This is a genomic window from Streptomyces cellostaticus (genome assembly GCF_023630175.1).
Taxonomy (GTDB): domain Bacteria; phylum Actinomycetota; class Actinomycetes; order Streptomycetales; family Streptomycetaceae; genus Streptomyces; species Streptomyces cellostaticus_A.
Genome location: NZ_JALLIN010000015.1, coordinates 1 through 57,671 on the forward strand (window position 1 = coordinate 1; position 57,671 = coordinate 57,671).

47 protein-coding genes, 1 tRNA gene and 2 pseudogenes (1 of these 50 running past the window's edge) are annotated in these 57,671 nt (G+C 71.9%); 20 read left to right on the forward strand and 30 right to left on the reverse strand.

Annotation, left to right across the window (positions count from 1 at the left end):
* Window positions 1–175: 175 nt before the first annotated feature.
* From tmk to bldG, 8 genes are all read right to left on the reverse strand, one after another.
* Complete coding sequence (tmk, locus tag MXD57_RS11825; protein WP_250401319.1) at window positions 176–3,442, reverse strand: dTMP kinase; 3,267 nt, start codon at window positions 3,440–3,442, stop codon at window positions 176–178.
* 139 nt (window positions 3,443–3,581) lie between these two features.
* Complete coding sequence (gene topA, locus MXD57_RS11830; RefSeq protein ID WP_250401320.1) at window positions 3,582–6,461, reverse strand: type I DNA topoisomerase; 2,880 nt, start codon at window positions 6,459–6,461, stop codon at window positions 3,582–3,584.
* Window positions 6,462–6,718: 257 nt separating this feature from the next.
* Window positions 6,719–6,916: a hypothetical protein gene (locus MXD57_RS11835; RefSeq protein ID WP_250401321.1), complete on the reverse strand. Its 198-nt coding sequence runs from the start codon at window positions 6,914–6,916 to the stop codon at window positions 6,719–6,721.
* Between the two features lie 292 nt (window positions 6,917–7,208).
* The gene (locus tag MXD57_RS11840) at window positions 7,209–8,753 is read right to left on the reverse strand and encodes a DUF7059 domain-containing protein (protein WP_250401322.1); all 1,545 of its coding nucleotides are present in this window, start codon (window positions 8,751–8,753) and stop codon (window positions 7,209–7,211) included.
* Between the two features lie 212 nt (window positions 8,754–8,965).
* Window positions 8,966–9,568, reverse strand: coding sequence for a small secreted protein (locus MXD57_RS11845; protein ID WP_250401323.1), 603 nt, complete (start codon window positions 9,566–9,568; stop codon window positions 8,966–8,968).
* A gap of 213 nt (window positions 9,569–9,781) precedes the next feature.
* A complete protein-coding gene (locus MXD57_RS11850; RefSeq protein ID WP_250401324.1) occupies window positions 9,782–12,187 on the reverse strand; it encodes a sodium-translocating pyrophosphatase in 2,406 nt (801 codons plus the stop codon).
* A gap of 317 nt (window positions 12,188–12,504) precedes the next feature.
* The gene (locus MXD57_RS11855; protein ID WP_250401325.1) at window positions 12,505–12,942 is read right to left on the reverse strand and encodes an ATP-binding protein; all 438 of its coding nucleotides are present in this window, start codon (window positions 12,940–12,942) and stop codon (window positions 12,505–12,507) included.
* A 155-nt stretch (window positions 12,943–13,097) separates the two neighbouring features.
* Window positions 13,098–13,439: an anti-sigma factor antagonist BldG gene (bldG, locus tag MXD57_RS11860; RefSeq protein ID WP_010986038.1), complete on the reverse strand. Its 342-nt coding sequence runs from the start codon at window positions 13,437–13,439 to the stop codon at window positions 13,098–13,100.
* Window positions 13,440–13,519: 80 nt separating this feature from the next.
* On the opposite strand from bldG, the gene MXD57_RS11865 reads away from it, so the two are divergent.
* Window positions 13,520–16,033 (forward strand): DEAD/DEAH box helicase, encoded by a 2,514-nt coding sequence (locus MXD57_RS11865; RefSeq protein ID WP_250401326.1) that lies wholly within the window; start codon window positions 13,520–13,522, stop codon window positions 16,031–16,033.
* A gap of 80 nt (window positions 16,034–16,113) precedes the next feature.
* On the opposite strand, the gene MXD57_RS11870 is transcribed toward MXD57_RS11865, so the two are convergent.
* The 7 genes and pseudogenes from MXD57_RS11870 to ssd all read right to left on the reverse strand — a co-directional run bounded on the left by MXD57_RS11870 (window position 16,114) and on the right by ssd (window position 21,292).
* Complete coding sequence (locus MXD57_RS11870; protein WP_250401327.1) at window positions 16,114–16,524, reverse strand: Rv3654c family TadE-like protein; 411 nt, start codon at window positions 16,522–16,524, stop codon at window positions 16,114–16,116.
* Window positions 16,525–16,664: 140 nt separating this feature from the next.
* Window positions 16,665–16,988 (reverse strand): annotated as a pseudogene (locus MXD57_RS11875) (TadE family type IV pilus minor pilin); the annotation flags it as partial.
* Window positions 16,989–17,010: 22 nt separating this feature from the next.
* Window positions 17,011–17,211 carry a DUF4244 domain-containing protein gene (locus MXD57_RS11880; protein WP_250401329.1) on the reverse strand — a complete coding sequence of 67 codons (201 nt, stop codon included), beginning with the start codon at window positions 17,209–17,211 and terminating at the stop codon, window positions 17,011–17,013.
* A gap of 127 nt (window positions 17,212–17,338) precedes the next feature.
* The gene (locus tag MXD57_RS11885) at window positions 17,339–18,124 is read right to left on the reverse strand and encodes a type II secretion system F family protein (RefSeq protein WP_250401330.1); all 786 of its coding nucleotides are present in this window, start codon (window positions 18,122–18,124) and stop codon (window positions 17,339–17,341) included.
* A complete protein-coding gene (locus MXD57_RS11890; protein WP_250401331.1) occupies window positions 18,121–18,984 on the reverse strand; it encodes a type II secretion system F family protein in 864 nt (287 codons plus the stop codon). Before MXD57_RS11890 ends, MXD57_RS11885 begins: the two co-directional genes overlap by 4 nt.
* Window positions 18,974–20,186, reverse strand: a pseudogene (locus tag MXD57_RS11895) (TadA family conjugal transfer-associated ATPase). The gene MXD57_RS11890 and the pseudogene MXD57_RS11895 overlap by 11 nt, the downstream one beginning before the upstream one ends.
* On the reverse strand, window positions 20,183–21,292 hold the full coding sequence (ssd, locus tag MXD57_RS11900; protein WP_250401332.1) for a septum site-determining protein Ssd: 1,110 nt from the start codon (window positions 21,290–21,292) through the stop codon (window positions 20,183–20,185). The pseudogene MXD57_RS11895 and the gene ssd overlap by 4 nt, the downstream one beginning before the upstream one ends.
* A 577-nt stretch (window positions 21,293–21,869) precedes the next feature.
* Here ssd and MXD57_RS11905 point away from each other — a divergent pair.
* The gene (locus MXD57_RS11905; RefSeq protein WP_250401333.1) at window positions 21,870–22,706 is read left to right on the forward strand and encodes an HAD family hydrolase; all 837 of its coding nucleotides are present in this window, start codon (window positions 21,870–21,872) and stop codon (window positions 22,704–22,706) included.
* Between the two features lie 359 nt (window positions 22,707–23,065).
* On the opposite strand, the gene MXD57_RS11910 is transcribed toward MXD57_RS11905, so the two are convergent.
* On the reverse strand, window positions 23,066–23,890 hold the full coding sequence (locus tag MXD57_RS11910; protein ID WP_250401334.1) for a Fic family protein: 825 nt from the start codon (window positions 23,888–23,890) through the stop codon (window positions 23,066–23,068).
* A gap of 100 nt (window positions 23,891–23,990) precedes the next feature.
* Between MXD57_RS11910 and MXD57_RS11915 the strand changes: the two genes are divergently transcribed.
* A complete protein-coding gene (locus tag MXD57_RS11915) occupies window positions 23,991–24,971 on the forward strand; it encodes a nucleotide-binding protein (protein WP_250401335.1) in 981 nt (326 codons plus the stop codon).
* A 3-nt stretch (window positions 24,972–24,974) separates the two neighbouring features.
* Here the strand turns inward: MXD57_RS11915 and MXD57_RS11920 are convergent, their stop codons facing one another.
* Complete coding sequence (locus MXD57_RS11920; protein WP_250401336.1) at window positions 24,975–26,240, reverse strand: hypothetical protein; 1,266 nt, start codon at window positions 26,238–26,240, stop codon at window positions 24,975–24,977.
* A 338-nt stretch (window positions 26,241–26,578) separates the two neighbouring features.
* Between MXD57_RS11920 and MXD57_RS11925 the strand changes: the two genes are divergently transcribed.
* The 6 genes from MXD57_RS11925 to MXD57_RS11950 all read left to right on the forward strand — a co-directional run bounded on the left by MXD57_RS11925 (window position 26,579) and on the right by MXD57_RS11950 (window position 34,498).
* Window positions 26,579–28,927: a bifunctional SulP family inorganic anion transporter/carbonic anhydrase gene (locus tag MXD57_RS11925; protein ID WP_250401337.1), complete on the forward strand. Its 2,349-nt coding sequence runs from the start codon at window positions 26,579–26,581 to the stop codon at window positions 28,925–28,927.
* A 117-nt stretch (window positions 28,928–29,044) separates the two neighbouring features.
* Entirely contained in the window at window positions 29,045–31,000 is a 1,956-nt protein-coding gene (acs, locus tag MXD57_RS11930) for an acetate--CoA ligase (RefSeq protein WP_250401338.1), read from the forward strand.
* A gap of 241 nt (window positions 31,001–31,241) precedes the next feature.
* Window positions 31,242–32,654, forward strand: coding sequence for a Na+/H+ antiporter NhaA (nhaA, locus tag MXD57_RS11935; protein WP_250401339.1), 1,413 nt, complete (start codon window positions 31,242–31,244; stop codon window positions 32,652–32,654).
* Between the two features lie 116 nt (window positions 32,655–32,770).
* A complete protein-coding gene (locus MXD57_RS11940) occupies window positions 32,771–33,259 on the forward strand; it encodes a phage holin family protein (protein ID WP_250401340.1) in 489 nt (162 codons plus the stop codon).
* On the forward strand, window positions 33,256–34,191 hold the full coding sequence (locus MXD57_RS11945; RefSeq protein WP_250401341.1) for an alpha/beta fold hydrolase: 936 nt from the start codon (window positions 33,256–33,258) through the stop codon (window positions 34,189–34,191). Before MXD57_RS11940 ends, MXD57_RS11945 begins: the two co-directional genes overlap by 4 nt.
* A 127-nt stretch (window positions 34,192–34,318) precedes the next feature.
* On the forward strand, window positions 34,319–34,498 hold the full coding sequence (locus tag MXD57_RS11950) for a hypothetical protein (RefSeq protein WP_143629697.1): 180 nt from the start codon (window positions 34,319–34,321) through the stop codon (window positions 34,496–34,498).
* Window positions 34,499–34,543: 45 nt separating this feature from the next.
* On the opposite strand, the gene MXD57_RS11955 is transcribed toward MXD57_RS11950, so the two are convergent.
* From MXD57_RS11955 to nth, 3 genes are all read right to left on the reverse strand, one after another.
* Window positions 34,544–35,743, reverse strand: coding sequence for a MarP family serine protease (locus MXD57_RS11955; RefSeq protein ID WP_250401342.1), 1,200 nt, complete (start codon window positions 35,741–35,743; stop codon window positions 34,544–34,546).
* Between the two features lie 119 nt (window positions 35,744–35,862).
* Complete coding sequence (locus MXD57_RS11960; RefSeq protein WP_250401343.1) at window positions 35,863–36,558, reverse strand: NUDIX hydrolase; 696 nt, start codon at window positions 36,556–36,558, stop codon at window positions 35,863–35,865.
* A gap of 52 nt (window positions 36,559–36,610) precedes the next feature.
* Complete coding sequence (gene nth, locus MXD57_RS11965; RefSeq protein ID WP_250401344.1) at window positions 36,611–37,510, reverse strand: endonuclease III; 900 nt, start codon at window positions 37,508–37,510, stop codon at window positions 36,611–36,613.
* 369 nt (window positions 37,511–37,879) lie between these two features.
* On the opposite strand from nth, the gene MXD57_RS11970 reads away from it, so the two are divergent.
* Both MXD57_RS11970 and MXD57_RS31500 read left to right on the forward strand, forming a co-directional pair.
* Window positions 37,880–38,554, forward strand: a complete 675-nt coding sequence (locus MXD57_RS11970; RefSeq protein WP_199211391.1) for a Crp/Fnr family transcriptional regulator — start codon at window positions 37,880–37,882, stop codon at window positions 38,552–38,554.
* 150 nt (window positions 38,555–38,704) lie between these two features.
* Window positions 38,705–39,535: a nucleotidyltransferase domain-containing protein gene (locus MXD57_RS31500; protein WP_284505430.1), complete on the forward strand. Its 831-nt coding sequence runs from the start codon at window positions 38,705–38,707 to the stop codon at window positions 39,533–39,535.
* A 37-nt stretch (window positions 39,536–39,572) separates the two neighbouring features.
* Here MXD57_RS31500 and MXD57_RS11980 read toward each other — a convergent pair whose 3' ends face one another.
* Genes MXD57_RS11980 through MXD57_RS11995 form a run of 4 tightly spaced genes read right to left on the reverse strand, consistent with a single transcriptional unit; the run spans window position 39,573 to window position 42,012 of the window.
* Window positions 39,573–40,403 (reverse strand): MBL fold metallo-hydrolase, encoded by an 831-nt coding sequence (locus MXD57_RS11980; protein WP_250401346.1) that lies wholly within the window; start codon window positions 40,401–40,403, stop codon window positions 39,573–39,575.
* Complete coding sequence (locus tag MXD57_RS11985) at window positions 40,400–41,329, reverse strand: NUDIX hydrolase (RefSeq protein WP_250401347.1); 930 nt, start codon at window positions 41,327–41,329, stop codon at window positions 40,400–40,402. The genes MXD57_RS11980 and MXD57_RS11985 overlap by 4 nt, the downstream gene beginning before the upstream one ends.
* Window positions 41,330–41,386: 57 nt before the next feature.
* Window positions 41,387–41,851, reverse strand: coding sequence for a RidA family protein (locus MXD57_RS11990; RefSeq protein WP_250401348.1), 465 nt, complete (start codon window positions 41,849–41,851; stop codon window positions 41,387–41,389).
* On the reverse strand, window positions 41,848–42,012 hold the full coding sequence (locus MXD57_RS11995; protein ID WP_136744038.1) for a DUF4177 domain-containing protein: 165 nt from the start codon (window positions 42,010–42,012) through the stop codon (window positions 41,848–41,850). The genes MXD57_RS11990 and MXD57_RS11995 overlap by 4 nt, the downstream gene beginning before the upstream one ends.
* 214 nt (window positions 42,013–42,226) lie before the next feature.
* On the opposite strand from MXD57_RS11995, the gene MXD57_RS12000 reads away from it, so the two are divergent.
* Complete coding sequence (locus tag MXD57_RS12000) at window positions 42,227–43,204, forward strand: ArsA family ATPase (protein WP_250401349.1); 978 nt, start codon at window positions 42,227–42,229, stop codon at window positions 43,202–43,204.
* On the forward strand, window positions 43,201–44,541 hold the full coding sequence (locus MXD57_RS12005; protein WP_250401350.1) for an ArsA family ATPase: 1,341 nt from the start codon (window positions 43,201–43,203) through the stop codon (window positions 44,539–44,541). Before MXD57_RS12000 ends, MXD57_RS12005 begins: the two co-directional genes overlap by 4 nt.
* Before the next feature lie 542 nt (window positions 44,542–45,083).
* Here the strand turns inward: MXD57_RS12005 and wblA are convergent.
* Complete coding sequence (gene wblA, locus MXD57_RS12010; RefSeq protein WP_250401422.1) at window positions 45,084–45,422, reverse strand: transcriptional regulator WblA; 339 nt, start codon at window positions 45,420–45,422, stop codon at window positions 45,084–45,086.
* Window positions 45,423–45,956: 534 nt separating this feature from the next.
* Between wblA and MXD57_RS12015 the strand changes: the two genes are divergently transcribed.
* A complete protein-coding gene (locus tag MXD57_RS12015; protein WP_250401351.1) occupies window positions 45,957–48,263 on the forward strand; it encodes a transglycosylase domain-containing protein in 2,307 nt (768 codons plus the stop codon).
* A 129-nt stretch (window positions 48,264–48,392) separates the two neighbouring features.
* Here the strand turns inward: MXD57_RS12015 and MXD57_RS12020 are convergent, their stop codons facing one another.
* Window positions 48,393–48,860 carry a GatB/YqeY domain-containing protein gene (locus MXD57_RS12020; RefSeq protein WP_250401352.1) on the reverse strand — a complete coding sequence of 156 codons (468 nt, stop codon included), beginning with the start codon at window positions 48,858–48,860 and terminating at the stop codon, window positions 48,393–48,395.
* Window positions 48,861–48,953: 93 nt separating this feature from the next.
* Here MXD57_RS12020 and MXD57_RS12025 point away from each other — a divergent pair, with 93 nt between their 5' ends.
* The 4 genes from MXD57_RS12025 (at window position 48,954) to MXD57_RS12040 (ending at window position 52,907) form a co-directional block, all read left to right on the forward strand.
* Entirely contained in the window at window positions 48,954–49,880 is a 927-nt protein-coding gene (locus MXD57_RS12025; RefSeq protein ID WP_250401353.1) for a metallophosphoesterase, read from the forward strand.
* 262 nt (window positions 49,881–50,142) lie between these two features.
* A complete protein-coding gene (locus tag MXD57_RS12030; protein WP_250401354.1) occupies window positions 50,143–50,901 on the forward strand; it encodes a Pr6Pr family membrane protein in 759 nt (252 codons plus the stop codon).
* A 66-nt stretch (window positions 50,902–50,967) separates the two neighbouring features.
* Window positions 50,968–51,041, forward strand: a tRNA-Pro gene (locus MXD57_RS12035).
* Window positions 51,042–51,650: 609 nt separating this feature from the next.
* Window positions 51,651–52,907, forward strand: a complete 1,257-nt coding sequence (locus MXD57_RS12040) for a hypothetical protein (protein ID WP_250401355.1) — start codon at window positions 51,651–51,653, stop codon at window positions 52,905–52,907.
* Here MXD57_RS12040 and MXD57_RS12045 read toward each other — a convergent pair.
* The 4 genes from MXD57_RS12045 to MXD57_RS12060 form a co-directional block, all read right to left on the reverse strand.
* Window positions 52,837–53,679 carry a PE-PGRS family protein gene (locus MXD57_RS12045; protein ID WP_250401356.1) on the reverse strand — a complete coding sequence of 281 codons (843 nt, stop codon included), beginning with the start codon at window positions 53,677–53,679 and terminating at the stop codon, window positions 52,837–52,839. The genes MXD57_RS12040 and MXD57_RS12045 overlap by 71 nt on opposite strands.
* A 156-nt stretch (window positions 53,680–53,835) precedes the next feature.
* On the reverse strand, window positions 53,836–55,365 hold the full coding sequence (locus MXD57_RS12050; RefSeq protein ID WP_250401357.1) for a LacI family DNA-binding transcriptional regulator: 1,530 nt from the start codon (window positions 55,363–55,365) through the stop codon (window positions 53,836–53,838).
* 51 nt (window positions 55,366–55,416) lie between these two features.
* Window positions 55,417–55,773, reverse strand: a complete 357-nt coding sequence (locus tag MXD57_RS12055) for a helix-turn-helix domain-containing protein (RefSeq protein ID WP_250401358.1) — start codon at window positions 55,771–55,773, stop codon at window positions 55,417–55,419.
* A gap of 70 nt (window positions 55,774–55,843) precedes the next feature.
* Complete coding sequence (locus tag MXD57_RS12060) at window positions 55,844–56,101, reverse strand: helix-turn-helix domain-containing protein (protein WP_250401359.1); 258 nt, start codon at window positions 56,099–56,101, stop codon at window positions 55,844–55,846.
* Window positions 56,102–56,610: 509 nt separating this feature from the next.
* Between MXD57_RS12060 and MXD57_RS12065 the strand changes: the two genes are divergently transcribed.
* Both MXD57_RS12065 and MXD57_RS12070 read left to right on the forward strand, forming a co-directional pair.
* A complete protein-coding gene (locus tag MXD57_RS12065) occupies window positions 56,611–57,543 on the forward strand; it encodes a hypothetical protein (RefSeq protein WP_250401360.1) in 933 nt (310 codons plus the stop codon).
* Window positions 57,540–57,671, forward strand: partial view of an ATP-binding protein gene (locus MXD57_RS12070; RefSeq protein WP_250401423.1) — the 5' portion only. Its footprint extends 570 nt past the window's final position; 132 of the gene's 702 nt are visible here — the first part of the coding sequence; it begins with the start codon at window positions 57,540–57,542; its stop codon lies off the right edge, out of view. Before MXD57_RS12065 ends, MXD57_RS12070 begins: the two co-directional genes overlap by 4 nt.

Sequence of the window (57,671 nt, forward strand, 5' to 3'; positions counted from 1 at the left end):
TCCACCACCGAGGTGGAGTCGGCGCTGGTCTCGCACCCGTCGGTCGCCGAGGCGGCGGGGGGGGGGGCCCCCCCCCCCGGCGGGGGCGCGCGCGGGCCCCCGGGGGGGTCGGGGGGCCGCCGCCCGGACGTCCCCGCCCGGCCTGCCCGTGCGCACGGGCCCCCGGTGTCCGCGCTCAGCCGCGCCGGCCGCGGCCGCGCCGCCGCGGCTCGTCGTCGCCGGAGCCGTCCCGCTCCCGGCCGTCGTAGGACCCGAGCAGTTCGTCCGCCAGGGAGGGCAGGTCGTCCAGCGGGGTCTCCTCGGCCCAGTCGGGCCGGGGCCGGCGGCGGGGTGTGCCGTCGCCGTCGACCTGGGGCATCTCCCGCGTGCGGTCCTCGGCGCCGTCGGGCCGGGCGGCGTCCCGCCCGCCCCGGGAGTCGTCCCGGAAGTAGCCGGGCGGCAGCCGGTGGGCGGGGTCGTCGTCCCGGACCGGCGGCAGCACGGCGGTCTCCTCGGCTGCACCGGACGGCACGGGCGGCAGCACCGCCGTCTCGTCCGCGGCGCCGGAGGGGGCCGGCGGCTGCGGCAGCTCGGCCGTCACCTCGGAGTCGGCGGTGCGGCCGGCCGTGCGCGCGTCCTCGGCGCGCTCCTCGCGCACCGGCCGCAGCACCGCCGTCTCGTCGTCGCCCGGCGAGACCACCGGCGTGGGCACCGTCTCCGCCGCCCCCGGTGCGACCACCGGCGTCGCCACGGTCGCGGCGTCGGGCGTCATGCCCGGGACCTTCGGCTGCGGCGTGCCCGGCCGGCGGGCCGCGGTGTCGGCCGCGGCGGCCGCGGCGGCCGCCTGCCGGCGGGCCTCCTCGGCACGCAGCAGCGCCTCCTCGGCCTTCCGCTGCTTGTCCAGGCGCCTGGCCTCCTCCTCGGCACGCAGCCGGGCCTGCCGGGCCTCCTCGTCGGCGCGCAGCCGGGCCTCCTCCTCGGCCTGCCGGCGCCTGCGCTCCTCCTCGGCCTTGCGGCGTGCCTCCTCCTCGGCACGGGCCTTCTCCTCGGCGAGCAGTCGCTGCCGCTCCTCCTCCGCCTTGCGGGCGGCCTCCTCGGCCCGCCGCCGGGCCTCCTCCGCCTGCCGTTCGGCCTCACGGCGCTGCGCCTCCTCCAGCTCGCGGCGCTTGCGCTCCTCCTCCTCGGCGCGCAGCTTGGCGAGCTGCTCCTGGCGCTCACGCTCCAGGCGCTCCTCCTCGGCCTTGCGCGCGGCCTCCTCCTCGGCCTTGCGGCGCGCCTCCTCCTCGGCCTTCTTCCGGGCCTCCTCCTGGGCCTTGATCTCGGCCTCGGACAGGGGGAGCACGGTGTCGAGCCGGTGCCGGATCACGGTGGTGACGGCCTCGGGCTCCTGCCCGGCGTCCACCACCAGGTAGCGGCCGGGGTCGGAGGCGGCGAGGGTGAGGAAACCGGCCCGTACCCGCGCGTGGAACTCCGCCGGCTCCGACTCGAGGCGGTCGGGGGCCTCGGTGAACCGCTCGCGGGCGGCCTCCGGAGCGACGTCCAGCAGGACGGTGAGGTGCGGGACGAGTCCGTTGGTGGCCCACCGGTTGATGCGGGCGATCTCGGTCGGGGACAGATCGCGGCCCGCGCCCTGGTAGGCGACGGACGAGTCGATGTACCGGTCCGAGATGACGACCGCGCCGCGCTCCAGGGCGGGCCGTACGACGGTGTCGACGTGCTCGGCACGGTCGGCGGCGTACAGCAGCGCCTCCGCGCGGTGGGACAGACCGGCCGAGGACACGTCCAGCAGGATCGAGCGCAGCCGCTTGCCGACGGGGGTGGCGCCCGGCTCCCGGGTCAGCACGACCTCGTGCCCCTTGGCCCGGATCCAGTCGGCGAGGGCCTCGGCCTGGGTGGACTTGCCGGCTCCGTCGCCGCCCTCCAGGGCGATGAAGAAACCGTCCGCCGCCTGGGCGGTGACCGGGTCGTCGCCGCCGAGCAGCGCGTCCCTGAGGTCGTGCCGCAGCGGGACGCCGGAGCGGTCGTCGGCCTTGGCCAGGACGATCACGGCCACCGGCAGCAGCAGCGCGCCGACCAGCATCAGCGTGAACGAGGCCCCGCCGTGCGCGAAGACGAACTTGCCGTTCTCCAGCCGGTGCGGGCCGATCAGCCCCGCGACGACGGGCGCGACGAGGGCGCCGAGCGCTATGAAGACCCGTACGACGGCGTGCAGGTGCTCGGTGGCGCGCGCCCGGCGGTATTCCTCGGTCTCCTGGTCGAGCAGGGCGTGCCCGGTGTTGGCGGCGATGCCCGCGCCGACGCCGGCCAGCGTGACGATCAGCAGCACAGTGGTGACGTCCGGGACCAGCCCGGCGGCCAGCAGGGCGATGCCGGTGAAGGCGATGGCGAGCGCGAGGAGCCGGCGGCGCGAGAGCGAGGGCAGCACCGAGGGCGCGGTGCGGATGCCGACGGCGGTACCGCCGGTCAGGCCGAGGACCAGCAGGCCGTACAGGACCGGGCCGCCGCCCAGGTCCTTGGCGTGCAGTACGCAGACCGCGACGGCGGCGGCGACGGCTCCGGCGACGGCGGCGCAGGCCGGGACGAGCAGGGGAATGGCGCCGGTGCGGCCCTTGTCGACCCCGGTGCCGGTACGCGGGCGGCGCAGCCCCTCCAGCGGGGACCGCGGCCTGGGGGTGCGTGTGCCGGGCAGCTCCAGGGCGGTCAGCACCGACAGGGACGCGGCGAACAGACCGGCCGCGACATAGGAGCCGAGGGCCGCCTGGTGCTGGTCGAACCAGGCCACGCCCGTGCCGAGCAGGTTGTTCAGCAGTGCGGCGACGACCAGGGTCGCGGCGGCCAGCGGGACGGCCAGGAAGGCGGTGCGCAGCGCGAGCCGGCGCAGCGCGTCCAGGTGGTCCGGCAGCGGCCGTACCGTCGCTCCCTCCGGGGGCGGGGCGGGCAGCAGGGCGGGGGCCGCGCTCTCCCGGCACACCGTCCACAGCCGCTCGGCGACGCCGGTGACGAAGACGGTGACGAGCAGGACGGCGAGCGCGTTGTCCGGGATCCAGTCGATCCACAGGGGCGCGACGATCAGCAGCGCGGCCCGCAGGCCGTCGGCGCCGACCATGGTCCAGCGCCGGTCGAGCGGGCCCTCCTCGTCGATGAGCGCGGTCAGCGGGCCGAGCAGGACGGCGCCGAAGAGCAGGGTGGCGAGGATGCGCACCGCGAAGACGATCGCCACTGCGAACGCCGCGCCCCGGTACCCCCCGCCGAAGGAGCTCTCGGCGACGGCCGCCTGGAGGGCCAGGACGACCAGCACGAGAAGGGCGAGACAGTCGCCGACACCACTCACGAGCTGCGCGCTCCACAGGCGCTTGACCTGCGGTCGGCGCAGCAGGGAGCGCACGGCGCGCTCGCGGGAGTCCGCGACCAGGGCGTCGTCCGGTGCTGGCGTGGGGGCCGTGGGCTGCTCGGCTCGCGTCATGCGTTCAGCCTATCCGCAGGCGCCGACACCACACCCACTACTCCTGACGTGTGCACGCCCCGGCATCGAGGTGATGCCGGGGCGTTCGTTTCGCGAAGCCGGAGCCGGCCGGAGTGACGGTCCGGGCGGCGGCCGGAGGTCAGTCCTCCGTGCCCGAAGCCGTCGCCTTCGACGCCGTCGCCTTGGACGCCGTGGTCTTCTTCGCGGCCGTCTTCTTGGCCGTGGTCTTCTTCGCGGCCGTCGTCTTCTTCGCCGCCGTCTTCTTGGCGGTGGTCTTCTTCGCCGGAGCGGCCTTCTTCGCGGTGGCCTTCTTCACGGTCTTCTTCGCCGTCTTCTTCGCGGGGCCCTTCGCCCTCTTCTCGGCGAGCAGTTCGAAGCCGCGCTCGGGGGTGATCGTCTCGACGCTGTCGCCGGAGCGCAGGGTCGCGTTGGTCTCCCCGTCGGTGGCGTACGGCCCGAAGCGGCCGTCCTTGACGACGACCGGCTTGCCGGATACCGGGTCCTCGCCCAGCTCCTTCAGCGGGGGCTTGGCGGCGGCCCGGCCACGCTGCTTCGGCTGGGCGTAGATCGCCAGCGCCTCCTCCAGCGTGATCGTGAAGAGCTGCTCCTCGGCCTGCAGCGAGCGCGAGTCCGTGCCCTTCTTCAGGTAGGGGCCGTAGCGGCCGTTCTGCGCGGTGATCTCCACGCCCTCCGTGTCCGCGCCGACGACCCGCGGCAGCGACATCAGCCGCAGCGCGTCGTCGAGGGTCACCGTGTCCAGCGACATCGACTTGAAGAGGGACGCCGTCCGCGGCTTCACCGCGTTCTTGCCGGTCTTCGGGGTGCCCTCGGGGAGCACCTCGGTGACGTAGGGGCCGTAGCGGCCGTCCTTGGCGACGATCTGGTGGCCGCTCACCGGGTCGGTGCCCAGCTCGAAGTCCCCGCTCGGCTTGGCCAGCAGTTCCTCGGCCAGGTCCACGGTCAGTTCGTCGGGCGCCAGGTCGGCCGGGATGTCGGCGCGCTGGTGCTGCTCGGTGTCCTTCTCGCCGCGCTCGATGTAGGGGCCGTAGCGGCCCACCCGCAGCACGATCTCGTTGCCCACCGGGAAGGAGGACACCTCGCGCGCGTCGATCGCGCCCAGGTCGGTCACCAGCTCCTTGAGGCCGCCGAGGTGGTCCCCGTCGCCGTTGCCGGCGTCGGCCGCGCCACCCGCGGCGTCCGCGCCGAAGCCGCTGTCCGGTCCCGTCTCGCCGAAGTAGAACCGCTTCAGCCACGGCACCGCACGCGCCTCGCCGCGGGCGATGCGGTCGAGGTCGTCCTCCATGCGCGCGGTGAAGTCGTAGTCGACGAGCCGCCCGAAGTGCTTCTCCAGCAGGTTGACCACGGCGAAGGACAGGAACGACGGCACCAGGGCCGTGCCCTTCTTGAACACGTAGCCGCGGTCGAGGATCGTGCCGATGATCGACGCGTACGTCGACGGGCGGCCGATCTCCCGCTCCTCGAGCTCCTTGACCAGGCTGGCCTCGGTGTAGCGGGCCGGGGGCTTGGTGGCGTGGCCGTCGACCGTGATCTCCTCGGCGGACAGCGCGTCGCCCTGGGCGACCTGCGGCAGCCGGCGCTCGCGGTCGTCCAGCTCGGCGTTCGGGTCGTCGGCGCCCTCGACGTAGGCCTTGAGGAAGCCGTGGAAGGTGATCGTCTTGCCGGACGCGCTGAACTCGACGTCCCTGCCGTCGGCGGCGGTGCCACCGATCTTCACGGTCACGCTGTTCCCGGTCGCGTCCTTCATCTGAGAGGCGACGGTCCGCTTCCAGATCAGCTCGTACAGCCTGAACTGGTCGCCGGTCAGACCGGTCTCGGCCGGGGTGCGGAAACGATCACCCGAGGGCCGGATCGCCTCGTGCGCCTCCTGCGCGTTCTTGACCTTCCCGGCGTACGTACGCGGCCGGTCCGGCAGGTAGTCGGCGCCGTAGAGCTGCGTGACCTGGGCACGGGCGGCCGCGACGGCGGTGTCGCTCAGCGTCGTGGAGTCCGTGCGCATGTACGTGATGTAGCCGTTCTCGTACAGCTTCTGGGCGACCTGCATGGTCGCCTTCGCGCCGAAGCCGAGCTTGCGGCTGGCCTCCTGCTGCAGCGTCGTCGTACGGAACGGCGCGTACGGCGAGCGGCGGTAGGGCTTGGACTCGACGGAGCGCACGGAGAAGCGGGTGCTCTCCAGCGCCGCGGCCAGGGCACGGGCGTTCGACTCGTCGAGGTGCAGGGTGTTCGCGCTCTTGAGCTGCCCGAGGGAGTCGAAGTCGCGACCCTGCGCGATCCGCCTGCCGTCCACGGTCTGCAGGCGCGCGACCAGCGACGACGGGTCCGAGGGGTCTCCGGCCCGGCCGGTCGCGAAGGTGCCCGTCAGGTCCCAGTACTCGGCGGAGCGGAAGGCGATGCGCTCGCGCTCCCGCTCGACGACGAGCCGGGTCGCCACGGACTGGACACGGCCGGCCGACAGGCGCGGCATGACCTTCTTCCACAGGACCGGCGAGACCTCGTAGCCGTAGAGGCGGTCGAGGATGCGGCGGGTCTCCTGGGCGTCGACCATGCGCTGGTTGAGGTCGCGCGGGTTGGCGACGGCCTCGCGGATCGCGTCCTTGGTGATCTCGTGGAAGACCATCCGCTTGACCGGGACCTTGGGCTTCAGGACCTCGAGGAGGTGCCACGCGATGGCCTCGCCCTCGCGGTCCTCATCGGTGGCGAGGAAGAGCTCGTCGGAGTCCTTCAGCAGATCCTTGAGCTTCCTGACCTGCGCCTTCTTGTCCGCGTTGACGACGTAGATCGGCTCGAAGTCGTGCTCGACGTCCACGCCGAGCCGGCGCACCTCGCCGGTGTACTTCTCGGGTACCTCCGCGGCACCGTTCGGAAGGTCGCGGATGTGCCCGACGCTCGCTTCGACTACGTAGCCGGGGCCCAGGTAGCCCTTGATCGTCTTCGCCTTGGCAGGCGACTCGACGATGACGAGTCGGCGGCCGCCCTGTGCGGTCTCGCTGGTCGGGGACAACTTCGCTCTTCTCTCCGGTCGACGCCGACCGCTCTCCCGGCCTTCGTCCCGGGGTCGCGGCGTGCTTCTGGCTCGTGTGACGCTGCGGAGTGTGACGGTACATCCCGCCCCCGTGTCAAACGGGAAAAGCCCACAACGGCCACTCGAACGGTAACCCGACTACCGGCATTCCTGCCGCCCGGACCGCACGCCGGTCCCCGCTCCCCTGTCCGGAGCGTGACGCTCCCATTACCGGGGCGGCACCACTGCCGCCGACGTCAGAGGCGGGTCAGGCAGTACGCGGCCAGGCCCAGCGCGACGACTCCGGCGACACCGGCGAGGGTGGCCGATGCGACCGGGCTCACACCCTGGGCGACCGGCTCGCGGTGCCGCACCCGGATGCCGGTCCACACCAGCAGGGCGCCCCCGAACAGGGCGAACACCAATCCCGCGAAGATCGCCGGTCCGCTCTCCATGCCCCCGCCCGTCCCTTCCGCGCCGTTCGCCGTGCCCAGAGCGGGGAGGGTGGCACGCGCGGGCGACGGGCCGGCGACATCCGGGTGAACGGAAGGCCCCGGGCCACCGGGTGCGGGCGCGAACGGATCCCGGCCGGCACCGAGCCCGTACTTTTCCGGCCGTTTTACCGGCACCGCCGCGTTCCGGCCTGTGCCACCGGCATACGACGGCGATCCGGACGCGGCTACGACGGCTCCGGGAGGGTCGCCGCGGCGGCGCGGCGCGTGGGGTGCGGCCGCGCCCCGCCACCGACTACCGGTCGCGCCCCGCGTCGGGCCGGAGCGCCGGTTCCAGGAAGCCCTGCTCCACCAGCAGCCGGATCTGGGCGGGGGTGCGGTCGCGCAGCAGGACCGGGTCCTCCCCCACGAGCTGGGCGATCGCGTCGAGGATGCGGCCGGCACTCAGTGTGCCGTCGCACACACCCGCGAAGCCCGCGCCGACCGTGTCCACCTTCGTGGCGCGGCGCATACCGCGGTTCTGGCGCAGCACCACGTGCTCGGGGTCCTCGGCGCCGGGCATCCCGACCTGCTCCTGGACCACCTCGGCCATCAGCCGGAAGCGGCCTTCCAGCAGGGCGGCGTCGTCGTGGTCCCGGAGGTAGTCGAGACGGTCGAAGTGCGCCCGGATCGCCTCCCCGAGCGGCTGCTCGATCGAGTGCGGCCACTCCTCCACGGTGATCGTGGGCTCCGCCACCCCGGTCCTGCGCAGGGTGATCCAGCCGAAGCCCACCGCCTTGACCTTGCGGGCCTCGAACTCGTCGAGCCAGGCGTCGTAGCGCGCCTGGTAGTCGGCCGGGTCACCGCGGTGGTCGCCGGCGTCCCTGAGCCAGAGCTCGGCGTACTGCGTGACGTCCTGCACCTCGCGCTGCACGATCCAGGCGTCGCACCCGCGCGGCACCCACGACCTCAGCCTGTCCTGCCACTCCTCCCCCGCGACGTGCTGCCAGTTGGCCAGGAACTGCGCGAACCCGCCCTCGTTGAGACGTTCCCCCGCCTGCTGAACGAGCGAGCGGCACAGATCGTCCCCGCCCATGCCGCCGTCGCGGTACGTCAGCCGCGCGCCCGGCGAGATCACGAAGGGCGGGTTGGACACGATCAGGTCGAACGTCTCGTCGTCCCGGACCGGCTCGAACAGCGAGCCCTCGCGCAGGTCGGCGGCGGGCGCGCCGGAGAGTGCCAGGGTGAGCGCGGTGATGTGCAGTGCGCGCGGGTTGACGTCGGTCGCCGTCACGCGTGTGGCGTGCGAGGAGGCGTGCAGGGCCTGGATGCCGGAACCGGTGCCGAGGTCGAGCGCGGAGGCGACGGGCGTGCGCACGGTGATGCCGGCCAGGGTCATGGAGGCGCCCCCGACGCCCAGGACCACTCCCCCGTCCCGCCTGCCGATGCCGCCCGCACCGCCGACCGCGCAGCCCAGGTCGGACACGATGAACCAGTCCTGGCCGTCGGGGCCGCCATAGGGCCGCACGTCCACGGTCGCGGCGACCTCGTCGCCGGCCACGGAGGTGAGCCAGCCGCCCTCCAGCGCCTGCGCGACCGGCAGAACGGCCGCCACGCGCGCGTGGGGCACCGGTTGCTGGAGCAGGAAGAGGCGTACGAGCGTCTCCAGCGGCGTGTCGCCGCGGGTGGCCCGGAGCGCGGGCACGGTCTCGCTGCGGGCCAGCGCCGTGTAGGCGGGGGCGCCGAGCAGATCGAGCAGCCCGTCCGCGGTGAAGGAGGCGGCGAGCAGGGCGTCGCGCAGGCGTGCGGCGACGTCGGGCCGGTCGGTGGCGGGCAGGGGGGCGGGGCCGGAGTCAGTCACACACCCATTGTGGCCCGGCGCGGCGGGCCGGGGCCGCCTCAGCGCGCGCGGACCGCCCCGGTCCGCCGGCCCGCGGAGAACCCGGTCGGGCGGCGGCGCCGGACGTCCGTGGAGGCCGCCCGCCGGCGTCCGTCCGCCTGTCGGGCCGGCCGTCCGGCTCTCCGGCCGCTGTACGGGTCAGCGGCCGTCCGGCGCTCCGGTGGTCGGCCGGGTCAGCCGGTCGTGGCCGACGCGGGGGCGGAGCCGGACGTGGCGACCTTGCAGCTCGGCTGCTCGGCGATCGCCTCCTTCACGTCGCCCTGCTCCAGCCGCTTCAGCGCCTCCGTGCCGCTGTTGCTCTGCTCACCGATCTGCTTCGTCTGGTCGGCGACCTCGTGCAGGCCCTTGGCGAACTTGCCCTGGTCCTTGGTGTCGAGCCCGTCGACCTTCTTCTTCAGGTCGCCGTAGGCCGTGGCCAGGCCGGAGAGGTTCTTGGCGGCGTCCTTCTGCCGCCTGGCGCCGTCGTCGACCCCGGGGGGCGCTCCGGCGCTGTTGATGGCGGCGGCGAGCCCCTTGTAGCCGTCGGCCATGTCCTGGAAGGCCGTCGAGTACGTGCTCTTGGCGGTCTTGGGCGGCAGGTTGCTGTCCGTGGCTATCTTGGCGATCGAGGCGTTCGCCTCCCTGATCTTGGCGTCCTGCCCGGGCACGGCGTCGCACACCGTCTTGGCCCAGGCGACCAGCTTGGGGTCAGGCCCGCTGTCCTCACTGCTGCATCCCGACAACGCCACTACCAGTACCGCACCGCCGGACAGTGCGGCCGTGAGCTTCTTGTTCACCGGATCGGTCCCTTCCATGGCTCTCGGCCCCCGGAATCTACACGGCATACCGACACACCCCACATGCCGAAGGACCGAAAAGGCTGCTTTTGTGATTCTTTGCACCCTGGGAGAGAAGGCTCACGGCCCGCGCGGCACCGCGCACGCAGCGGGCGGGCGGCACGTCAGCGCGTGCCGCCCGCCCGCCAGTTGCGCAGGCCCGCCGCAGAGGGCCTACGAAAGCACCGCCGCGTCCGGCGAGTTGGAGACCCGCTCGGCACTCTCGTCGTCGCCGACGGCGATTCCGCGCCGCTTGGACACGTACACCGAGACGATGATGACCAGCAGCGCGAGGATCGCGATCCCGATCCGCACGCCCAGGTTCCTGTCGTCACCGTAGGAGAACTTGATCACCGCGGGCGCGATCAGCAGCGAGACCAGGTTCATGACCTTCAGCAGCGGGTTGATCGCCGGGCCGGCGGTGTCCTTGAAGGGGTCGCCCACCGTGTCGCCGATCACCGTGGCGGCGTGGGCCTCACTGCCCTTGCCGCCGTGGTGGCCGTCCTCCACCAGCTTCTTGGCGTTGTCCCAGGCACCGCCGGAGTTGGCGAGGAACACCGCCATCAGCGTGCCCGCGCCGATGGCGCCCGCGAGGTAGGAGCCGAGCGCGCCGACGCCGAGCGTGAAGCCGATGAAGATCGGCGCCATGACGGCGAGCAGACCGGGTGTGGCCAGCTCGCGCAGGGCGTCCTTGGTGCAGATGTCGACGACCTTGCCGTACTCGGGCTTCTCGGTGAAGTCCATGATCCCGGGCTTCTCACGGAACTGCCGCCGCACCTCGAACACCACCGAACCGGCCGAACGCGACACGGCGTTGATGGCGAGTCCGGAGAAGAGGAAGACGACCGCCGCGCCCGCGATGAGGCCGACGAGGTTGTTGGGCTGCGAGATGTCCATCGACAGGCTCATCGGCGCGCCGGGACCGGTGAGCTTCGCGCCGACGTCCTGCACACCGGTGGTGATGGCGTCCCGGTACGACCCGAAGAGCGCCGACGCCGCGAGGACGGCGGTGGCGATGGCGATGCCCTTCGTGATGGCCTTGGTGGTGTTGCCGACCGCGTCGAGGTTGGTGAGCACCTGGGCGCCCGCGCCCTCGACGTCACCGGACATCTCGGCGATGCCCTGCGCGTTGTCCGAGACCGGCCCGAAGGTGTCCATGGCGACGATCACGCCGACCGTGGTGAGCAGGCCGGTGCCGGCCAGGGCGACCGCGAACAGCGCGAGCATGATCGAGGTGCCACCGAGCAGGAATGCGCCGTACACGCCGAGCCCGATGAGCAGGGCGGTGTAGACGGCCGATTCCAGACCCACCGAGATGCCGGAGAGGACGACGGTGGCCGGGCCCGTGAGGGAGGTCTTGCCGATGTCCCTGACCGGACGGCGGGTGGTCTCGGTGAAGTAGCCGGTGAGCTGCTGGATCACGGCGGCGAGCAGGATGCCGATCGCCACCGCCACCAGGGCGAGGATCCGCGGGTCGCCGTCCTTGGCGCGGATCGCCGCGTCGGTGACGCCGCTCAGGTCGGAGTACTTCGCCGGCAGGTAGAGGAAGACCGCGATCGCGACCAGTACGAGGGAGATCACCGCCGAGATGAAGAAGCCCCGGTTGATCGCGGTCATGCCGCTGCGGTCGGCCCGGCGCGGTGCGACCGCGAAGATGCCGACCATGGCGGTGAGCACACCGATCGCGGGTACGAGCAGCGGGAAGGCGAGCCCCGAGTCGCCGAAGGCGGCCTTCCCGAGGATCAGTGCCGCCACCAGGGTGACGGCGTACGACTCGAAGAGGTCGGCCGCCATGCCCGCGCAGTCGCCCACGTTGTCGCCCACGTTGTCGGCGATGGTGGCGGCGTTGCGCGGGTCGTCCTCCGGGATGCCCTGCTCGACCTTGCCGACCAGGTCGGCGCCGACGTCGGCGGCCTTGGTGAAGATGCCGCCGCCCACTCGCATGAACATCGCGATCAGGGCCGCGCCGAGGCCGAAGCCCTCCAGCACCTTCGGCGCGTCGGCCGCGTAGACCAGCACCACACAGGAGGCGCCCAGCAGGCCGAGCCCCACCGTGAACATGCCGACGACGCCGCCCGTGCGAAATGCGATCTTCATCGCGGTGTGCGAGACGGTGGTGAGATCCTTTTCGGGTTCGCCTTCGCCCGGGGTCGCTTCCCGGGCCGCGGCGGCGACGCGCACATTGCTGCGCACGGCGAGCCACATGCCGATATAGCCGGTGGCCGCCGAGAACACCGCGCCGATCAGGAAGAACACCGATCGTCCGGCACGCTGATTCCAGTCGTCCGCAGGCAGCAGCAGGAGCAGGAAGAAGACGACGACGGCGAATACGCCGAGCGTGCGCAACTGCCGGGCGAGGTACGCCTTGGCACCTTCCTGGACCGCTTCGGCGATCTGCTTCATGCTGTCGGTGCCCTCGCCCGCCGCCAGCACCTGGCGCACCAGGACGCCCGCGACCGCGAGCGCGGCCAGGGCGACGGCCGCGATCACCGCCACGATGATCCGGTTGTCGTCCGTGAGTACCGCGGCCGCCAGGGTTGTGGGGTGGCCAAACTGATGAGGGGTAGAAAGCCCCGCCATTCGTCCTCCTTGACGCTTGGGCTGAGCTCAAGATGTGGACGGATTGTAGGTACCCCGGAGTGATCTAAACAGAGGACGGTAAACGGAATTCGCCTTCTTGCGCTCTTCAGCAAATGATCGAGTTCCCGCCATCGAACCCGAAAGAGGTAACGCCCCAAAGGCATTGACGGCCACATTGATGCTTGATCAAATTATCAAGGTATTGATCGTGAATTCCTTCACGCATTCCCGGGCGTGCCGGGGACAGCGCGAAGGGCCCTGCTCAGCAGGGCCCTTCGATGCGCTGTGCGCGGTGTCCGGACGCGCGGTGCGCGGGTTCAGACGAGTGTGACGGCCGGTGGGGCGGTGGGCCAGCTCATGCGGATCAGTCCACCGTCGCGGCCCGTGGTGACCTCCACGTCGTCAACGAGGCCGCTGATGACCGCGAGGCCCATCTCGTCCTCCTCGGCCTCCACATCCGCGTCCGCGGCGGCTCCGCCGGCCACGCGCTCGGCGGGGGCGGCGTGCGGCGCCTCGTCGCCGACCTCGATGGAGAACTGCTTCTCGTCCTCGATCAGCGCCACCTTCACGGGTGCCGTGATGGCGTTGCTCTGGTGGAGTCCGACGGCACGGGAGCAGGCCTCACCCACGGCGAGGCGCACCTCGTCGAGTACGGCCTCGTCCACTCCGGCCCTGCGCGCCACCGCTGCCGCCACCAGGCGGGCGGTCCGGACGTGCTCGGGCAGCGCGCTGAAGCGGAGTTCGACGGTGGCCATGCATCCCCCTCGCGACTACGGACGTGCGGTTCGGGGGCGGGGCCGCCGAGAGCCCGCACCCCCTGCTGTACTACCGGACCCGGTCCGACCGGCCCGGGGCGGGGCCGACCGGTGTCCGGACCGGCGAACGGCCCGGACCGGGTGACCGGCCTGGGTCAGTCGGTGGCCGCCACCGCTTCCTCGACCGAGGTGTGGATCGGGAACACCTTGGTGAGGCCGGTGATACGGAAGATCTTCAAAATGCGCTCCTGGTTGCAGACCAGGCGCAGCGAGCCCTCATGGGCACGCACCCGCTTCAGGCCGCCGACCAGCACGCCGAGCCCGGTGGAGTCGAGGAAGTCCACGCCCTCCATGTCGACGACGAGATGGAAATTGCCGTCGTTCACCAGCTCGACCAACTGCTCGCGCAGCTTGGGCGCGGTGTATACATCGATTTCGCCACCGACCTCGACGACCGTACGATCGCCGACGGTACGGGTCGACAGGGACAGGTCCACGGATCCTCCAGCACCTTGCTATCGAGCGGTCGCCCCTCGGGACATCGGCTTGCGGCCCCCGGGGCGCACCGCCAGCCGCGATGGCATTCAATCACTTACCGGCGTGCGTGCACGACGCCTTGGCCCCATTGTCCGTCACGCCGGTGACACACTCGGTCCCGATGGCCAAGAATCACCGATCCGATCAACCCATGGCGGGCCCGGCGTCCCGCCCGTCTCCGGGTACCGTTCTGGACCGGCTCGCCTCCGGGCCGAGCCGATCTGCGCGCATCACTCATACGGAGCACTTGCCCCCGCGTGCGGGTCGGCATGCCGTCTGGCCTGACCGGATTCGATCCGAGGTGATCGCCGCGGTGCGGGCGGCCGGTATCGAGCACCCGTGGGCCCACCAGGCGCGGGCCGCCGAGCACGCCCTGGACGGCGAGTCGGTGGTGGTCGCCACCGGCACCGCCTCCGGGAAGTCCCTCGCCTACCTGGTGCCGGTGCTGTCGGCCCTCCTGGACGGCGCCGAGGCCCCGAACGGCCGCGGGGCCACCGCCCTGTACCTGGCGCCCACCAAGGCACTCGCTGCGGACCAGTGCCGCTCGGTGAAGGAACTCTCCCAACCTTTGGCCGGTGCCGTACGCCCAGCCGTGTACGACGGCGACACCCCGTTCGAGGAACGGGAGTGGATCCGCCAGTACGCGAACCACGTCCTCACCAATCCCGACATGCTGCACCGCGGCATACTGCCCTCCCACCCGCGCTGGTCCTCCTTCCTGAAGGCGCTCAAGTACGTCGTCGTCGACGAGTGCCACACCTACCGGGGCGTGTTCGGCTCGCACGTCGCCCAGGTGTTGCGGCGGCTGCGCCGGCTGTGCGCGCGCTACGGCGCCTCACCCGTGTTCCTGCTGGCCTCCGCGACCGCCGCGGAACCCGCCGTGGCCGCCGGCCGGCTCACCGGTCTGCCGGTGGTCGAGGTCGCCGACGACGCCTCCCCGCGCGGGGAGCTGGTCTTCGCCCTGTGGGAGCCCCCACTCACCGAACTGCACGGTGAGAAGGGCGCGCCCGTCCGGCGTACCGCCACCGCCGAGACCGCCGACCTGCTGACCGATCTCACCGTGCAGGGCGTGCGCTCGGTCGCCTTCGTGCGCTCACGACGGGGCGCCGAACTGATCTCGGTGATCACCCAGGAGCGCCTGGCCGAGGTCGATCGGTCCCTGGTCCGGCGCGTCGCGGCCTACCGGGGCGGCTACCTCCCCGAGGAGCGCCGGGCCCTGGAACGCGCCCTGCACTCCGGCGAGCTCCTCGGACTCGCCGCCACGACGGCCCTGGAGCTGGGCGTGGACGTCTCCGGTCTGGACGCGGTCCTGATCGCCGGATACCCCGGTACACGTGCCTCCCTGTGGCAGCAGGCGGGCCGCGCGGGCCGCTCCGGGCAGGGTGCCCTGGCGGTGCTGGTGGCCCGCGACGACCCGCTGGACACCTTCCTCGTCCATCATCCCGAGGCCCTGTTCGACCAACCGGTGGAATCGACCGTCCTCGACCCCGACAACCCGTACGTCCTCGCCCCGCACCTGTGCGCCGCCGCGGCGGAGATCCCGCTGACCGAGGAGGACCTCGACCTCTTCGGGCCCGCCTGCGCGGAGCTGCTGCCCCAGCTCGAGGCCGCGAAGCTGCTGCGCCGCCGTACCCGGGCCTGGCACTGGACACGCCGGGAGCGGGCCGCCGACCTGACCGACATCCGCGGCGCGGGCGGGCGGCCGGTGCAGGTCGTGGAGACGGGCACGGGCCGGCTGCTCGGCACGGTCGACGCGGGTGCGGCGCACTCCGCGGTGCACGAGGGCGCGGTGCACCTGCACCAGGGCCGCACCTATCTGGTGCGTTCGCTGGACCTGGAGGACTCCGTCGCGCTGGTCGAGCAGGCCGACCCGCCGTACTCGACGGTCGCCCGGGACACCACGTCGATCTCCGTCTTGGAGACGGACGTCGAGATCCCCTGGGGTTCCGGCCGACTCTGCTACGGCTCGGTGGAGGTCACCAACCAGGTCGTCTCCTTCCTGCGCCGACGGCTCATCACGGGTGAAGTGCTCGGTGAGACGAAACTCGACCTCCCTCCTCGTACGCTGCGCACGCGCGCGGTGTGGTGGACGGTCACCGAGGACCAATTGGACGAGGCGCGGATCACGCCGGAGATCCTCGGCGGCTCCCTGCACGCCGCCGAGCACGCCTCGATCGGGATGCTCCCCCTGTTCGCCACCTGCGACCGCTGGGACATCGGCGGGGTGTCGGTCCCGCTGCACCCGGACACCCTCCTGCCGACGGTGTTCGTCTACGACGGCCATCCGGGTGGCGCGGGCTTCGCGGAGCGCGCCTTCCACACCGCCCGCGCCTGGCTCGCCGCGACCCGTGAGGCCATCGCCTCCTGCGAGTGCGAGGCGGGCTGCCCCTCCTGCATCCAGTCCCCCAAGTGCGGCAACGGCAACGACCCGCTGCACAAGAGGGGGGCGGTACGGCTTCTCACGGTGCTGCTGCGGGAGGCCCCCGAGGAGAAGCCGCGAGGACTCCACAGCGCGGGGCTGAGGCGATGCGGGACTGAGGCGACGCGGGACTGAGGCCCCGCCCACGGCACCGAGGTGCCGAGGCGCCGCCGACGCGTGGCCGAGGCCGCCGTGTGCCGACGCGCGCCTCCCGGTCAGGCGGGCGGCTCGGGAGCGGCGGCCGCCCCCGCCCGGGGCACGGGCCCGGGCGGTCCGGCTCTGGCCCTGGCCTCCACCGTGAACGGCCCGTCTCCGGAGGCCGCCGTGACGTCCGAGACCTCGCCCGCGATCGCGCACCGCACGAGCCGGACTCCCTGGGCCGCCGCCACCCGTTCCGCCCGGGCACAGGCACCGGCGGTGCCCTCGGCCCAGTGGTCCGCGGCGGCGAGCGCCGCCAGATCAGCGCCGCCGGCCGCCCGGTGCCTGACCACGACCGCCTGCCCGAGGACGAGCACGGTGCCGAACACCACACACAGCACGGTGATCACACCGACGCTCCAGACGGTGGCGGAGCCCTGATCAGAGCCCCGGGCTCCGCCACGGAGCACAACTCTCCGGTGCCTCATGACCGCGGCTCCCTCGCGGCCCCGGCCACCGCGCCCGGGCCGGCACCGGCCCCGGCGCCTGACGCCCTGCCCGTGCCCGTTCCCGCGCCTGTGCCCCGGCTGGTGCCCGGGCCCTCGCCGGTGTCGGCGCCGGTGCCCGTGCCCGTGCCGACGGTCTCCTCCGCCAATGCCACCGCCTCCTCCCGCACCTCGAACGGCAGTCCGGACAGCACCGGCGGTCTGGCCACCACCGTCACCCGGACCTGGTCACCCGAGCGGCCGACCGTCACCCGCGCCCCGCGCGGAGCCGCCCGCCGGGTGACCTCCACCACCGCGGCGGCCGGATCCTGCCGGGCGGCGGCCCGGGCGCCGGTGCGGGCGGCGTCCACGCACTGGATCCGGGCGGCCACCACGAGCAGCCCCCAGACCAGCGCCATGGTGAACGCCACCAGCACCGACATCACCACGGCCGACTCCGCGGTCACGAACCCGCGGTCCGAGCCACGCTCACATCCGCGCACTGAGGGCCCGTTTCACGATGGCCTGCAGTTCCGCCTTGACCTGGCCGCTGGTGACCACCTCGTAGAGCAGCAGCGCGAATCCGACCGCGGCCACGATCCCCATCGCGTACTCCGAGGTCACCATGCCCCCGTCCGCGCGCCACCGCTCCCGCACCGACATCCACAGCCTTCCGGCCTTCTTCCGCATCTCGTACTCCCTTCGTTCCGGTTTCTCGTCCCGTTCCGGTTCTCTCGTCCGCTGCCGAGACCACGCCGTCCGTGTCCCGCGCCGTCACCGGCACCGCGTCACACGCGGGCCGCCTCCGTCGTCCCCGTCAGCCGCCACCCCCTCCCATCACGCCGCCCGCCAGCCCGATCACCACCGGCAGCACACCGATCGCGATGAAGGCGGGCAGGAAGCACAGTCCGACCGGCGCGGAGACCAGCACGCCCGCCCGGCGTGCCCGGGCCGTGGCCGCTCTGGCCCACTCGGCCCGCGCGTCGGAGGCGAGCCGGGCCACGGGACCGGCGGCGGGCAGACCCGACTCGTCGGCCCGTGCCAGCAGCCGGGCCAGCGGCCCGGCGCCGGGCAGACCGGCCAACCGGCGCCACGCGTCGCGGGGTTCACCACCGAGCCGCACTTCGGCCGCGCCGCGGTCCAGTGCGTCCCCGACGGGCCCGCCGAGGGCCTCGCCCACCGCCTGAGCGGCGATCACCGGACCGGCACCGGCCGCGATGCACGCGGCCAGCAGCTCCGCGGCGAGGGGGAGTTGGCGGGCGGCGAGCGCTCCGTCGACCTCCTCCGCCGGGTCCGCCTCCGACCGCCGCAGGCGCCGGCGCCACAGCCCCGCGCCGACGGCGAGCGCCACCACCGCTCCTGCCGCGCCGCCGACCAGCACCCACGCCCCGCACATCGCCCCCACGACCGGCAGCCATCGCCGCACCGTGTCCCCGACCTCGAAGCGCGGGCCGGGCCGGGCCTGCACCGGGGCCAACAGGTCCGCTGCCCTGCGTCGCGCCCGGCGCCGCCTCCGGGCCATGAACAGCCGTCGAACCGCCCAGCCCGCGCCGAGCAGGACCATCAGGCCCGCCCCCAGCCTGTGCACGACCTCACCGCTCATAGCGCCTCCGCTCCCCGTACGATCCGTCCCGCCCACCACACCCCGGCACCCTCGAACACCGCTCCGGCCACCAGGCAGCCCAGTCCGGCCCCGCTGTGCAGCAGCACCCTCAGTGGGTCGGCGCCCATGGCCGAGCCCAGCAGCAGCCCGAGGGCGGGCAGCGCGGCGAGCAGCAGCGCCGTCGCCCGGGCACCGGAGAGCTGGGCCCGCAGGTCCGCCCGTTGGTCCCGCTCGGCGCGCAGGGCCCCGTCCAGCCGGTCGAGGCCGTCCGCGAGACCCGCGCCCTGATCCACGGCGACCCGCCAGCAGGCGGCGAGGCCCAGCAGTCCCTCGGCACCCGGCTGCCGGGCCGCGACGGCCAGCGCGCCCGGCACGTCGCCGCCGAACCGAGCCGCCGCGACCACGCCGTCCCGCGCCGTCCCGAGCCCGCCGGAGTCCCGAGCGGCCCTGAGCAGTGCCTCACCGGGCTGCCGTCCCGCGCGGAGTTCCCCGGCCAGCGCCCCGCACAGGCCGATCACCGCGTCAGCACGCCGCTCCCTGGCCCGTCCGGCCTGCCGGACCAGCCGTGTCCTGCGGAGCACCGGCACCCCGGCCGCCCCCGCGACGACGGGAATCAGCGAGGCACCCAGCAGGGCGAGCAGCAGCCCGGCCGCGAGCGACCACCACTCGGGCCGCAACCGGCCCCGCAGCCGACGCAGCTCACCGACTCCCCGGTCCCAGGGCGACGGGCCGGCCGCCACCCCCGCGCCCCCGGCCAGCAGCAGCCTCGCGCGCCGCACCCCTTGATGCCGTCCGCCCAGCAGCCAGGCCGCCACCCCGACACAGGCCGCCGCCGCGGCCGTCGACGCCTCAGTGCTCACTTCCCCCGCTCCTCTCGTCCCGCGCGCTCCCGGACCCGTCGCCCAGCAGCTCCCGCAGCCGCTCCCAGCCCCGCTCCCGGGTGAAGGCCCGCACCCCCCAGCGCAACGCCGGTACCGTCCGCACCAGCCCCGAGACGTCCCGCTCCAGCACGTGCACCTCGGCGATCCTCCGCCGCCCGGACCGGTCCCTCACGAGATGGAGCACCACGGACAGCGCGGCCGCCAACTGGCTGTGCAGAGCCGCCCGGTCCAGCCCGGCCGCCGTACCGAGCGCCTCCAGGCGGGCGGGCACGTCGGCGGCGGCGTTGGCGTGCACGGTCCCGCAGCCCTCGTGACCGGTGTTGAGCGCGGCCAGCAGGTGCACCACCTCGGGCCCCCGCACCTCGCCGATGACCAGCCGGTCCGGCCGCATTCGCAGCGCCTGGCGTACGAGGTCCTCCAGGGTCACGAGGCCGGCACCCTCCTGGTTGGCCGGCCGGGTCTCCAGCCGTACGACGTGCGGGTGGTCCGGTCTCAGCTCCGCCGAGTCCTCGGCGAGCACGATCCGTTCACCGGGCTCGACCAGGCCCAGCAGCGCGCTCAGCAGAGTCGTCTTGCCGCTGCCGGTGCCTCCGCTGACGAGGAAGGACAGCCCGGCGGCGAGCAGCGCCCGCAGGATCCGGTCACCGCCGGGCGGCACGGTGCCCGCCTCCACCAGTTCCGCGAGCGTGAACGCCCGGGGCCGCATGACGCGCAGGGACAGGCAGGTGCAGCCGACGGCCACCGGGGGCAGTACGGCGTGCAGCCGGGTCCCGTCGGGCAGCCTGGCGTCGGCCCAGGGACGGGCGTCGTCCAGCCGGCGCCCGGCCACGGCGGCCAGCCGCTGCGCGAGACGCCGGACGGCCGCCGTGTCCGGGAAGGCCACCGGGGTCAGCTCCAGGCCGCCGCCGCGGTCCACCCACACCCGGTCGGGGGCGGACACCAGGACGTCGGTGACGCTCGGATCGGCCAGCAGCGGCTCCAGAGGGCCGGTTCCGACGAGTTCCGAGCGGAGCTGCTCGGCCGCGCCGAGCACTTCGGCGTCGCCGAGGACCCGGCCCTGTTCGCGCAGTGCCTGGGCGACGCGCTGCCGGAGTCGGTTCGGCGCCGCTCTCTGCCAGCCGGCGGCGGACCCCGTCCAGCAGGGCCGTGACGTCGGCCCGGTCGAGTCCGGGCAGTGTCATCGGGGCCCTCCCGTCTCGACCAGCGCCTGTTCCCAGAAGGTGGCGCAGAAACGGGCCAGCGGGCCGCGGCCGGTCGCGGCGGGCGGCCCAGGGGTGCCGTGCGCGCGCTCCAGGGCCGGTTCGACGGGCACCTCGCCGGCCAGGGGCAGGCCGAGCAGCCGTGCGACCTCACGGTCGTCGAGGCCGGGCGCGTAGGGCCCTCGCACCGCCACCCGCAGGTCCCGCACGACCATGCCGAGCGCCGAGGCGACCCGGCCGGCGGCCGCGACCGCCCGCAGCTCGGCCGGGACGACGAGCAGCGCCAGGTCGAGCTGCGCGAGGGCTTCGGCGACCCCGTCGTCCAGGCGGCGCGGGAGGTCGACGACGACCGTGCCGCCGCGCCGCCGGGCGGCGGCGAGCACCGCGCGGACGGCCTGGGCCGGAACGGACACGCAGTCGCCGCGGTCCCAGCTGAGCACCCGCAGCGAGTGCAACCGGGGCAGTGACTCCTCCAGCGCGCCGCCTCCGACCCGTCCCCGGCGGGAGGCGGCGAAGGCGGGCCAGCGCAGTCCCTCGGCGCTCTCCCCGCCGAGGAGCACGTCGAGTCCGCCGCCCAGCGGATCAGCGTCGACGAGGAGGGTGCGCAGCCCCTCGCGGGCGGAGGTGACGGCGAGGGCGCAGGCCAGCGTGGAGGCGCCGGCCCCGCCACGGCCGCCGACCACCCCGACGGTCAGCGCCGGGCGTCCGACGCCTTCGGCGACGTCGGCGATGCGGTCGACCAGCCACTGCTCGCCGTCGGGCAGCATCAGGACGTGGTCGGCGCCGATCTGCACGGCCCTTCTCCACACCCCGGAGTCGTCCTGGTCACGGCCGACCAGCACCACTCCGCGCCGGCGGGCCGCTCCGCGCAGCCGGTGGGCCGCGTCGTCGCCGACCAGGACGAGCGGCGCCGCTTCCCAGCCACCGCCGTGATCGGGCGCACCGTGATGCACCTCGGGCGTGGCTCCCGCGGCCGCGCACAGGCGCAGCAGATCGTCCAGGAGATCGGCGTCCTCGGTGACGATGAGCGGCCGTCCCGGAGGGCCTGCGGTGGCCGGTGACGGGTCGTGGGCGACGGTTCCGGTCATGTGTGCTCCCCCTTCCCATGTCCTGCGCGGCCTCGATGGCCCCGCGATTCCAATAGCGGTGAAGAACCGGCAAGCGGCGCTCTTTGCGGAGCGACAGAATCCGGCCATAGGCACTCCGGCAATCGGAACCGGCCATGAACTCGCAGCCGTCGGAGCGCGTGGGAATCACGGTGCAGCGATCCGGGAAATCGTGTGGATCTTGGTGGAAATCCGTGGACAACTCAGGGGTTGTGAATATCGCCATCACCCATACCGGTGACCTTCGCGGCGATCTCTCGACGACTTCCACAGAGCAGCGCAGCCATTACTCTCCGTTACCAAAAGTGGGCATGGCGCGGCGGGGCCGGCTCGGCGCGGGAGCGGCCCACGGGCATGTTGAAAAGAAGAGAAAACCCACCCGGACATGCGACGACCCCCGCCGGGGGGGAGAGCGGGGGTCGTCCCCACGGCCGACTCGGGGGGGGAGGAGTCGGACCGGGTTAGCACGGTCGCGAACGATCCGTGACTTCCATGGTGTACCCGAGAGCCTTCTCAGGCAAACCCACACGCCCCACCTTACGCCGAATGGTGGGCGCCTATGCTCGGGGGCGTGGAAAACCACTCCTTGCCCCGCGCGGCGGCCTTCTTCGACCTGGACAAGACGGTCATTGCGAAGTCGAGCACGCTCACCTTCAGCAAGTCCTTCTACCAGGGTGGCCTGATCAACCGCAGGGCCGCGCTGCGTACCGCGTACGCCCAGTTCGTCTTCCTGGCCGGCGGCCTCGACCACGATCAGATGGAGCGGATGCGCCAGTACCTGTCCGCGATGTGCCGAGGCTGGAACGTCCAGCAGGTGAAGGAGATCGTCGCCGAGACCCTGCACGCCCTGATCGACCCGATCATCTACGACGAGGCCGCCTCCCTCATCGAGGAGCACCACACGGCCGGACGCGACGTGGTGATCGTGTCCACTTCGGGCGCCGAGGTGGTCGAGCCGATCGGGGAGCTGCTGGGTGCCGACCGCGTGGTGGCCACGCGCATGGTGGTGGGCGACGACGGCTGCTTCACCGGGGAGGTGGAGTACTACGCGTACGGCCCGACCAAGGCCGAGGCCGTCCGGGAGCTGGCCGCGTCCGAGGGGTACGACCTGGACCGCTGCTACGCCTACAGCGACTCGGCGACCGACCTTCCCATGCTGCAGGCGGTCGGACACCCGCACGCGGTCAACCCGGACCGCGCGCTGCGCCGCGAGGCGGTCGCCCGCGGATGGCCGGTCATGGAGTTCGCCCGGCCGGTCCGGCTCAAGCAGCGACTGCCCGGATTCTCCGTACCGCCCCGCCCGGCCCTCGTCGCGGCGGCGGCCGTCGGAGCGGCGGCCGCGACCGCGGGGCTCGTCTGGTACGCGAGCCGGCGCCGGAGCTCCGCCACATCCTGACCGTTTCACGCCGTTTGAACCTGAAAGTAAAGATGTGCGAGCAGGGGTTCCGCTTGCTCCGGGCGTGCAGTAGAAAGGTTTCAGGCCCGCGAGACCACAGGACATCCGTGAGGATCCCCTACTGCTACGCACCTGGCCCCACGGACCCAGCATGATCACCGGGCACCCACGCGACGTCGACCCGTCGATTACGGGCCAGCCGCACCAGGTGACGGGCAAAGTCCCCGACCTGATGGGCACATATCGAGGACGCTTGGTAACCCGGTGAGCGTGCCAGCGGCGGTACGAGAACTCGTACCGCCGCAACCCTGTCCGGCCCCCTTTCCGGGGGCCTTTCGCGTGCGCCCGCCGCTCGGCGCTCAGGCGGCCCCGCGCTGCAGCGCCTCGCAGACGGCGGTGGACTCGCGCGCTCCGAGTTCGGCCGCACGGCCGCAGTGGGCGATCCAGGCCGCCATGCCCGCGGGAGTGCCGGAGACGTACCCGTCGAGCGCGGCCAGGTACGAGGCGCGGCCCAGCTCGGCATGGCCCGCCTCGGCCGGGCAGACCGCCTTTGGGTCGAGACCGCTGCCGATCAGGACGATCCGCTCGGCCGCGCGCGCGACCAGGCCGTTGTGCGAGGTGAAGGGGCGCAGCGCGAGCAGTTCGCCGTGCACCGCCGCCGCGGTGACCAGCGCCGGCGCCGAGGAGCCCGTGATGATCAGGTCCGCCAGGCCCTCCAGCCGGCCCGACATCTCCCGGGCGTCCGGCAGCGGCAGCTCGAGCAGGGGCTCGTCGACCGGCTCGCCCGCCCGGCGCGGACGGCCGACCTCGTCGCCCTGGGTCGCGGCGGCCACGAGATGGAGCCGGGCCAGCACCCGCAGGGGCGACTGCCGCCAGATGGACAGCAACTGCCCCGCCTCGGCCGTCAGCCTGAGCGCCGCGCCGATGACCAGGGCCTCCGCGTCGGCACCGAAGTCGGAACGCCGCCGTACCTCCTCAAGGGCCCAGTCGGCGCCGGACAGCGCCGCGGAGCCGCGTGCCCCGCGCAGGGCGGCCTCGGAGGTGATCTCGTTGCTGCGGCGACGCATGATCCGGTGCCCGTAGACCCGGTCCACGGCCTTGCGCATGGACTCCACGGACTCGGCCACACCGGGCAGCGAGCCCAGGGCCGCGAGCGGATCGGCGGTCGCGCCTGTCGTACTCATGAGTACGACACTACGCACCCCACCGGCCCGCCCCACGAAGGAGTGGTCTTCTTCACTACTCCGGACACATTCAGCGACGACTTCACTACTGTTGGTGAACATGAAAATTGCTTTCGTCGGGAAGGGCGGCAGCGGCAAGACCACGCTCTCCTCCCTCTTCATCCGCCATCTCGTGGCCGCCGGCGCCCCGGTGCTCGCCATCGACGCCGACATCAACCAGCACCTCGGACCGGCGCTCGGCCTCGACGAGGCCCAGGCGGCCTCGCTGCCCGCGATGGGCGAGCGGCTGTCGCTGATCAAGGACCATCTGCGCGGCTCCAACCCACGCATCGCCTCCGCCGCGACGATGATCAAGACGACCCCGCCCGGCGCCGGTTCGCGGCTGGTGGGGGTGCGGGAACCGAACGCGGTGTACGACGCCTGCGCGAGCCCGGTGGAACTCGACGGCGGCGCCGTCCGTTTGATGGTCACCGGCCCTTTCACGGACGCCGACCTGGGAGTCGCCTGCTACCACTCCAAGACGGGAGCGGTGGAGCTGTTCCTGAACCACCTCGTCGACGGCCCCGACGAGTACGTCGTGGTCGACATGACGGCGGGTTCGGACTCCTTCGCCTCCGGCCTGTTCACCCGCTTCGACATGACGTTCCTCGTCGCCGAACCGACTCGCAAGGGGGTCTCCGTCTACCGCCAGTACAAGGAGTACGCCCGCGACTTCGACGTGGCCCTGAAGGTCGTCGGCAACAAGATCCAGGGGCAGGACGACATCGACTTCCTCCGCGCGGAGACCGGTGACGACCTGCTCGCGACCGTCGGGCACTCGGACTGGGTGCGTGCCATGGAGAAGGGGCGTCCGCCCCGGTTCGGTCTGCTGGAGGAGGCCAACGTCCGCGCGCTGCGGACCCTCCGGGCCGCCGCCGACGCCACGTACGAACGACGCGACTGGGAGCGCTACACACGGCAGATGGCCCACTTCCACCTGCGGAACGCGGAGGCCTGGGGCAACGAGCGCACCGGGGTCGACCTGGCGGCGCAGATCGACCCCGGGTTCGTGCTCGGCGAGGGCCTGGCGGCCCCGGTATGACGCCTACTGCTTGACCGCCGGCGCCCCGGGGACACCCTTGGGGGCCGGGGCGGGGCGACCGGACAGGAGGGACGCCCAGCCCTGCCGGGGCGCCTCGCCCACCTTCAGGGTGCGCAGCTCGGCCAGCGCCCGCGGGTCCTGCGCGTCCAGCCAGTCGGCGAGTTGACGGAAGGAGACACAGCGCACCTCGGGCTTGTTGCACACCTCCTTCACCACCTCGTCGACGGCGCGCATGTAGGTGCCGCCGTTCCACGACTCGAAGTGGTTGCCGATGATCATGGGTGCGCGGTTGCCGTCGTAGGCCCGGTAGAAGCCCTTGAGGAGTCCGTCACGCATCTGGTCGCCCCAGTAGTCGTACATGTCGGGGTCGCCCTGGGTCTTGGTGCCGGACTGGTTGACCATGAAGTTGTAGTCCATGGTCAACTGCTCGTAGGTGTGCCCCGGGAAGGGCACCAACTGCATCGAGAGGTCCCACAGGCCGTCCTTCTTCTCGGGCCAGACCTGGTCGTCGACTCCACTGGAGTCGTACCGGAAGCCCAGTTGACGAGCCGCCTTCCTGAAGTTCTTCTGCCCTTCCAGGCAGGGAGTGCGGCCGCCGATCAGCTCCTTGTCGTAGTCGAAGGGCAGCGGAGCCGCCTTCTTCATGCCGGTATTGGTCCGCCAGGTCCTCACGAACTCCTTGGCCTGGGCGATCTCGCTCTTCCACTCGTTCACCGACCACTCGCCGACGCCGCCGTCGGGGCCGCAGAAGTGGCCGTTGAAGTGGGTGCCGATCTCATTGCCCTCGAGCCAGGCCAGCCGAACCTGCTTGAGCGTGTCGGAGATTCCCTGAGCGTCGTTGAAGCCGATCTCCGAGCTCCCCGGGGCGTGTTGGGGCGGTCGGTACAGCTCGCGTTTCTCCTCCGGCAGCAGGTACACGCCGCTGAGGAAGTACGTCATCGTCGCGTTGTTCTCCTTGGAGACCTTGCGGAAGTGGGAGAACAGCTTCTGGCTGTCCTCCCCCGCGCCGTCCCACGAGAACACCACGAACTGAGGAGGTTTCTGACCGGGCTTGAGCCGCTCGGGGACGGGCAGGTGCGGCTGCCCGCCGGTGTACGCGGTGGACCCGTCGCCGATCAGACGGAGCACGCTGTTGGGCGCCGGAGCCCCTTGCCGCGGGCCGGACGCTCCTTCCTTCGGGCCGTTGCCGCCGGATGAGCACCCGGCCAGCGACGCGGTACAGGCCGCGGCGACCATGGCGCCCACGGCGATCCTCTGGGTGGCGGCCATCTTCCGCCCCACCTTCTTCCTTCTCTCAGGCAAACGCTGATGAGGGCGTTTTCAGGTGATGTGCCGGGTTGTGCCGACAGCGCCGCCAAGGTCGCACGGGCCCGAGAAGGAATTAGTACGACAAGCCGATGAAATGATCGGTTCGCCCGTATAGGTGATGCTTTACACCATTTGCGAATAAAAGCTATGCATGACCTTTACTCTCCATTACGGTTCATTTACGAAGCGTTGATCTCATCCCGCCACCGCACGCCGTGAACCCACCCCCGCGACCGAGCCCCCGCACCCACGGGGAGCAACCCCGTACGCGACCGCGCCACCCTGGAGGAGACGGGACCTTGACCGCATGCGCGCCCACCCACACCCAGCACCCCCACCCGCCGCACAGCCCGCCCCCGACCCCGCGTCGCCGCCTCGTCCAGGGCGCCGACCTGTCCGCGTCCATCGCGGTCTTCCTGATCGCTCTGCCCCTGTCCCTCGGCATCGCCCTGGCGACCGGCGCCCCGCTCCAGGCCGGGCTGGTCGCCGCCGCGGTCGGCGGACTGGTCGCCGGCCGCCTCGGCGGCTGCCCGCTGCAGGTCAGCGGCCCCGCCGCCGGGCTCACAGTGGTCACCGCCGACCTGATCCACCGCTACGGCTGGCGGACCACCTGCGGCATCACCGTCCTCGCCGGCCTCGCCCAACTGGGCCTGGGCTTCCTGCGCGTGGCCCGCGGCGCGCTCGCCGTGAGCCCGGCCGTGGTGCACGGCATGCTCGCCGGCATCGGGGTCACCATCGCCGTCGCTCAGCTGCACATCGTCCTCGGCGGCAGTCCGGACAGCTCCGTCCTGGCCAACCTGCGCGCCCTGCCGGCCCAACTGGCCGACCTGGACCCGGCCGCCGTGTCGACGAGCGCGCTGACCCTGACCCTGCTGCTGGCCTGGCCACGCGTCCCCGGTCGCTTCGGGCCGCTGCTGCGCAGGGTGCCGGCCGCCCTGGTGGCCGTCACCGGAGCCACCGTCACCGCCGCACTGACCGGCCTGGTGCTGCCCCGGGTCGACCTGCCGTCCTGGAGCAGCCACGCGCTGGCCGGACTGCCCGAGGGCCCGGGGCTCGGCGTCGCCGCGGCCGTACTCACGACCACCCTGGTGTGCAGCGTGCAGTCGCTGCTCGGCGCCGTCGCCGTGGACAAGCTGGTCTCCGCCAGGCCCGGGCCCCAGGCCCATGTCGGGCGCTCGGACCTCGACCGCGAACTGCTCGGCCAGGGCACCGCCAACATCGTCTCGGGCGCGCTCGGCGGACTGCCGGTGGCGGGGGTGGCCGTGCGGAGCACGGCGAATGTGAACTCGGGTGCGGTGAGCCGGAACTCCACGATGCTGCACGGCGGTTTCGTAGTGGTCGCCGCACTGCTGATGGTCCCGGTCCTGGAGTGGATCCCGCTCGCCTCGCTCGCCGCCCTGGTGATGGCCGTCGGCATCCAGATGGTGTCCCTCAACCACATCCGCACGGTGACCCGCCACCGTGAAGTGCTGGTGTACGCCGCCACCACACTCGGCGTGGTGGTCTTCGGCGTCCTGGAGGGCGTGGCCCTCGGGGTGGCCGTGGCGGTCGCCCTCGCGCTGCACCGCCTCACCCACACCCGTATCACGCACACCCAGGAGGAAGGAGTCCATCACGTACGTGTACGTGGCCAGTTGACGTTCCTCGCCGTGCCCCGGCTCAGCAGAGCCCTGCATCTCGTGCCCCAGGGCGTGCACGCGGTCGTGGAGCTGGACGGCTCGTTCATGGACCACGCGGCCTACGAGTCGCTGCAGGACTGGCAGAACACGCACACCGCTCGGGGCGGAACCGCCGAGCTGACCGGGCGGCGCGCCGGAGTCCGCCCGTCGGACACCGGCCCGTCCGCGGGGTGCCGGTGCCGGCCCTGGACGCCGTGGCGCAACCACCAGGGCTGCTTCGCACAGGTGCCCGCCGCGCCCGACTCCCATGAACTCGCCCGGGGCATCAGCTCGTTCCAGCGCAACACCGCCCCGCTGGTGCGCGAGGAGCTGGCACGGCTCGCCCGGGAGGGGCAGCGGCCCTCGCAGCTCTTCCTCACCTGCGCCGACTCCCGGCTGGTCACCTCGATGATCACGTCGAGCGGCCCGGGTGACCTGTTCGTCGTCCGCAACGTCGGCAACCTGGTGCCGCCGCCGGGCGAGGAGCACGGGGACCACTCGGTGGCGGCCGCCATCGAGTACGCGGTGGACGTCCTCGGGGTGCGGTCGATCACGGTGTGCGGACACTCCGGGTGCGGGGCCATGCAGGCGCTGCTGAGCGCCGAGCCCGGCGGCGCGACGGCCCCGCTGAAGCGGTGGCTCGGGCACGGACGGCCGAGCCTGGACCGGATGGCCGGCGATCACCGCGACCGGCCCCGGCTGGCCGGGCGGCAGCCCGCCGACGCAGTGGAGCAACTGTGCCTGACCAACGTGGTCCAGCAGCTCGAGCACCTGCGGGCGCACGACACGGTCGCCCGCGCCCTGGCGGCCGGTGCGCTGGAGCTGCACGGGATGTACTTCCACGTGGGCGAGGCGCAGGCCTACCTGCTCGACGGGAGCGGGGGCACCGGCGCGGTGTTCGGCCATGTGGAGGGAGCCACGGGAAGGGAGGCGGACGAGGAGGCCCAGGAGGAGACCGGGACGGCCCCCGAGCTGCGGAGTCCGGTTTGACCACCTAGCCGGTCGATAGGTCTAAACCAATTTGGCCGTCGACCCTTGTCATCGGACCCCCGCGTCTGATGAGCTGTGGCCTGGGACACAACGGACACCCTGGGAAAGGGAGATGTCGTGAGCAACGAAAGCCTGGCCAACCTCTTGAAGGAGGAGCGACGCTTCGCGCCGCCCGCCGACCTGGCCGCGAACGCCAACGTCGGGGCAGAGGCGTACGAACAGGCCAAGGCTGACAGGCTCGGCTTCTGGGCCGAGCAGGCCCGCCGGCTGACCTGGGCCAAGGAACCGTCCGAGACGCTGGACTGGTCGAACCCTCCGTTCGCGAAGTGGTTCAAGGACGGCGAGCTGAACGTCGCGTACAACTGCGTGGACCGGCATGTCGAGGCCGGACACGGCGACCGGGTCGCCATCCACTTCGAGGGTGAGCCCGGCGACAGCCGCTCGATCACCTACGCGGAGCTGAAGGACGAGGTCTCCAGGGCGGCCAACGCCCTGCTGGAGCTCGGTGTCCGCAAGGGCGACCGCGTCGCCATCTACATGCCGATGATCCCGGAGACCGCGATCGCGATGCTGGCCTCGGCCCGGATCGGCGCGGCCCACTCGGTCGTGTTCGGCGGCTTCTCGGCGGACGCGCTCGCCACCCGGATCCAGGACGCCGACGCCAAGGTCGTGATCACCTCCGACGGCGGCTACCGGCGCGGCAAGCCGTCCGCGCTCAAGCCGGCCGTGGACGAGGCGATCACCAAGGTCGACAACGTCGAGCACGTGCTGGTGGTGCGCCGCACCGGGCAGGACGTCGCCTGGGACGGCGAGCGGGACGTGTGGTGGCACGAGCTGGTGGACCGGCAGTCCGCCGAGCACACCCCGGAGGCGTTCGACGCGGAGCACCCGCTGTTCATCCTCTACACCTCGGGCACCACGGGGAAGCCGAAGGGCATCCTGCACACCTCCGGCGGCTACCTGACCCAGGTCGCGTACACGCACTGGGCGGTGTTCGACCTCAAGCCGGAGACGGACGTCTACTGGTGCACGGCGGACGTCGGCTGGGTCACCGGGCACTCGTACATCGTGTACGGGCCGCTGGCCAACGGCGCGACCCAGGTCATGTACGAGGGCACCCCGGACACCCCGCACCAGGGCCGCTTCTGGGAGATCGTGGAGAAGTACAGGGTCACGACCCTCTACACCGCGCCGACCGCGATCCGCACCTTCATGAAGTGGGGCGACGACATCCCCGCGCGGTTCGACCTGTCGTCCCTGCGGGTCCTCGGCTCCGTCGGCGAGCCGATCAACCCCGAGGCATGGGTCTGGTACCGAAAGCACATCGGCGCCGGCGCCACCCCGGTCGTGGACACCTGGTGGCAGACGGAGACCGGCGCGATGATGATCTCGCCGCTGCCGGGCGTCACGGAGGCCAAGCCCGGCTCGGCTCAGCGCCCGCTGCCCGGCATCAGCGCGACCGTGGTGGACGACGAGGCCAACGAGGTGCCCGACGGAGGCGGCGGCTACCTCGTGCTCACCGAGCCGTGGCCGTCGATGCTGCGCACCATCTGGGGCGACGACCAGCGGTTCATCGACACCTACTGGTCCCGCTTCGAGGGGAAGTACTTCGCCGGTGACGGCGCGAAGAGGGACGACGACGGGGACATCTGGCTGCTGGGCCGGGTGGACGACGTGATGCTGGTGTCCGGCCACAACATCTCCACCACCGAGGTGGAGTCGGCGCTGGTCTCGCACCCGTCGGTCGCCGAGGCGGCGGTCGTCGGCGCCGCCGACGAGACCACCGGGCAGGCGATCGTCGCCTTCGTCATCCTGCGCGGTTCGGCGTCCGAGGACGACAAGCTGATCGGCGCACTGCGCGACCACGTCGGCGCCACGCTCGGCCCCATCGCCAAGCCGAAGCGGATCCTGCCGGTGGCGGAACTGCCGAAGACCCGCTCCGGCAAGATCATGCGCCGGCTCCTGCGGGACGTCGCCGAGAACCGTCAGCTCGGTGACGTCACCACGCTGACCGACTCGACGGTCATGGACTTCATCCAGGCCAAGCTCCCGGGAGCGTCGAGCGAGGACTAGTGGGGACCGGACGGCGGGCGGCGGCCGCACCGCCCGCACGGCCGCGGGACCGACAGGAAGGGGCGCCCGGCGCGAACACGCCGGGCGCCCCTTTTGCGCTTAATGTTCATATCGTCGGATGCATCCCGCCGCAACCTTAGGTAATCTAAGCAAAGCTCGCCATGTGAAGAGCTCCAAGGTGCGCCGGGAAGTCTGGTCGGCATGTGCTCAGCCCTGCCCACCACACCCGGAGGTCTCCATCGTGGCCGCCCCTCGTGACACCACGCCCCCCACCTCGCGCACCGGCCGCAAGGCCCTCGGGCGCCTTTCGCTGCCCGAGCGGGCGGTGGTGGCGGACGCCCTGCGCGCCGAGACCGTGGGCGGCATCCTGCTCCTCGTCGCCGCCGTCACCGCGCTGATCTGGGCGAACATCCCGGCACTGCGCCACAGCTACGCATACGTCAGCGACTTCCACTTCGGCCCCGCGGCCGTCGGCCTGAACCTGTCCACGGCGCACTGGGCCGCGGACGGGCTGCTCGCCGTCTTCTTCTTCGTCGCCGGGATCGAGCTCAAGCGCGAACTCGTCGCCGGTGACCTGCGCGACCCCAGGGCCGCCGCGCTGCCGGTGGTGGCGGCGCTGTGCGGGATGGCCGTACCCGCCCTCGTCTACATCCTGACCGCCGTCGCCGGGCAGGGCTCCACCACGGGCTGGGCGGTGCCGACCGCCACCGACATCGCCTTCGCGCTGGCCGTCCTCGCCGTCATCGGCACCGCGCTGCCCAATGCCCTGCGCGCCTTCCTGCTGACGTTGGCGGTCGTCGACGACCTCTTCGCGATCCTGATCATCGCGATCTTCTTCACCGACCGGATCGACTTCGCCACCCTCGGCGGAGCCGTCGCCGGGCTGGTGGCCTTCTGGCTGCTGCTGCGCGCCGGAGTGCGCGGCTGGTACGTGTACGTTCCGCTGGCGCTCGTCATCTGGGCGCTGATGTACAACAGCGGCGTGCACGCCACCATCGCCGGCGTGGCGATGGGCCTGATGCTGCGCTGCACCACCCGCGAGGGCGAGGAGCGCTCGCCGGGCGAGCGCATCGAGCATCTGGTGCGGCCGCTGTCCGCCGGGCTCGCCGTACCGCTGTTCGCGCTGTTCAACGCCGGGGTGTCGGTGTCCGGAGGAGCGCTCGGGGACGTGTTCACCCGGCCCGAGACGCTCGGTGTGGTGCTCGGACTGGTCGTCGGCAAGGCTCTCGGCATCTTCGGCGGCACCTGGCTGACCGCGCGCTTCACCCGTGCCTCGCTCAACCAGGACCTCGCCTGGGCCGACGTCTTCGCGGTGTCCTCGCTCGCCGGGATCGGCTTCACCGTCTCGCTCCTCATCGGGGAACTGGCCTTCGACGGCGACCCGGCGCTCACCGACGAGGTGAAGGCGGCCGTCCTCGTCGGATCCCTGATCGCGGCCGTGTGCGCCACGGTGCTGCTGAAGATACGCAACGCCAGGTACCGCCGACTCTGCGAGGAGGAGGAGCGCGACGAGGACCAGGACGGCATCCCGGACGTCTACGAGCAGGACAACCCGGACTACCACCTGCGGATGGCGGAGATCCACGAGCGCAAGGCCGCCGCCCACCGGCGCACCGCCGCCGAGATGGCCGCGGCGCGCCACGGGCTTCAGTAAGTACCGGGCGGGGCAGGCGATGGGGGCGGCCGTCCGGCATGATCTGACGAGACGGTACAAAACAAGACGGCACACATGACGTCACACGGCACGCGAGACTTCAAAGGGAGAACGCGATGAGCGCACCCGACGGCAGCCCGGTCGGCGCCGAACGCAGCATCGGCCAGCTGTTCGCCTCGGCGACGACCGAGATGTCGGCGCTGGTGCACGACGAGATCGCGCTGGCCAAGGCCCAGCTGAAGCAGGACGTCAAGCGGGGGGCGACCAGCGGCGGCGCGTTCAGCGCGGCCGGCATGCTGCTCCTGTTCTCCCTGCCGATGCTCAACTTCGCTCTGGCGTACGGCATTCGGACCTGGAGCGGCTGGAACCTCGCGGTCTGCTTCCTGCTGTCCTTCGCGGCCAACGTGCTGGTCGCCGGCCTGCTCGCGCTCATCGGTGTGATGTTCGCCAAGAAGGCGAAGAAGAGCCAGGGCCCGCAGAAGGTCGCCGCCTCCGTGAAGGAGTCGGCGAGCGTCCTGCAGAACGCCAAGCCGCACCCGCGCCCCGAGCTGCCGCAGGACCGTGCGCCCCGGGCCATCGAAGCTGTGGCACGCTCGTCCTCATGACGGAACCCGCCGCGGCAGCGGCCGTACGGATCGACCTCCCCTCCGGGGAGAAGGTGACACACCGGGATGTCGCCGCCAACGGCGCACGGTTCCACATCGCCGAACTGGGCGACGGCCCCCTGGTGCTGCTGCTGCACGGTTTCCCCCAGTTCTGGTGGACCTGGCGCCACCAGCTCGTCGCGCTCGCCGACGCGGGCTACCGGGCCGTGGCGATGGACCTCCGGGGCGTCGGCGGCAGCGACCGCACCCCGCGCGGGTACGACCCCGCCAACCTCGCCCTGGACGTCACAGGGGTGATCCGCTCCCTGGGTGAGCCGGACGCCGCGCTGGTCGGACACGACCTGGGCGGCTATCTGGCGTGGACGGCGGCGGCGATGCGGCCCAAGCTGGTGCGCCGGCTGGCGGTCGTCTCGATGCCGCACCCCCGGCGCTGGCGTGCCGCGATGCTGCGGGACGCCCGGCAGACGGCGGCCGGCTCCTACATCTGGGGGTTCCAGCGGCCCTGGATCCCGGAGCGTCAACTGACCGCCGACGGCGGCGCGCTGGTGGGCCGGCTGATCCGGGAGTGGTCCGGACCGCGGTCGCCGGAGGACGAGGCCGTGGAGACGTACCGGCGGGCCATGTGCATCCCGTCGACCGCGCACTGCTCGATCGAGCCGTACCGCTGGCTGGTGCGTTCGCTGGTGCGCCCGGACGGCATCCAGTTCAACCGCAGGATGAAGCGGCCGGTGCGCGTGCCGACGCTGCATCTGCACGGTTCGCTGGACCCGGTGGCCCGGACGCGCAGCGCGGCCGGCTCGGGCGAGTACGTCGAAGCCCCCTACCGCTGGCGCCTGTTCGACGGGCTCGGGCACTTCCCGCACGAGGAGGACCCGGCGGCCTTCTCCGCGGAGCTGGTCAACTGGCTGCAGGATCCCGAACCTGACCGGTGAGGGGGCGGGCGCGGCCCGCCCCCGACCCTGAACACCTGTTCCCCGAACGGCCACATGCCTGACGCATAGGCCAATTGGGGGGCGCGGAAGCGGTTATCGACCTTCCGACGGGGGCAGACGTCGGGGTATGGGCTGGACGCACGACTACAGTGACGCACCCCGCAACCGCCGCTCGGCCTCCGGGCTGAGCTCCCCGCAGCGAGGCACTCCGCAGCTCGCGGAGGCGGATCTCAGGGTGGGTATTCCGCGTATCCTGCGACGCCGTGCCCGCTGGGTCTCGGTACGTCTGCGTCACCCGCGCGGCTGATCCGCCGCCCGGGCCCCACCGCGGCGGGTCCGCGCGGGCCCGGGATCACAGGGCGCAGCTGTCGGTACCCACCTGCTGGTTCGCCGTACGGCCCCGGGTGATGTCCTGCTGGATCTCGTCCGCCGTGAGGGCGTAGCCGGTGTCCGCGTCGTCGCGGGACTTGGCGAACACCACGCCGTAGACCCGGCCGTCGGGCGTGAGCAGCGGGCCGCCGGAGTTGCCCTGGCGGACGTTCGCGTACAGGGAGTACACGTCCCGGCCGACCGTGCCGCGGTGGTAGATGTCCGGGCCGTTGGCGGTGATGCGTCCGCGCACCCGCGCGGCTCGCACGTCGTAGGAGCCGTTCTCCGGGAATCCCGCGACGATCGCGCCGTCACCACCGGACGCGTCGTGGGTGCTGAACTTCAGGGCGGTCGCCGACAGGTCGGGGACGTCGAGGACGGCGATGTCGCGCTTCCAGTCGTACAGGACGACCCTCGCGTCGTACTTGCGGCCCACTCCGCCTATCTGGACGGTGGGCTCGTCGACGCCTCCGACGACGTGCGCGTTGGTCATGACACGCCGGTCGGCGAAGACGAAGCCGCTGCCCTCCAGGACCTTGCCGCAACTCTGCGCGGTGCCGGTGACCTTGACGATGGAGCGCTGGGCGCGCGTGGCGACCGCGCTCTTCGCCAGGGCCGGGTCGGGCGGCTCGACATCCTTGATCGGCTCGTTGGAGAAGGGGCTGAAGACCTGCGGGAAGCCGTTCTGGGCGAGGACCGAGGTGAAGTCCTGGAACCAGGTGTCGGCCTGCGCGGGCAGCGCCTCGGAGACGCCGAGCAGCACCTTGGAGTTGCGGACCTCCTTGCCCAGCGTCGGCAGGGTGGTCTGGGCGAGGGCGGAGCCGATCAGCCAGGCGACGAGCAGCATCGCGACGACGTTGACGAGCGCTCCCCCGGTGGCGTCCAGGGCGCGGGCCGGGGACCAGGTGATGTGGCGGCGCAACTTGTTGCCGAGATGGGTGGTCAGGGCCTGGCCGACGGAGGCGCAGACGATGACGATGACCACGGCGACGACCGCGGCGGTGGTGCCCACCTGGGAGTGGTCGGAGACGGCGTCCCAGATGGCGGGCAGCGTGTACACGGCGACGAGACCGCCGCCGAGGAACCCGATCACCGACAGGATGCCCACGACGAAGCCCTGGCGGTAGCCCACGACCGCGAACCACACGGCCGCGACCAGCAACAGGATGTCCAGCACGTTCACTGCTTCAGGCCTCGCCTACTCCACTCCGGTCCCAGCAGCCTCGGCCGGGGGTCCGAGGGCCCGCGGCGCGGCCGCCGGCGTCACTGCCCTCGGACGAACACAGCACGGGGATCACCCTGTCATGACCGCCAGTCGAGCGGGACCTGCTTGTCCCGGTCCCAGGGACGCTCCCAGCCCGCGTAGTGCAGCAGACGGTCGATCACTCCGGCGGTGAAACCCCAGACCAGGGTCGATTCGACCAGGAATGCCGGGCCCCGGTGGCCACTGGGGTGGACCGCCGTGGCCCGGTGGGCGGGCTCCGTGAGATCCGCCACGGAGACGGTGAAGACGCGGGCCGTCTCGTTGGGGTCCACGACGCCGACCGGGCTGGGTTCGCGCCACCAGCCGAGCACGGGGGTGACGACGAATTCACTGACCGGGATGTAGAGCGCCGGCAGCACGCCGAAGAGCTGCACGCCGGACGGGTCGAGGCCGGTCTCCTCCTCGGCCTCGCGCAGCGCGGCCCTGAGCGGCCCGTCGCCCTCCGGATCGCCGTCCTCCGGGTCGAGGGCGCCGCCCGGGAAGGACGGCTGGCCGGCGTGGGAGCGCAGGGAGCCGGCCCGCTCCATGAGCAGCAGCTCCGGGCCGCGCTCGCCCTCGCCGAAGAGGATCAGCACGGCCGACTGCCGTCCCGAGCCGTTCTCCGGCGGCAGGAAGCGGCTGAGCTGGAGCGGCTGGATCGTCCGCGCCGCCCGCACCACCGGGTCCAGCCAGTCGGGCAGGCCCTCCTCGCTCAGTGTCACCGGCCCCTTGTGCGTGTCGCGCGTGTGCGTCATCGCCACCCCCGTCCTGCCGTGTCCAACGCCCGGGCGCACCGGGATCGTTCCGTCATCCGGACCCCAGCGGCGGCGCGGGCCTGCCACCGGCGTCGAGGTAGGCCCGCGGCGGCTTCAGGCGCTGGCCCGGGAGGCCGCCCTTCTCGTACTTCAGGAGCTTCCTCGCCTTCTCCGGGTCGGTCTCGCCCTCGCCGTAGGCCGGGCACAGCGGGGCGATCGGGCAGGCGCCGCAGGCGGGCCTGCGGGCGTGGCAGATGCGGCGGCCGTGCCAGATCACGTGGTGGGAGAGGTCGGTCCAGTCGCTCTTGGGGAACAGCGCGCCCACGGCCGCCTCGATCTTGTCGGGGTCGGTCTCACCGGTCCACTTCCAGCGCCTCACCAGCCGCTGGAAGTGCGTGTCCACGGTGATCCCCGGCCTTCCGAAGGCGTTGCCCAGGACCACGAAGGCGGTCTTGCGGCCGACTCCGGGCAGCTTGACCAGGTCCTCCAGCCTGCCGGGCACCTCGCCGCCGAAGTCCTCGGCGAGGGCCTTCGAGAGCCCTATGACCGACCTGGTCTTGGCCCGGAAGAAACCGCAGGGGCGCAGGATCTCCTCGACCTTCTCCGGGTCGGCCACCGCGAGGTCCTCGGGCGTGGGGTACTCGGCGAAGAGCGCCGGGGTGGTCTGGTTGACCCGCAGGTCGGTGGTCTGGGCCGACAGGACAGTGGCGACCAGGAGCTGGAAGGGATCGTCGAAGTCCAGCTCAGGGTGGGCGTAGGGGTAGACCTCGGCGAGTTCGCGGTTGATGCGGCGGGCACGGCGGACGAGCGCGGTGCGAGACTCCCCGGCCGGAGACTTCGCGGCCGTCTTCTTCACGGGCGCGGCCTTCTTCACCGGCGCGGCCTTCCGCGCCGATGCTGCCCTTTTCGCCGGCGCCGCCTTCCCGGCCGCCTCCGCCTTCTTGGCCGTCACCGCCTTCTTGGCGGCCGCCGCTCTCCCGGCCGGAGCGTCCTTTTCATCCGCTTTGCCGCTTTTACTACTACCGCCGGAGCTCTGTTCGCCCACAGCGGAATCACGACGCACGACCACCCGTGCAGCCCCCTTGCCCTGTGCTCTCACCGGCGTTTTGGACACCCGGCCAGCCTAAAGCCCGGCACCGACATCCGCCCCGGACCCGGAGGATCGGCCCCCGATTGGACCCCTGCCGCGTACCCCGGGACATCTGTGCGGCATCCTTGTGACAGATCACACTGTTTGGACCGCCCGGCAAAACGGGGAACACGGTCCCCTGGTACACAGGGGATCATGGTCCCCTGAGCAGGTCGACAAGGGAGAGTACTCGTGGACGACGTTCTGCGGCGCAATCCGCTTTTCGCGGCGCTCGACGACGAGCAGGCCGCGGAGCTCCGCGCCTCCATGAGTGAGGTGACCCTCGCGCGCGGTGACTCGCTGTTCCACGAGGGCGACCCCGGTGACCGGCTGTATGTCGTCACCGAGGGCAAGGTCAAGCTGCACCGCACCTCTCCCGACGGCCGCGAGAACATGCTCGCCGTCGTCGGCCCCAGCGAGCTGATCGGCGAGCTGTCGCTGTTCGACCCGGGCCCGCGCACCGCGACCGCCACCGCGCTCACCGAGGTCAAGCTGCTCGCCCTCGGCCACGGCGACCTCCAGCCCTGGCTGAACGTGCGTCCGGAGGTGGCCGGGGCCCTGCTGCGCGCCGTCGCCCGGCGGCTGCGCAAGACCAACGACGCCATGTCCGACCTGGTCTTCTCGGACGTTCCCGGCCGTGTCGCGCGGGCCCTGCTGGACCTCTCCCGCCGTTTCGGCGTGCAGTCCGAGGAGGGCATCCACGTCGTCCACGACCTCACCCAGGAGGAGCTGGCCCAGCTCGTCGGCGCCTCGCGCGAGACCGTGAACAAGGCGCTGGCCGACTTCGCCGGGCGCGGGTGGCTCCGGCTGGAGGCGCGGGCCGTGATCCTGCTCGACGTGGAGCGCCTGGCCAAGCGGTCCCGCTGACCACGCACACACGCACGTGGGGCCCCGCCGTACGGCGGGGCCTTTCCGCGTGCCCCGCGGGCCGGGCGACGGCGTGCCGTCAGAGCGCGGCCCGGCCGAAGCGGCGGTAAATCACCTGCTCCGGCGGCCCGGGCCGGGCACAGTGGAGCCATGCCCGACACCGTTCACCGTCCAGGACTCGACGCCCGGGGCTACTTCGTCCGCGAGGGCTCCCTCGCGCGCGTGCCGGACGCGTTCCGTCCGGTCGTGGCCGCCACGCGCGACCGGCTGCCCGAACTCCTCGGGGCGCGGCTGCACAGCGCCTACCTCTACGGGTCGATCCCGCGCGGCACCGCGCGCGTGGGACGCAGCGACCTCGATCTGCTGCTGGCGCTGCGCGAGGAGCCGACGGAGGCCGACCGGGAGACCGTCCGGGCCTTCGGCGAGGCCCTCGACGAGGAGTTTGTGCAGATCGACGGGGTGGGCACGCTGCTGTACGGCCGGGCTCGGCTGCTGAGCGACCTGGAGCGGCACGACATGGGCTGGTTCGTGGCCTGCCTGTGCACTCCGCTGCTCGGGGACGACCTCGCCGCGCACCTGCCCCGGTACCGGCCCGACTCCCTGCTGGCCCGGGAGACCAACGGCGACCTCGCCCTGCTGCTGCCGCGCTGGCGCGAGCGGATCGCCCGGGCGGCGGACACCGAGGAGGCCCGGCGGCCGCTCGTCCGTTTCATGTCCCGGCACCTGGTGCGCACCGGTTTCACCCTCGTCATGCCCCGCTGGCAGGGCTGGACCAGCGACCTGCGTGAGATGGCCGCGGCGTTCGGCGCCCACCGTCCCGAGCGGGCCGCGCAGATGCGCCGGGCCGCGGAGTACGGCTACGAGCCCGTCGGCGACCCGGAGGTACTGCGGTCGTACGTGGACGACCTCGGCCCCTGGCTCGCCGCGGAGTACGCGCGCGTGCACGGTGTGAAGGCTCCCCGCCCCGAGGACCGGCCCTGAGCCGCCCCGCGCCGACGAGAAGCCCGCCGCGGGCCCGCTATATGAGCCCGTGCTCGCCCAGGTATTCCATCTGGGCCCGCACCGACAGCTCCGCCGCCGGCCACAGGGAGCGGTCCACGTCGGCGTAGACGTGGGCGACGACCTGCGCCGGGGTGCGGTAGCCGTCCTCGACGGCCGTCTCGACCTGGGCGAGGCGGTGGGCGCGGTGGGCGAGGTAGAACTCGACGGCCCCCTGGGCGTCCTCCAGGACCGGCCCGTGGCCCGGCAGGACCGTGTGGACGCCGTCGTCCACGGTGAGGGAGCGCAGGCGGCGCAGGGAGTCCAGGTAGTCGCCGAGGCGGCCGTCCGGATGGGCCACGACGGTCGTGCCGCGCCCGAGGACGGTGTCCCCGGTCAGCACCGCCCGGTCGGCCGGGAGGTGGAAGCACAGCGAGTCCGCGGTGTGCCCGGGCGTCGGTACGACACGCAGTTCCAGTCCGCCGACCGTGATCACCTCGCCGGCGGCCAGACCCTCGTCACCGAGCCGCAGCGCCGGATCGAGGGCCCGCACGCGCGTGCGGGTCAGTTCGGCGAACCGGGCGGCGCCCTCAGCGTGGTCGGGGTGGCCGTGGGTGAGCAGCGTGAGGGCTATGCGCCTGCCGGCCTGCTCCGCCGTGTCCACGACGGCGCTCAGGTGGCCGTCGTCCAGCGGCCCCGGGTCGATCACCACGGCCAGGTCGGAGTCGGGCTCGGCGACGATCCAGGTGTTGGTGCCGTCCAGGGTCATCGCGGAGGCGTTGGGCGCGAGCACGTTGACGGCGCGTTCGGTCGCCGGCCCCGTGAGGACACCGCCCCGGGGTTGACCGGGCAGGGCTGCCGCGTCCGTCATGCGGGGCCTCCTGAGCCGCTCGGAGCCGTACCCTCGCGTTCCGTCCCCGGTCCCCCGCCGACGGCCGTCCCACGCGTCGGGACGTGCTTGGTGAACTCGTCGTGCCCGGGCCAGGACAGGACGATCTCGCCATCCACCAGACGGGCCCGGGCCAGCACCGGGGTCATGTCGCGCGCCGGCGCCGCCGCGAGCGCCCCTGCCGCCGTGCCGTACGGCAGTAGCTGGCGCAGAGTGGCGACGGTGGGCGGCATCATCAGCAGCTCGCCCTTGTCGTAGCCGGCCGCGGCCTCCTCGGGGCGGATCCACACCGTGCGGTCGGCCTCCGTGGAGGCGTTGCGGGTCCGCTGGCCCTCGGGCAGGACGGCCACGAAGAACCAGGTGTCGTAGCGGCGGGACTCGAACTCCGGGGTGATCCAGCGGGTCCAGGCGCCCAGCAGGTCGGAGCGGAGCACCAGGCTGCGGCGGTCCAGGAACTCGGCGAAGGACAGCTCGCGCGCGACCAGGGCGGCGCGGTCCGCCTCCCAGTCGTCCCCGGTGGTGTCCCCGACGACCGAGCCGGCGTCGGGGCCGGCGAGCAGCACCCCCGCCTCCTCGTACGTCTCCCGCACGGCGGCGCAGACGACGGCCTGGGCGCCGCTCTCGTCGACGCCCAGCCGCTCGGCCCACCACGCGCGCGTGGGGCCGGCCCAGCGGACCAGGCGGTCGTCGTCGCGCGGGTCGACACCACCGCCGGGGTACGCGTACGCGCCTCCGGCGAAGGCCATGGAGGCGCGTCTGCGCAGCATGTGGACGGCCGGGCCGGCCGGGGTGTCCTTCAGGAGCAGCACGGTGGCCGCACGCTTCGGGGACACCGGTACGAGGGTGCCGTCCGCGAGCGCGCGGATGCGGTCGGGCCACTCCGGTGGGTACCACTGACCGTTCGCCATGGCCGGAGGCTATCCCGTGTAGGGCGAATGTTCGAGGGGCGCCCGAGGCCGGAGGGGCTACTGGGCCAGCTCGACCTGGATCTCGACCTCCACCGGGGCGTCCAGCGGCAGCACCGCGACGCCGACCGCGCTGCGGGCGTGCACGCCCTTGTCGCCGAGCACCTCGCCGAGCAGCTCGCTGGCACCGTTGACGACGCCGGGCTGCGCGGTGAAGTCCGCCGCCGAGGCGACGAAGCCGACGACCTTCACCACGCGCGCGATGCGGTCCAGGTCGCCGGTGACGGACTTCACGGCGGCCAGCGCGTTCAGCGCGCAGGTGCGGGCCAGCTCCTTGGCCTCCTCGGCCGTGACCTCGGCGCCCACCTTGCCGGTGACCGGCAGCTTGCCCTCCACCATCGGGAGCTGGCCGGCGGTGTAGACGTACACACCGGACCGCACGGCCGGCTGGTACGAGGCCAGCGGCGGTACGACCTCCGGCAGGGTCAGGCCCAGTTCGGCCAGCTTCTCCTCGACCGCGCTCATGCCTGCTTCTCCCGCTTCAGGTAGGCCACGAGCTGCTCGGGGTTGTTGGGCCCGGGCACGACCTGCACGAGCTCCCAGCCGTCCTCGCCCCAGGTGTCCAGGATCTGCTTCGTGGCATGGACGAGCAGCGGCACGGTCGCGTATTCCCACTTCTTGGTCATGGGCCGACTGTATCCGCTGTGGTCACCCGGGCAGGCGGCCGACCACGGGCTTCCGCGCCCACCGCGGGTACCGGACGTGCGGCGGCGGACACCGGGACGCACGGTCGGCGGCCCGGACACGAGGGCGGCGCTCGCGGGTCCCGGGGCCGATCGGGAGGGCCGTTGTCCACAGCCTCCCGCGTGACTGTCGGCCGGACTGGTTAGTCTCGAATACGTGAGCAGGCTCCAGGTCGTCAGCGGCAAGGGCGGGACCGGCAAGACGACGGTCGCCGCCGCACTCGCGCTGGCCCTCGCGACCGAGGGGAAGCGGACGCTTCTCGTGGAGGTCGAGGGCCGGCAGGGCATCGCACAGCTCTTCGAGACAGATGCGCTGCCCTACGAGGAACGGAAGATCGCGGTCGCACCCGGTGGCGGGGAGGTGTACGCCCTCGCCATCGACCCCGAACTCGCCCTTCTGGACTACCTCCAGATGTTCTACAAGCTCGGCGGCGCGGGCCGGGCGCTGAAGAAGCTCGGCGCGATCGACTTCGCCACCACGATCGCGCCCGGGCTCAGGGACGTCCTGCTGACCGGGAAGGCGTGCGAGGCGGTCCGCCGCAAGGACAAGGCGGGCCGGTTCATCTACGACTACGTCGTGATGGACGCGCCGCCCACCGGGCGCATCACCCGGTTCCTCAACGTCAACGACGAGGTCGCCGGGCTCGCGAAGATCGGCCCGATACACAATCAGGCGCAGGCGGTGATGCGGGTGCTCAAGTCGCCGGAGACGGCGGTGCACCTGGTGACCCTGCTGGAGGAGATGCCCGTCCAGGAGACCGCCGACGGGATCGCCGAACTCCGCGCGGCGCGGCTGCCGGTGGGCCGGGTCATCGTGAACATGGTCCGGCCCCGGGTGCTGGACGCGGCGGACCTGGAACTGGTCCGGACCGTGCCGCGCACCTCCGTCGCGCGGGCCCTGTCGGCCGCCGGCCTCGGCGGGGCGCGGCGCGGCGGGCACGCCGAGCGACTGGTGGACCCGCTGCTGGGCCAGGCCGCGGAGTACGCCGAGCGGTACGCGCTGGAGCAGGAGCAGCGCGCCGTCCTCGGCGAACTGGAGCTGCCGCTGCACGAACTGCCTCTGCTCGCCGAGGGCATGGACCTCGCGGGCCTGTACGAACTCGCCACCGAGCTGCGGAAGCAGGGGTTGTCATGAGTCCCGACCCGGCCGAGGCGCAGGACGCCGCCCGACCTCACCTCTCCCCCGCGCGCGTGCTGGACGTCGATCCGCTGCTGGACGACCCGGACACCCGGATCGTGGTGTGCTGCGGCTCGGGCGGCGTCGGCAAGACGACGACCGCCGCGGCGCTGGGCCTGCGGGCGGCCGAGCGGGGCCGCAAGGTGGTCGTCCTCACCATCGACCCGGCTCGCCGGCTCGCCCAGTCGATGGGCATCGACTCGCTCGACAACGTGCCCCGGCGGGTCAAGGGCACCGAGGGCGACGGCGAGCTGCACGCGATGATGCTCGACATGAAGCGCACCTTCGACGAGGTCGTGGAGGCGCACGCGGACCGGGAGCGGGCGACCGCGATCCTGTCGAACCCCTTCTACCAGTCGCTCTCCGCGGGCTTCGCCGGCACGCAGGAGTACATGGCGATGGAGAAGCTGGGGCAGCTCCGCGCGAGGGACGAGTGGGACCTGATCGTGGTCGACACCCCGCCGTCCCGCTCGGCGCTGGACTTCCTGGACGCGCCCAAGCGGCTCGGTTCCTTCCTGGACGGCCGGCTGATCCGTCTGCTGACCGCCCCGGCCAAGCTGGGCGGCCGCGCGGGAATGGCCTTCCTCAACGTCGGCATGTCGATGATGACCGGCACCCTGGGCAAGCTGCTGGGCGGTCAGCTGCTGAAGGACGTGCAGACGTTCGTGGCCGCGATGGACACCACCTTCGGCGGCTTCCGTACCCGCGCGGACGCCACGTACAAGCTGCTCCAGGCGCCCGGCACGGCGTTCCTGGTGGTGGCGGCGCCGGAGCGGGACGCACTGCGTGAGGCGGCGTACTTCGTGGAGCGGCTGGACGCGGAGGACATGCCGCTGATGGGACTGGTGCTCAACCGGGTCCACGGCAGCGGCGCCGGCCGGCTGTCGGCGGAGCGGGCGCTCGACGCCGCGGAAAATCTTCAGGACCCCCGCATTGTGGATCAGGGGGACGGGAAAGCTGGACTTCGTAACTCCCCCGAGACACAAGGCAGTTCAGAATCTCCCACCGCCTCGCCAACCGCTCCGGACGACGGCTCCCCCGCCGGCACCGACGACGGCTCCCCCGCCGCGGACCCGGAGCGGACCGTGGAACAGCTCACCGCCGGCCTGCTGAGGCTGCACGCCGAGCGTATGCAGTTGCTCTCCCGCGAGCAGCGCACGCGCGACCGCTTCCTCGCCCGCCATCCCGAAGTGGCGGTCGTCGAGGTGCCCGCGCTGCCCGGCGACGTGCACGATCTGACGGGTCTGCGCGACATCGGCGACCGGCTGGCGGCGGGGCGTACGGAACTGTCGTAGCGCGGACCGGGAGAGGCGTGCGCGCGTGACGGCTCTGCGCGCGCTCCTCGGGGCGTGCACGTAGCCGTCACACACCTCGGGCGTGCACGGAACTTCACGTGCCGCGTGGCGCTCGTGCCGGGCGCGTCGCGCTCGTGGCGGACGCGCGGGCAACGCGCCTGGCGCACGCAGGTGTGTCGCGCGCCCGACGCTCGTGACCGGCGCATGCGCCGCCCGCTCGGACGACGGGCACGCATGGGTCGCGGGCGCTCGCCGCCCACGCCCCACCGGAAAGCCGGCACTGCGGCGCCTTGTCACCGCAGCGACGGACCACCCTCACTCCGGCAGGCCGCCCTCACCCTGGCAGGCCACCCCTCACCCCGACGGACCACTGCCGCTCGCCGGACTGGTGGCCACCTGCCCATCGGGATCGCCACAACCGGCACGCGCCCGCCGGCCGGGGCGGCGCCGAGGCCACTGCTCGAGTGACCTCCGTCCTGACCACACCCGCATCGACCGCCCATGCCCCGAGTGGGCCTGGGCGACACCAGGGGCATGTGCCCTCAGCCGACCGCCGCGTAGCTCTCGTACACCTCGTCACTGTCGAGGGCCACGATGCCCGTGCCGCGCTCGTACTCCGAGCGTGCGGTCTCCAGCAGCCTGCGCCAGGAGGTCACGGTGGGCCGCCGGCGCAGCAGGGCGCGGCGCTCACGCTCCGTCATGCCTCCCCACACGCCGAACTCGACGCGATTGTCCAGCGCATCGGCCAGACATTCGGTGCGTACCGGGCATCCGGTGCACACCGCCTTGGCCCGGTTCTGCGCTGCTCCCTGCACGAACAGTTCATCCGGATCGGTAGTGCGGCAAGCAGCCTGCGCACTCCAGTCGGTTACCCAGCCCATACCGGCGCCGTCCTCTCCCGAATCGAGGCTCCCCCACGGCGGCAGCGGCATATTCACCGCCGCCAGTTGAGGACGTTACGGAAGGCGGAGACAGCGCAACACCTCCTTCGGGCCCAATCTTGAATGGCCCGAACGGACTATGGGTAAGCGGCAGATCACCCGGGGGAGTGAGCTGACGACATGCGCGACCATCCCGGCATACCGGGACGGCTGTAGCGCGCCACACCGGGCGCCGAGTGACACACAAGGCGGAATCGGACACGGCCCGCCGAAAATTCTGGGCTACTTCCGGAACGATTCGGGTTCGCCGGACGTATTGATGTGTGGCCGCGCCGCCGTGACAGTTGTGAACAGCTTAGGCCAAGGCCTGTGCGCCTGTCCGGCGAATGAGAACGTAGGCCACTGCTCTGCCATGCCGTGGCGGAAGCCGCGCGCCGCCGCGCCCACGGCGCGCACGTCACGATCCGGCACCCGAACATCCCGACGAAGGGCCGCTCCCTCGGAACGCTCATGAGTACGGATTAGGCTGCCCCCATGGCAAAGAAGCGCTCGAGCGGCGGCCTGTCGGCAACGCAGCAGGCCGCCAAGTTCCTCGGTGTCAGTGTGCTCGCGGGAGCCGTGATGGCGGGCATCGCGCTGCCCGCGGCCGGCGCGCTGGGCCTCGCGGCCAAGGGCTCGGTCAAGGGCTTCGACGAGATCCCGGCCAACCTCAAGAGCCCCCAGCTCAGCCAGCGCACGACCATACTGGACAGCCAGGGGGACCAGATCGCGACCGTCTACTCCCGTGACCGCACGGTGGTGGACCTCAAGAAGATCTCGCCGTACATGCAGAAGGCGATCGTCGCGATCGAGGACTCGCGCTTCTACAAGCACGGCGCGATCGACCTCAAGGGCGTGCTGCGCGCCCTGAACAAGAACGCGCAGAGCGGCGGCGTCTCCCAGGGCGCCTCCACACTCACCCAGCAGCTCGTGAAGAACTACTTCATCGAGGAGGCCGGTGACGACCCGACGAAGGTCGCCGAGGCCACCCAGCAGACCCTGGGCCGCAAGGTCCGGGAGCTGAAGTACGCGATCCAGATCGAGGAGAAGCTCGGCAAGAAGAAGATCCTCGAGAACTACCTGAACATCACCTTCTTCGGCGAGCAGGCCTACGGCGTCGAGGCGGCCGCCCAGCGCTACTTCTCCAAGCACGCCCAGGACCTGAACCTCCAGGAGTCGGCCCTGCTGGCCGGCATCGTGCAGTCCCCGAGCCGCTACGACCCGGTGAACGACGAGGCCGAGGCCACCAAGCGGCGCAACACGGTGCTGCAGCGCATGGCGGAGGTCGGCAACGTCTCCCAGGCGGAGGCGGACCGGGCGAAGGAGCAGCCGCTCGGGCTGCACGTCAGCCAGCCGAAGAACGGCTGCATCACCGCCACCAGGGGCGCCGCGTTCTTCTGCAAGTACGTGGAGCACCTCTTCCTCACCGACCCGACCTTCGGCAAGACCCGCGAGGCGCGCGCCAAGCTCTGGAACCGCGGCGGTCTGACCATCCGTACGACGCTCGACCCGCAGGCCCAGGACTCCGTCCAGGCGTCGCTGAAGGAGCACGTCTACAAGTCCGACAAGGTCGCCGCGGCCGCCACACTGGTCGAACCCGGCACCGGCAAGGTACTGGCCATGGGTCAGTCGAAGCCGTTCGGCTACGGCAACAACGAGACGGAGTACAACTTCTCGGTCAACCGGGACCTGGGCGGCTCGAACTACGGCTTCCCGACCGGCTCGACGTTCAAGCCGTTCGTGGCGGCGGCCGCGATCGAGGGCGGCAAGCCCGCGACGCAGGAGTACTCGGCGCCCTACAAGATGAACTATCCGAGCCCTGTCCAGCGGTGCAGCAGCAATCCGTACGTCAACACCAAGAACGAGACCGTCGAGAACGAGAACGAGTCGGAGAAGGGCCCGTACCGCATGAAGGAGGCGATGGCCAAGTCCATCAACACCTACTTCGTGCAGCTCATCTCCGACATCGGCCTGTGCCCGGTGGTGAAGATGACCGACGCGCTGCACGTGGTCCAGGGTGACGGCTCGAAGCTCCCGGAGACCCCGTCGATCGCCCTCGGCTCGATCGGCCTCTCCCCGCTGACCATGGCAAGCGCCTACGCCACCTTCGCCTCCCGAGGGATGTACTGCTCGCCGGTCGCCATCGAGTCGATCGTCCAGAAGGTCGGCACCGAGCAGAACTCGCTCGAGGTGCCCAAGTCCACCTGCTCACGCGCGATGAGCGAGAAGACCGCCGACACGGTCAACACCCTGCTGCGCGGTGTGGTCGACTCCGGTACCGGCCAGGAGGCGGGCCTGAACGACCGGGAGAGCGCGGGCAAGACGGGTACGACCGACGAGCGCAAGAACGCCTGGTTCGTCGGCTACACCCCCAACATGTCCGGTGCGGTCTGGGTGGGCAGCGCCAAGCAGAACGTGAAGATGACCGGAATCAGGATCGGCGGTGTCTACCGCGATCTCGTCTTCGGTGGTCAGGTCCCCGGGCCGATCTGGCGGGACGCCATGGCCGGCGCCCTCTCCGGCAAGGACGCCCCGGACTTCCAGTTGGTCGACATTCCCGACGACCAGGGGGACGGTGGTGACCAGGGAAAAGGCGATCGGGGGGGACGCGGCAGGAAAGGGGGCAACCCGGGGGGAGCACTCGGGGGCCTGATCGCCGGACTGACAAACGGGGGAACAAGCCAGGGCGGTGACACCGGCGGCACCGTCCCGACCCCGACCTTCTCCCTCCCCGACAACCTCATCGAGGGCCAGACCAACGGCGGCACGCACGGGAACGGCAACGGGGGACGCCGGGGGTAGTCCCGCCCCGTGACCGTGCCCCGGTGGCAGCCTCTCCGCGACCCGGTGGCGGTGAGACGGCGGGGCCGCGCCCTCTCGTCGAGGGTGCGGCCCCGCCGTCGTGCGCGTGGCGGCGGACGGCCGGGCGTCTCAGCCCTGCAGCAGCTTCTTCACCGCCGCGGCGACGCGGCCGCCCTCGGCCTGGCCGGCCACCTTCGGGTTCACGATCTTCATCACGGCGCCCATGGCCCGCGGCCCCTCGGCGCCGCCCGCCTTCGCCTCCTCGACGGCCTGGGCGACGATCGCGTTCAGCTCGTCGTCGCTGAGCGGCTTCGGCAGGTACGCGGCGAGGACCTCCCCCTCCGCCTTCTCCCGCTCGGCCTGCTGGGCGCGGCCACCCTGCGCGAAGGCCTCGGCCGCCTCACGGCGCTTCTTCGCCTCGCGGGTGATCACCTTCTGCACCTCGTCGTCGGAGAGCTCGCGCTTCTCCTTGCCCGCGACCTCCTCCTTGGTGATCGCGGTGAGGGTCAGCCGGAGCGTCGAGGAGCGGAGCTCGTCGCGCTCCTTGATCGCGGCGTTGAGGTCGTCCTGCAGCTTCGACTTGAGCGTGGTGGTCATGGGGTCGATTCTCTCAGGTACCGGGGCGCGGACGCCCACCGATTTAGCGGGCGGGCGGTCCCGGGCCCACCGCCGGTCTGACACGATGGTCGTATGCGCGCGCGATACGGAGTACCCCTGGGAATCATGGCGGCCGGCGCCGCCGGAGTGGCCTACGCGGCGGGCTTCGAGGCCCGCTCCTTCCGCCTCCGCCGAGTGACGGTCCCGGTCCTCCCGCCGGGCATGGGTCCGCTGCGCGTGCTCCAGGTCTCCGACATCCACATGGTGCGCGGTCAGCGCAAGAAGCAGCGCTGGCTGCAGTCGCTGGCCGGGCTGCGCCCGGACTTCGTGATCAACACGGGCGACAACCTCTCCGACCCCGACGGCGTCCCCGAGGTGCTCGACGCGCTCGGCCCGCTGATGGAGTTCCCCGGCGCGTACGTCTTCGGCTCCAACGACTACTACGGCCCGAGGCTCCGCAACCCCGCCCGCTACCTGCTGGAGAAGGCGAGCGGCCGGCACGGCCTGAACGGCAACCCGCCCGCCGTGGGCGTGATCCACAACCCGTGGGAGGACATCAGGGACGGCTTCGACGCGGCAGGCTGGCTGAACCTGACGAACACCCGGGGCGCCCTGAAGGTCGAGGGCGTGTCGATCGGGCTGACCGGCCTGGACGACCCGCACATCAAGCGCGACCGCTACGCGCAGGTGGCGGGCGGCCCCTCCGGCTCGCACGACTTCTCGATGGGCGTCGTCCACGCCCCCTATCTGCGCGTCCTCGACTCCTTCACGGCGGACGACTACCCCCTGGTCCTGGCCGGCCACACCCACGGCGGCCAGCTCTGCATCCCCTTCTACGGCGCCCTGGTCACCAACTGCGACCTGGACGCGGACCGCGTGAAGGGCCTGTCCCGGCACACGGCGGAGGGCCGCACGGCGTTCCTGCACGTCTCGGCGGGCTGCGGCACCAACCGCTACACCCCCGTCCGCTTCGCCTGCCCCCCGGAGGCGACGCTGCTGACGCTGGTGGGGCGGGAGTAGGACACGGGGCGGGGCGCTCCTGGGAGCCCTCTCCCCTTCCCCGAGGGCGGCGAGGGCGACGGCGACGGCGACGGCAGGGGATCACCTGAAACGCGAACGGTGACCCGCCGCGCAACGGCGGACCGCCCCCGACCGCCGGCCCCCCACGCGATGCTCCACCGCAACTCGGTGGTCCAGGGCGAAGCGGTGGTCCACGGCGGACGCGAACCCGTTCGGACTGCCCCAAATGGCCCCATTGGTACCCCCTCCCTAGCGTGAGGGCATGACCGCCCCGATACCCAGGGACATCCCGGACCTGCCCGCGGTGCCCGGCCCGCCTCGTCTGCTGCCCGCCCCCGTTCCGGCCACAGCGGTGGTGGGCCCCACGCACCGCCCCATGGCCGCGGCGTTCCGGCTGCTGACCGCCCTCGCGGCGGCCGCAGGCGCCGCCCTGGAACTCCTCCTCGGCAGCCCGGCCCGCACCCTGAGCTACTTCAGCGTCCAGGCCAACATCCTGCTGGCCGTCGTCATGCTCTTGTCGGCCTCCAGATCCTGGCGCACCCGCCGCCCACTGCCCGCGTCCGTGACGGGCGCCGCCCTCCTCTACGCCGTGATCACCGCGCTGACCTACCAGGTGCTGCTGGCCCACGCCACGCCCCCGTTCACCATGACGGAAACGGCCCCGCCCCCCGCCCGCTGGCACGCCCAGTGGACCGCGCTCCAGCTCCTCCACACGGTGGCCCCGCTGGCAGCCCTCCTGGACTGGCTCCTCCTCACCCCCGCGGCCCGACTACGCCTCCGCCACGCCGCGACCTGGCTCGTCTACCCCCTGGCCTACCTGGCCTTCTACCTCACCCAGGCCGCACTCCGGTCCCCCTCCACCCCGGCCCGCTACCTCTACCCCTTCCTGGACGCACAGACCGACGGCTACCGGCACACCCTGGCGAACGCCCTCCTTATCGGCCTCGCCATCTACGCCCTGGCGGTCTTCCTGGTCGCCCTGGACCACGCCCGCCCCACCCCGGTCCGCCACCGCGGCTAAACCGGATTTCGTCTCCGGCCACCGGTGGGCTAAAGTAAACGACGTCGCCGCGAGAAGCAGCGACATCGGGGTGTAGCGCAGCTTGGCAGCGCGCTTCGTTCGGGACGAAGAGGTCGTGGGTTCAAATCCCGCCACCCCGACAGAGAAACACCAGGTCAGGCCCGGTGCTGAGAGATCAGCACCGGGCCTGATTTGCTTTGTGGCCCCGTTTTGGGAGCCGTTTGGGAGCCAACTTCCAAAAACCGGCTCCCGGCAGCTCCCAGCGAGCGGCCGTCCACCGTCCAGCCCGCTCTTTGCCGCTCACGCTGGGAAAGGGTCATCCCTACGGTTGTGCGAGGCCGATCACAGGCGGTACGACGATCGCCATGCACCGATGGTCTCCGTTAAATGACAGGCAGTTCGCACTCCTCACCCGCATCGGGGACGGAGCCGACCCCGTCACGTCGGACAGCCCAGAGTTCGCTCTCACCGCCCGCGCGCTCAAGGAGCGGCGTCTGATCACCATGCCCAAGCAGGACGGGAAGTGGCAGGCGGAGATCACTGACGCGGGGCGCTTCTACCTGGAACACGGCCATCACCCCGACCGGCCGGAACCGACGCCGCGCAAGCAGCGGTCGGCGGGTTCCGAGCAACGGACACGGCCGGCCCCTCCTACGCAGAAGCAAGAAACAGCTCCGTCCACGACGAAGCCGGCGCCGCAACGCGCCGCCAAGCCCCCGCAGGCGTCGTCAGCGGAAATCGGAGCCGCCTTGATCGCGGAGGTACAACAGGCTGGGCGGTTCCTCCGGATCCCGAACCCCAGCGACCAGGAGCGAGCCCGCTATCGCAGGGCCTTCGACGCAGCCCGGCAGCGTGCGCCCGAGGGGTACCACCTGAAGTACAGCGGACGGGCGAAGGGAGACTTCTTCCTCGGTCTGCTCAGGGTGTCCGGCGAGGACGACACCGAGTGGAACCGGATCCGGCTGGCGCGCAGCCGGGTGATCAGCGATGTCGAGGACGTGATCGCCGCTGTCACTGCGGACCACAGCGCCTTCGAGGTCTCGGAGGAGGTCCTGCCGCGAGTCCTCTCGCTGCTCCGGCTCCTCGCCGAGCAGGCACTCGCCCGCCACGGCGAGATCTCGGTGTCCAAGAAGCGCAAGCAGCCGAGGCCCCTGCTCAGCGTCCACGGCAGGACGTACGAGGTCGGCTTCCGCGAACGGCAGAAGCAGGTCCGGTACGTGCCCAAGCAGCCGGGTCGTCGTACGTACGACTGGCAGCGGGTGACGCCGGCGCACAGGTTCGAGCCGTCGGGCGAGCTGGAACTGCTGATCAGTGAGCACTCGGGCTACGGCTACGGTCACAGCTACGGCTGGAAGAAGGAATGGGCCGACACCGCCAAGAAGCCGTTGGAGGAGCAGGTCGGTTCGGTCTTCCGGGCGCTGAAGGCGCACGCGGAGGAGCAGGAGCGCGCTCGGCTGGAACGGGAGGCGGAGCAGCGGCGCCTGCGAGAGGAGCGGGAGAGGCAGGAGGCGGAGCGTCGGCGTCTGGAAGCGGAGCGGGAGGAGCGCGAGCGGCGGGAGTGGGAGACTGCCGTCGGCGCCGCCTCGATCAAGGCGGTGCACGCCGTACGGGCAGAGCACTTCGGCACAGCGCTTGAGCAGTGGAAGGTGGCCGGAGAGATCCGGGTGTTCTGCGGCGCTCTGGACGAAGCCGCCGCGACATCGGACAACGCCGTCGAAGCCGAGAGGCTGCGAGAGTGGTCGGCTTGGGGGACGGCGGAGGCCGACCGGCTGGATCCCACCATGAACGGCAAGGGCCTGGCCGCTCTCGACTTCCACGCGGAACCGACCGGAGATCAGCTACGGCCTTTTCTCGACGGCTGGAACCCGCACCGGCCGGAGAAGGAGAAGCCTTCGGCACGGCCCGAGCCGCCGAAGCCGGACCCGTGGCGCGGCTCTATCGACGCACTTCAGGATCAAGGCTGGCGATATGGACGCCAAGGTCGCGCTCAATGGTGGAGGCGATGACGCTGTGCCCACGGTCACGTAGGGCCTTGACCGCCTTCTCCACCAGCTGGCCGAGCCTGATGACCTCTTCGCGCAGTGCGACCAGCTCGTCGTAGCGGTCGGCCTTGTCCTCGCCGCACCACGCCCGGACGGTCCGCAGGACGGCCGCCTCCGCGTCCAACTTGCGGTCGTCCCGGCGACGGTAGGAGTACCAGGAGGGCTGTGCGCGCTCCTGCTCGATGTCCTGCTGCTTGCGGTCCACCTCCGGGAGAATCTCGTCGGCGAGGCGGCCAGCTACCTGGCGGGCGACGCGCTCGGTGACCGGCCAGCCGGCCAGGCACATGCCGACGCGGTTCTCGTGCACCATCGGGTCACTGCGGAGCGCGGTGGCGTCCATTCCGATGAGCGGCGCTGTCTCGTCGAGTCGGCTCAGTTCCAGAACTCCCGCGTCCGCCACCCCTCGGCGGAGGCGCAGCCTGTTCTTCGGCCGGACGAACCCGAGGATCAGGCGCGCGGCTTCGAAATCCGTGCTGCCCCGTACGTGGCGTGACGCCTCGGTCAGTCTGAGCTCTGCCTCGTCATCCGCGCGGAACGCGTCGACGTCTGGCCACGGCGCTACCAGGCAGCCGGGACTGACCCATTCCTGCAGGCCGGCGTCATCGCCTTCCAGGAACCGGACGTGGATCCAGTCAGACCTGCCACGGCCGCCCACTCGGACGATCTCCACCTGCCTGACAGGGCTGCCCAGCTCCTTCGGCCTCGCTCGGTATGCCCAGTGCTCGCCAATCTCCATGTACCTATTGAGCCAGGTCCGTTGGCCCCGTTACGGGGCAATCGTCGTAACTGCTGGAGTGAGACGACCGCGCGGAGTTGACGCGGCCTCGCGGAGGCATCGGGATATGGCTGTTCCCTCCGGCAGTGGTCGCCGGAGGGCACAGCACTTTGCTTGTTACGACTTGTCGGGCACCCGTGACACCTCGCGTGCCCGCAGGAGATCACTCAGCACGCGCACTGGTGACGTGGCACTCATGGTCAAACGTGCGTCGAGTGCTGCCTCCCACTGCTCGGTCAGCCCCCGCATGAGGCGCTTGCGCATGCCTGGAGTGACGTGGGCATAGCGTGCTGAGACCGAGCCGTCGATGTGGCCCATGCGTTCGTCCATCAGCACCTTCTCGGTGCCCAGGTCCTCCATCATCGTCCGGTGGGTGTGGCGAAGGCCGTGGGGCGTGAGCCCCTTGGCTATCGGGAGCCAGCAGGCGTCAGCCCGATCGCTCGCACCCCGTCCCCGGGCCGGGACGCCGGGCCAAGGCTCGCCGAGCAGGGGCACCGGCCGTGGCTCCTGTGGTGCCTTCTTCGGGTACCAGCCGGAGACCGCCGGCGTGAAGAGCCAGGTAGCGAAACCGTTCCTGCGCCAGTGGGCGGCATGCTCCGGTACGACGCCGCCCCGGACGAACCGGAGGTCCGTGATGGTCTGCTCGACCTTCGTTCGCGTGGCCTCGGTGACCCGTTCGGGGTGGTTGAGGACGTTGGACACCGTGCCATTCGAAACGCCGGCACGACGGGCGACGTCGACGAGCTTCGCGCCCTGGTGGCCGCCTGTCCGGGCCGCGCCCTGTCCTCGGAAGACGTAGGTCTTGCCGTGGCAGGGGCACGGCTTGGGCCTTGTGCGGGCGATGTGGTTGGCGACCAGCGCGGACAGCCAGTCCATCGAGTCGATGGTGCGGTAGCTGTCGTCCTTCGGCGGGCAGCGCACCAGCTCCCCTGTGTCGAGCTCGTACAGCTGCCACTCGACCCGGACGGCTCCAGGGCGGACGAACGCGGTCTCCAAGCCGACGATCTCGCCCCAGCGCATGCCGGTGTACCCCTTGAGGACCACGGCCACGAACTCGTCGTCACGGCCGGAGAGCAGGGCGGCGCGCTCGGCGGTCAGCAGGATGCCGAGCGCGTCGGTGACCACCTTCTCCGGACCACGGTCTCGGGAGCGGCCGGCGCGTTTGCCCCGTCCGCGCCGCCGAGCAGCCGGGTTGGACGTGATCAGGCCCTCGTCGATCGCGTCCTCGAAGATCAGGTGGAGCGTCGAGCGCCAGGTCTTGACGCTGGAGGCGGCGTAGAGGGCCTTCTCCTTCTTCTCCCACAGGTCGACGTCCGTGCGCAGGATGCCGGCGAGCGCCTTGTCCTCGAACTCGGGGAGGAGGTGCTCCTCGATGTGGCGCTTGTAGTTCTGCATGGTGGAGGCGGCCAGGTCCTGGGCCTCGTACCAGCGGTTCGCGTACTCGCCGAAGGTCTCCTGGCCGAGGGCCGGGTCGCGCCAGTCGCCGCGACGGTACTTGTTCTCGGCCTCGGCCGCCGCCCGTTGGGCCTCGCCCTTGGTGGCGAACCTGATCGCCTTGCCGTTCTCGTCGACGACCGTGTTGTGCTTGCCGGGCGCGACCTTGTACCGGCCGCGCCAGTAGCTCCCGCGCTTCTCCGCGAAACCCAAGTTCCGCTGTCCCCCTCTTCGTTGTCCTCGGCTACGGCAGATTCGATCGGGTCACGCGGCAGTGCCGTACTGCTGCTGTCGACGCGGCGGGCGGGCCCGCAGGCGGGTCGCCGGCGCAACGACAGGGCGGCGAGGTTGCCCGGAGCCGGTCTGCGCACCGGGCTCGGAGAGCGGCTCGGTCACCCGTGCGACTGCCTGCGCAGGCTGGGCCGGCCGCTCCTCGTTGAGGCGGATGATCTCGGCGAGGTGCTCGGCGGTGAAGCGATAGGCGCGGCCAACCCGGGTGTGCGGTATCAGGCGCCGTCGCGCTCGGTCCTTGACCCACCAGGCCGAGCAGCCGAGGGTGTCGGCGATCTCCTCAGGGCGGTAGAGGCGGGGCGGAGGGGCGTCGGACGGCCTGTGGGGCACGGGCGCGGGCGTGGATCGGTGCAAGGGGGCGGCTCCTGGTCGAGAGGTTGGGGAGGGCTGCGTGGGCGGCTCAGGCGGCACCTGGCCCCTGGAGGAGGGCGGCGGGTGACACCTGCAGGGCTGCGGCGATGGCGACGAGGTCGTCGATATCGCATCGCCGCTTGGCGAGTTCGATGCGGGACAGCATCGTGTTGGACATAGGACGGCCCAAAGCGGTACACCGCGCGGCGAGTTGGCGCTGCCCAAGCCCGCGTTCCGAGCGAAGGATTTCGATGGTGCGAGCAACCAGCATTCCTGCGGGCCCTATTTCCAGAGATCGTGCTGCCATGGCTCCAGTTGTAGCGTGCATTCGCCGGTTTGGTTAACCGGCGATCGTCGGCTATGTTGCGCCGCGCTCAATCGGTGAGCGAGGCGATCGGGGTGCTGCGCTAGGCCGGATCCCCGAACGGGCCCCGACACCAGAGAGCCTCCCTGACGTGGGGTGTTGTGTTGTAGCTTCGTCGCTCGCGGGACGTCAACGGCTTGCCGATGTGATCCTTCTGGCTCGGGATGCGGGGCAACTATTTGGTCAACCGCCGATCGTGCCCTACCTTTTTCGCACCGCCCTCGCCGACTCGATTTCCAGCGGCATTTCTGCCGTGAGAGATTGCGCCGGATAGGGCTGGACTTGCGCGACCGGGGTGTGGCTATGTTGACGACACCCCGGAAAGCGCGAGCGGCCATCAACGCTCCCGCGTCAACGGCCAGACATCCCCGCCCTTCACGCCCGACCCGCCCCCGACCGACGGTGAACCGTGGGCACCCAGCCCACCGGCCACCGAGTGAGGACCGCCCCTCTTGGCACGAATCCGCACCATCAAGCCGGAAGCCTTCGTCTCCGAGTCCCTGGCCGCCGTCTCCCTGACCGCCGAGCGCACCTTCTTCGGCCTTCTCACCCAGGCTGACGACCAGGGCCGGCACCGCGACCACGCCGCGATCATCGCCGGGCAGCTGTGGGTACTGCGCCCGGAACACACGCCTGGCGCTGTCGAGCAGGACCTCGCCCAGCTCGCCGACGCCGGGCTGATATGCCGCTACAAGGGCCCGGGCGACAAGCGCTACCTGCACATCGTCACCTGGCGGCAGCATCAGAAGATCAATCGCCCCAGCGCGAGCCGCCTTCCCGCCTGCCCGCACCACGACACGCAGGCTCGCACCGCGCCCGGCGTCGATGCGCCGACTGCGGGAGCCGGCATCACGGAGCCCGCACCGCAGCCTCGCGGAGCCCTCCGTGAGGGCTCCGGGCGAATACGCGAGCCTGCGGTGAATCCGGTCACCGATGACGAAATAGCAGGTCAGGGCGATTTCAGTGAGCCCTCCGTGAGACAGCGGGGAGAGCTTGGTGAGGGAGCGGTGACGCCTCAGCGTCCGGATCTAGGACCTAGGATCATGGATCTAGGAAATACCCCTTCGGGGGGCGCGAGCGCCCCCGCACCCCACGCCGTCTCGGCCAGCGAGCTCATTGCCGAGTACGCCGCCGCTTGCACACACCGTCCGCCCAAGGACGTCCTTGGCCATCTCGCTCGCGAGGTGCGCAAGCTGCTCGGCGAGGGCATCGCCCCCGCCCACATCCGGGCCGGCCTAGAACGGCACCGCGCCAAGGGCCTGCACCCCAGCACTCTGCCGAGCCTCGTGCACGAGGCCATGAACGCGGCCCCCGCCGCGCCGGTTGTCTACAGGGCGTGGACAAACCCCGCCGACGTCGAAGCCGCCTACGGAGGTGACCTCTGACCGCCACCCTCACCCGCGAGCCCCACCGGGTCGGCCCGCTCGCCGACCGGCTCAACGGCATCCTTGCCAGTCGCGGCATCGACCTCGCCACCGCCGCCGTCGAGGAAGGGCAAGCCGAGCCCGTCACC

Coding starts and splice junctions, on each gene's coding strand:
- MXD57_RS12030 (WP_250401354.1), top strand. CDS start 50,143: ATGACCGCCCCGATACCCAGGGACATCCCGGACCTGCCCGCGGTGCCC.
- ssd (WP_250401332.1), bottom strand. CDS start 21,292: ATGACCGGAACCGTCGCCCACGACCCGTCACCGGCCACCGCAGGCCCT.
- MXD57_RS12045 (WP_250401356.1), bottom strand. CDS start 53,679: ATGGAGATTGGCGAGCACTGGGCATACCGAGCGAGGCCGAAGGAGCTG.
- MXD57_RS11870 (WP_250401327.1), bottom strand. CDS start 16,524: ATGAGGCACCGGAGAGTTGTGCTCCGTGGCGGAGCCCGGGGCTCTGAT.
- MXD57_RS11940 (WP_250401340.1), top strand. CDS start 32,771: ATGAGCGCACCCGACGGCAGCCCGGTCGGCGCCGAACGCAGCATCGGC.
- MXD57_RS11855 (WP_250401325.1), bottom strand. CDS start 12,942: ATGGCCACCGTCGAACTCCGCTTCAGCGCGCTGCCCGAGCACGTCCGG.
- MXD57_RS11990 (WP_250401348.1), bottom strand. CDS start 41,851: ATGAGCGCGGTCGAGGAGAAGCTGGCCGAACTGGGCCTGACCCTGCCG.
- MXD57_RS12015 (WP_250401351.1), top strand. CDS start 45,957: ATGGCAAAGAAGCGCTCGAGCGGCGGCCTGTCGGCAACGCAGCAGGCC.
- MXD57_RS11910 (WP_250401334.1), bottom strand. CDS start 23,890: ATGAGTACGACAGGCGCGACCGCCGATCCGCTCGCGGCCCTGGGCTCG.
- tmk (WP_250401319.1), bottom strand. CDS start 3,442: ATGACGCGAGCCGAGCAGCCCACGGCCCCCACGCCAGCACCGGACGAC.
- MXD57_RS11995 (WP_136744038.1), bottom strand. CDS start 42,012: ATGACCAAGAAGTGGGAATACGCGACCGTGCCGCTGCTCGTCCATGCC.
- MXD57_RS12060 (WP_250401359.1), bottom strand. CDS start 56,101: ATGGCAGCACGATCTCTGGAAATAGGGCCCGCAGGAATGCTGGTTGCT.
- wblA (WP_250401422.1), bottom strand. CDS start 45,422: ATGGGCTGGGTAACCGACTGGAGTGCGCAGGCTGCTTGCCGCACTACC.
- MXD57_RS11880 (WP_250401329.1), bottom strand. CDS start 17,211: ATGCGGAAGAAGGCCGGAAGGCTGTGGATGTCGGTGCGGGAGCGGTGG.
- MXD57_RS11865 (WP_250401326.1), top strand. CDS start 13,520: ATGGCATTCAATCACTTACCGGCGTGCGTGCACGACGCCTTGGCCCCA.
- MXD57_RS11905 (WP_250401333.1), top strand. CDS start 21,870: ATGCTCGGGGGCGTGGAAAACCACTCCTTGCCCCGCGCGGCGGCCTTC.
- MXD57_RS12025 (WP_250401353.1), top strand. CDS start 48,954: ATGCGCGCGCGATACGGAGTACCCCTGGGAATCATGGCGGCCGGCGCC.
- MXD57_RS11945 (WP_250401341.1), top strand. CDS start 33,256: ATGACGGAACCCGCCGCGGCAGCGGCCGTACGGATCGACCTCCCCTCC.
- MXD57_RS31500 (WP_284505430.1), top strand. CDS start 38,705: ATGCCCGACACCGTTCACCGTCCAGGACTCGACGCCCGGGGCTACTTC.
- MXD57_RS11835 (WP_250401321.1), bottom strand. CDS start 6,916: ATGGAGAGCGGACCGGCGATCTTCGCGGGATTGGTGTTCGCCCTGTTC.
- MXD57_RS11850 (WP_250401324.1), bottom strand. CDS start 12,187: ATGGCGGGGCTTTCTACCCCTCATCAGTTTGGCCACCCCACAACCCTG.
- MXD57_RS11885 (WP_250401330.1), bottom strand. CDS start 18,124: ATGAGCGGTGAGGTCGTGCACAGGCTGGGGGCGGGCCTGATGGTCCTG.
- MXD57_RS12020 (WP_250401352.1), bottom strand. CDS start 48,860: ATGACCACCACGCTCAAGTCGAAGCTGCAGGACGACCTCAACGCCGCG.
- MXD57_RS11950 (WP_143629697.1), top strand. CDS start 34,319: ATGGGCTGGACGCACGACTACAGTGACGCACCCCGCAACCGCCGCTCG.
- MXD57_RS11980 (WP_250401346.1), bottom strand. CDS start 40,403: ATGACGGACGCGGCAGCCCTGCCCGGTCAACCCCGGGGCGGTGTCCTC.
- MXD57_RS11985 (WP_250401347.1), bottom strand. CDS start 41,329: ATGGCGAACGGTCAGTGGTACCCACCGGAGTGGCCCGACCGCATCCGC.
- MXD57_RS11960 (WP_250401343.1), bottom strand. CDS start 36,558: ATGACGCACACGCGCGACACGCACAAGGGGCCGGTGACACTGAGCGAG.
- MXD57_RS12005 (WP_250401350.1), top strand. CDS start 43,201: ATGAGTCCCGACCCGGCCGAGGCGCAGGACGCCGCCCGACCTCACCTC.
- MXD57_RS11915 (WP_250401335.1), top strand. CDS start 23,991: ATGAAAATTGCTTTCGTCGGGAAGGGCGGCAGCGGCAAGACCACGCTC.
- MXD57_RS11920 (WP_250401336.1), bottom strand. CDS start 26,240: ATGGCCGCCACCCAGAGGATCGCCGTGGGCGCCATGGTCGCCGCGGCC.